This window comes from Micromonospora sp. CB01531 (assembly GCF_001905095.1).
Lineage (GTDB): Bacteria > Actinomycetota > Actinomycetes > Mycobacteriales > Micromonosporaceae > Micromonospora.
In genome coordinates this window covers 56,164-113,041 of sequence record NZ_LWLS01000072.1, presented here as the reverse complement: position 1 = coordinate 113,041, position 56,878 = coordinate 56,164, and the positions used below count along the sequence as shown (strand labels likewise).

Sequence of the window (56,878 nt, the reverse complement as noted above, 5' to 3'; positions counted from 1 at the left end):
GGCCGTCGCCGACAGCGGCCGCCTCGAGATCCTGGGTACGCCGATCGCCCGGGCGCTGGCCGCTCCCGACGGTGTCGCCGGCTTCGTGGACGGTCCCGGCCTCTACCCCTCGCTCACCGCCAGGCAGAACCTCGCCGCCCTGGCCGTCCTGCGCGGCCAGGACACGCGGACGACGGTGATCGACGACGTGCTCGACCAGGTCGGGCTCACCGATGTCGCCGACGACCGGGCGAGCAGCTTCTCCCTCGGCATGCGTCAGCGGCTCGGGCTCGCCGCCGCGCTGCTCACCAAGCCCCGGCTGCTCGTTCTCGACGAACCGTCCAACGGCCTCGATCCGGCCGGTAAGAAGCACGTACACGGTGTCCTCACCCGCCTCGCCGGGGGCGGAAACCAGCGTCGTACTTTCGAGCCACCGCATGGACGACGTCGAGGCGCTGTGCTCCGAGGTCACCATCCTCGCCACGGGACGGGTCGTCTTCTCCGGCCCACTCGGCAAGCTGGCCGCCGAAAACCGTGAACTCAGCTACCGGTTGCGCACCTCGGATCCGGAGGCAGCCCGGCGGCTGGCCGACGACACGGCCGGAATCCGCGTTGACGACGACGCCGTGGCGCGGCCGGACGCCGAGATGCTCGTCGTCCGCGCGCTGGTGCCCGCACTCGACGAACTGGTGGTACGGCTCGTGCAGGCAGGCATCGCGGTGCGCGAGCTCGCACCCGTGTTGTCGCCGCTCGAGGCCGCGTTCCTCGCCCTCACCGAGCAGCAGGAGGCCGGCCGATGACCGCCACCATCACCGAAGACAGAGCCACCAAGGCCCGCCGCGTCTCGGTGGCACGCGGCTACCGCTTCGAACTGGTCAAGCTGGTCTCGCAATGGCGGATCCGCTTGCTGCTCCTCGCCTGCTGGATCGCGCCGGCGCTCTTCGTCGCCGCAGTGAGCCAGCAGAGCTCGCTGCCCGTCGACACCCTCTTCGGCCGCTGGATGCACGCCACCGGGTGGGCCGGCCCGCTGGTGTTGCTCGGTTTCGCCGGCACCTGGGCGCTTCCGCTGCTGACCTCGGTGGTCGCCGGCGACGTGTTCGCCTCCGAGGACCGGCTCGGCACCTGGCGCCACCTGCTCGTTGCGGTCCGGTCGCCTCGACGGATCTTCGCCGCGAAGGCACTGTCCAGCCTCACCGTCATCCTGCTGCTCGTGGCCGGGCTGGCCGGTTCGAGCGCGGCCGGCGGCGTCGTGGCAGTCGGCAATGAGGCGCTGGTCGGCCTCGACGGCCACCTGCTGACGCCGGCGGACGCCGCCGGGAAGGTGCTGCTCGCCTGGGTCTGCGTGCTCGCCCCGACCCTGGCGCTCGCCGCGATCGGACTACTCGGGTCCGTCACGCTGGGGCGCTCGCCGATGGGACTGCTGCTGCCCGCGCTGGTCGCGCTCGCGATGCAGCTCGCCCAGATGCTGCCGCTGCCCGTCGCCGTACGCCTTGCCCTGCCCGGCTATGCCTTCATCGCATAGAACGGTCTGTTCACCAGCCCGGCACAGCTCGGCCCGCTGCTGATCGGCATCGTGGTCAGCCTGGTGTGGACCGTGACCGCGACGGCGCTGGCGTACCTGCTCTTCCTGAGGCGCGACTTCACCAATCCAACCTACGACGGCTCGGGGCGCCGGGCGGTCACCGCCGGCGTCCTGCCGCTCGTCGGGCTGCTCGCCGCGACGGTAGGGGTCGTCGCCGCGGCGACGCCGGCCACCGGCTCCGGGATCGAGCAGGACAAGGTGCAGCGCGCGGTCGCCACGGCATTCGCCCACCTCTACCGCATGCAGACCAGGCAGCTCAATCGCCCTGACGTCACCGAAGCGCAACTGAAGGCGACGGCGACGTGCAACAAGGGCGGTGGCAAGGTCGCCGCCCAGGGGCCGGGCAACGACTGGCGTTGCGTCGTCTCCTGGCATCTCCCCGACGTCGAGGCCGCCGGGACGGCCATCTACCAGCTAGACGTCACCGCAGACGGGCGGTTCGTGGCCGACGGCGACGGACCGAAGGAAGTGAACGGCTACTTCCTGGTGCGGACCCCGACCGGGGACGCACCGAACCCGCTCTGGCAGTTCGACGGCAATGTCGAACTGCTCCCCACCACGAAGGGATAAGTCAATGCAGGTAACACGCCGCCGCCGGCGTGTCGGGAAGGACGGCTCAGGCCTTCTCGGTCGACGCATCGGCCGCCAGATCCCCCTCGTGACGGCAGGCACCACCGCTGTCGTCGTCGCCGCCGGCACCGGCATCGGTTTCGCCCAGACGCACCGGTTCGGCACCGACCAGGTCGGCCAGACCACCGACCAGGGCCTGGTCGTATCCGCCGACCAGTACATCAACCCGATCGGCGAGCGCCTCGTCATCAACAACGGCAAGATCATGTCGTCCACGGTCAGCCCGGACGGCACCCACCTCGCGGCCGCGGTCACCGACGGCGGGATGGCGCTGGCCATCGTGGACCTGAAGAACTGGAAGGTGCAGCAGCTCGTCGGCAACAACGCGGCGGCGAATCTGCGGATCAGCGGCAACGACGTGGGCCAGGAAGGTCCCACGTACTCCCCCGACGGATCGCAGCTGTGGCTGGGCCAAGCCGACGGCTACCGCAAGTTCACCGTGAACCCGGACGGCACCCTCGCCAACCCGACGTTCATCCGGATCCCGCAGGACGGACCCCGACGCGCGCTGGCGAGCGAGGCGGTGTTCTCGCCCGACGGCTCCACCGTGTACTCCGCCGTCAACGGCCAGAACCGCGTGGTCGCCATCAACGCGGCAACCGGGGTCATCGAGCAGAGCTGGGCCGTGGGCAACGCCCCGCGTGACATGATCGAGGTCGCCGGCAAGCTCTACGTCAGCAACGAGGGCGGGCGCAAGGCGTTGCCCGGCGAGCCCACGATCAACTCGTACAACACGCTGGTGCTCGCCGACCAGGTGACCGCCGCCACGCTCAGCGGCACGGTCAGCGTCATCGACCTGGCGAACCCGGCCGCCGCCCCGTCGAGCATCGACGTCGGTCTGCACCCGACCGCCCTGTATGCCAAGAACGGGGCGCTGTTCGTCACCAACACCGCCACCAACGACGTGTCGGTCATCGACACCGCGAGCGACAAGGTCGTCCAGACCATCGCCACCCAGCCGTGGCCGGAAGCGACCGTGGGCTACGAGCCCAACGCGGTGACACTCACGGATGACGGTCACCTGCTGGTGACGCTCGGCCGCGCCAACGCGGTCGCCGTCTACCGGTACACGACCCCGCTGGAGCCGGTCAGCTACGTCGGCCTGCTCCCGACGGACTACTTCCCCGCGGAGATCACCGCCTTCGGCAAGGACGTGCTGGTCTCCAACACCCGTGGTATCGACGCCCGCCGGCCCACCAACAACGCCGGGCACGGCACCCACGACACGACGTCGAGCCTGACGCGGTTCACGCTGCCCGGCGACGATGTCATCAAGTCCGAGACCGGCAAGGTGTTCAGCCAGAACGGTTGGCACGGCGGCTCGGTCGCGCTGACCGAGGGCAAGGGCGACAAGAAGCCGGTGCCGGTCCCGGTGCGCCTCGGCGACCCGTCGACGATCAAGCACGTCTTCCTGATCGTCAAGGAGAACCGAACCTACGACCAGGTCTTCGGTGACGACCCCCGGGGCAACGGCGACCCGTCGCTGGCCCAGTTCGGCGAGAACGTGACGCCGAACCAGCACGCGATGGCTCGCCAGTTCGGGCTGTACGACAACACGTACGACGTCGGCACGAACTCGGCCGAGGGCCACAACTGGCTGATGCAGGCCGACAACCCGGAGTACACCGAGTCCTCGGCCGGTGAGTACATCCGCAGCTACGACACGGAGGACGACGCTCTCGGCCACCAGCGGACCGGCTTCCTCTGGACCGGCGCGCAGGCGGCCGGGAAGACCGTGCGGAACTTCGGCGAGTTCCACCAGTTCCTGACCAAGCCGCCCGGCTCGAGCTGGCAGAACCTCTACTGCGACACCAGGAACATGGCCGCGACCGGGCAGGACACCGCCTACCGCATGGTCTCCTCCTCGCCGATCCCGTCCCTCAACAACGTGTCGGTGCCCGGCTTCCCGAAGTACGACCTGGGCGTCCCGGACATCTACCGGTACGAGATCTGGAAGCGTGACTTCGAGAAGAACGGGCCGGCGAACCTCAACATGTTCTGGCTCTCCAGTGACCACACCGGTGGCCCGCCGAACGCGGCCGCCCAGGTCGCGGACAACGACCTCGCGGTCGGCAAGATCGTCGAGAGGATCTCGCACAGCCCGTACTGGAAGGAGTCGGCGATCTTCGTGGTCGAGGACGACTCGCAGGCCGGCCTCGACCACGTCGACGGCCACCGTGCCCCGATCCAGATCATCAGCCCCTGGGCCCGGCACGGCGTCGTCGACAGCCACAACTACACGCAGATCACGATGATCCGGACCATCGAGCAGATCCTCGGGATCCACCCGATGAACCAGAAGGACAGCGCGGCCAGCCCGATGCGGGGGGCGTTCACCCAGAACGCGGACTACACGCCGTTCACCGCGGTGCCCAACCGGACCTCGCTGACCGCGGGTCTGGCGACCCCGCCTGCCTGCGGCGTGGACACCCCGGCCCAGCAGAACCCCCTCGCCGCGGCCGCGCCGGCGGCGACCGTGCCGGCGGACAAGCAGCAGGTGGCGGCGCAGTGGGACGAGTGGAAGTCGCACCAGCGGCTGACCGGGCCCGATGCCAAGCCCGACTTCGCGAACCCCGCGCAGATGAACCACTTCACGTGGTACCAGGCGCACGACTGGAAGAAGCCCTACCCCGGCGAGGACAAGATTTTCGCGCCGGCGGACGTGCCGGGCGCCTACATCCCGTCGTCGGAGTCCGACGGCTGAGGTAAGGCTGATCGCGTCAAGGGGCCCCTGGCCGGCGTCACCAAGCCGCTGGCCAGGGGCTCATTCTGTCCCCTGTAGCGCCAGAGCTCAGAGCTTTCGAGCGCGCCCCGGGTGGTGCCAGCACCACCAGCGATGCGGGAGCCAGCACCGCTGACCCGGCGGCCGGGACGGCGCAGAGTCTGTTGCATCCGGTGCGCCACATCACGAGCGGCACGACCGGCGGTTGCGGGTCGCAGGTCCCGGCCGACCGGGCTCGGTGGGTGGCGCCGGACGCCCTGGGTCAAGACCCGCCGCTGCGAGAAGGCAGGGGAAGCGAACATGCCAACGACCGTCGACACCTCGTCAACCCCGCCCGTAACCGGCGTACCGGCCGGGCACCCGGCCGGTCGCCGCCGCGTGCGGCGGCAACTGCGCTGGGCGGTACCGCTGCTGCTGGTCGCGGTCGCGTTCGTCGCGTACGCGCTGCCGCCGTACCTGACGCTGGACCCGAGCCGGTCCCGGCTGCCGGTCCCGGAGGACTACCCGCAGTACTACCCACTGCTGGTGGCGCACATCGTGTTCGGCTCCGTGGCCCTGCTCGCCGGCTGCTTCCAGGTCTGGCCCTGGTTCCGCCGCCGCTACCCGGCCGCGCACCGCTGGATGGGCCGGGCGTACTTCTTCGGTGGGGTCTTCCCGGCGGGGATCGCGATCCTGGGCGTCGCACCGTTTAGCAGCACCGGCTTCGTCTCACAGGTCGGCAACACCATGCTGGCAGTGCTCTGGCTCGCCACCTCGGTCGCCGGCTACCGGATGGCGCGGCAACACCGGTTCGTCGAGCACCGCCGGTGGATGATCCGCAGCTTCGCGCTGACCACGTCAATCGTGCTCAACCGGGCGTGGGTGATGCTCTTCATCGTCCTGCTGCTGCCCCACGTCGACACGACCTACGGCGGCGACCAGGACGCGATGATCCGGGCCGCGGCCGGCGCCAGCGTCTGGATGAGCTGGGTGGTCAACCTGCTTGTCGCCGAGTGGTGGCTGGAACGCGGCGACGCCCGCCGCCGGGCCCGCCGCACCGGCCGAGCTGCCGGCCACCGCCACGACGCGGCCTGACGAACACGCCACCGCTACCCACAAGCGCTGGAAACAGGCCACGCCGGTTGGCCCGCTGCGCTGGAAACTTGCCGGCCATGCTGGTGCAGTCGCGGCTGGCTGTCCGAAACAGTCCTCCTGCTGGGACGATGACCTTGCCCGCAAGGTGCTGGCCCGCAGCAGCGGTACCAACCGTTTCACCAACGGTTCAGCACGGCGGCCAACTGGGCCAGGGCGACATGGGCGGCGTCGAACAGGGCCAGTTTCCGCGGGAAGTTGTGGATGAGCCCCTGGTATCGGGTTGCGGTGACGGGAACGCCGGCCGCCAGCAGCCGGGCCGCGTACCGTTCACCCTCGGCGGACAACAGGTCGAGTTCGGCGGTGATGACCAGGGCGGGGGGCAGGCCCGTGAGGTCGGCCCGCAGTGGGTTCAGATTCGGCTGGGTACGGTCCACCCCGGGTGGGGCGAACGCGTCCCAGAAGAACCGCATCTCCTCCCGGTCCAGGCCGTACTCGTCGAGGGCCGGGTAGTCGGCGGCGGGGTCGATGACCGGGCAGATGAGGATCTGTCCCGCGAGACGGATCCCCGCGTCCTGGGCGTGCCGGGCGGTCACCGCCGCGAGGTGCCCTCCCACGGAGTCACCGGCCACCGCTATCCGGCCCGGGTCGAGGCCGTGCCGAGCCGCCCCAGGCCCGCGCAGCCAGGTGAGCGCGCGCGCCATGTCGTCCACCGCGGCCGGGTACGGACATTCGGGGGCGAGCCGATAGTCCACGGAGAGCACGGCCCAGCCGGACGCCGCCGCCACGTGCCGGCACAACCCGTCGTGGGTGTCCACGCTGCCCATCACCCAGCCCCCGCCGTGCGCATAGAGGACCACCGGCGTCGCGTCGTGATCGCCGTCGCGGTAGAGACGGGCGGGCACGCCGCCGGCGTCGACGGTCACCACGGACCGGATCGACGGTGCGTCGCCCACCTCGGCCGAGGTCGCCTGGACCATGCTGAGCCGTGCCGCCGGCAGGGTTGACCGAGTGAGCGGGACACGCTGCTGGACTTGCATCGCCGCCCGCGCCTGCGGGTGCAGCCGGCTGGGATCCACCCGCTCATTATCGCCTGCTTGACGGATGTCAACGTGGCGGCGCGGCGGTGACGGAGCGGCGGTGAGTCGCCTACGGTGTGGACCGTGGATGGTCTTCTACCGGCACTGCCAGAGGACTGGGAGCGCTGCCTCGCGGTGGCCGCACACCCCGACGACATCGAGTACGGCGCGGCCTCGGCGATCGCCCGCTGGACCGCACAGGGCAAGCACGTTACCTACCTGCTGGCCACCCGGGGCGAGGCAGGAATCGACACCATGCACCCGGACCAGGCCGCGCCGTTGCGCGATGAGGAGCAGCGCGCCGCGGCCCGGGAAGTCGGCGTGGAGGTCGTGGAGTTCCTCGACCACCGCGACGGGGTCGTCGAGTACGGCCCGGACCTGCGCCGCGACATCGTGCGGGCGATCCGCCGGCACCGGCCCGAGGTCATCGTCGCGGGCGCCTTCACCATCCGCATGGTGGGCGGCATGACCAACCAGGCCGACCACCGGGCGGTGGGGCTGGCGACGCTGGACGCCGCCCGCGACGCGGGCAACCGGTGGATCTTCCCGGAACTGGTGGGTGAGGGGCTGCCGCCCTGGGGCGGGGTGCGCTACGTCTGCTTCGCCGGCGCCGAGCAGCCCACGCACGGCGTGGACGTCACCGGTGAGCCGTTGCAGCGGGGTATCGCCTCGCTGGCTGCGCACGCTGAGTACACCAGGGGCTTGGGCGTGGCCGGCCCCGAACCCGGGCCGTTCCTCACCTGGGCGGCCCGCCAGGGCGGGCCGGCGCTGGGCGTGGCGGCGGCGGTCCTGTTCGACGTGCACGCCCTCACCTTCGAGGGCCCACCACCCTGGCTCTGAGCTCTGCCAGAACACGTGTCCTTGATGGATCCGCCGTCGCCGTACGGTCAGGCCGGGGCGGGCGCCACCAGCAGCGCGCGCAGCTCGCGGACCGCTGCCCGCCCGGCGCGGTTCGCGCCGACCGTGCTCGCGGACGGCCCGTAGCCGACCAGGTGGATCCGGGAGTCGGCGACCACCCGGGTGCCGTCCACGACGATGCCGCCGCGGGGCCCCCGCAGCCGCAGCGGGGCCAGGTGGTCGAGCGCCGGCCGGAAGCCGGTGCACCAGAGGATGACGTCCACGTCCTGCGCCGCGCCGTCGCGCCACTGGACGCCGCCGGGGACGATCCGGTCGAACATCGGCCGACGGCGGAGGAGACCGCGTTCCCGGGCTTCGCGCAGCTGCGGTGTCCACGACAGCTCGGTCGCGCTGGCGATGCTTCCCGGAGGCAGGCCGGCCCGTACCCGTGCCTCCACCTTGGCGACCACCTCGCGTCCGTAGTCCGGCGTGAACGGCCCGTCCCGGAACACCGGCGGCCGGCGGGTGACCCAGGTCGTCGTCGCCGCGACGTCGGCGATCTCGACCAGGAGCTGCACGGCCGACGCTCCGCCCCCGACGACCACCACCCGCTTCCCGGCGAATTCCGCCGGCCCCCGGTAGTGCGCGGTGTGCAGCTGCCGCCCGCGGAACGTTTCCTGTCCCCGGTAGTACGGCACGAACGGCCGGGTCCAGGTTCCGGTGGCGTTGATCAGTGCCCGGGTGGTCCAGGTGCCGTTGGCCGATTCGACGAGGAGTCGCCCGTCGCGGGCGTTCCGGACGGCCGTGACGGCGACCGGCCGCTGCACGTCGATGCCGAATTCCCGCTCAAAGGCGGCGAAGTAGGCCGGCACCGCGTCGGCGGCTGGTTCGTCCGGCGGCGGAGGCGTGAAGCGCATGCCGGGCAGGTCGAAGATCCCGTGCACGGTCGCCATGCGCAGCGTCGGCCACCGGTGCTGCCAGGCCCCGCCCGGTGCCGGGTCGGCGTCCAGGACGGCGAAGTCAAGACCGGCGGAGCGCAGGTGGTACGCGCTGGACAGCCCCGCCTGTCCGGCCCCGACAACCACCACATCCGTCTCCGGCATGTGCCGGACAACGCCCCAGCTCACCCGGCCCTTCCCAGTGGCGATGGAGGTCACACCGCCGCTGTCGTCCGCGCACGACGATGGGCGTCACCGGCGACGCGGCGTGATCAGACCCGACTCGTACGCCCACACGACCAGCTGGGCACGGTCGCGGCAGTGCAGCTTCGTCATCGCCCGGTTGACGTGTGTCTTGGCGGTCAACGGGCTGATCACCATGCGCTCGGCGATCTCGTCGTTGTTCAGCCCTCGGGCGACGAGCTCGACGATCTCCTGTTCGCGGGCGGTCAGCACGTCGCGTCCGGCCGCCGGGTCAGCCGGCGGTGGGCCAGCGACGAACTCGCTGATGAGCGTACGCGTGATCCCCGGGGCGAGCAGCGCGTCGCCGCGCGCCACGACGGCGACGGCCTGCAGCAGGTCGGCGGGATCGGCGTCCTTGAGGAGGAATCCGCTGGCGCCCGCGCGGAGTGCGGCGAAGACGTGGGAGTCGAGCCCGTAGTTGGTGAGGATGAGGACGCGGACCGCGGCGAGGTCGGGATCGACGGCGATGCGCCGGGTGGCTTCGATGCCGTCGAGTCCCGGCATCTGCACGTCCATCAGCACGACGTCCGGCCGCAGGCGTCGCGACAGCTCGACGGCCGAAGCGCCGTCGGCGGCCTCGCCGACGACCGCCAGGTCGTCCTCGGCGTCGAGCAACGCCCGAAATCCGGCCCGCATCAGCGCCTGGTCGTCGGCGAGCAGCACCCGGATCGTGGCGGGCTGCGCTGGTTGGGCGCACAAGCGCTCGGTCATGCCGGGCCGTCCAGCGGGAACGTGGCCTGCACCCCGAACCCGCCGCCGTCGCGGGCGGCAGTGTGCAGCGTGCCGCCCAGTCCGGTGACCCGTTCCCGCATACCGCGCAGGCCCACACCGGGTGTCACCGGCCGGACCGGCGAGGCCTGGCCGTCGTCGGTCACGGAGACGGTCAGCTGTGCCGGGGCGTACTCGACGTGGATCTGGGCGGTGGCGGGGCCGGCGTGGCGGGCGACGTTGGTCAGGGCCTCCTGGACGACGCGATAGCCGGCCTGGTCGACCTCGGCGGGCAGGTTCCGGGGCTGACCGGTGACGGTCACCTGCACCGGTACGCCCGCCGCCCGGGTCCGCTCGGCGAGCTCACCCACCCGGGCCAGCCCGACCCCGTCCCCGTCGGAGGGTGAACGCAGGACGTCCAGCGTCGCCCGCAGTTCCCGCATCGCGGCGCCGCTGGCCTCCTGGATCGCCAGCAGCGCGGCCGACGGTTCCGCGCCGTGCTTGCGGGCCAGGTGTACGGCGATCCCGGCCTGCACCTTGATCACGGAGATGCTGTGGGTCAGTGAGTCGTGCAGGTCCCGGGCGATACGCAGGCGCTCCTCCCCGGCGCGGCGCAGCGCCATCTCCTCGCGGGTGCGTTCGGCCTCGACCGCCCGCTGCTCGACCTGCTCCAGGTACGCCCGGCGCTGCCGCGAGACGAGCCCGGCGACGTTGGCCGCCACGAACCAGCCCAGCAGCAGGGCGGTCCGCTCGGCGATCAGCTGGCCGGGGCGGCCGGCGGGCGCGACCGAGACGTCGCGGGCCAGGAAGCCGCCGAGGAAGACGAGGCTGGCCAGGGCGGTGGCCGATCTGTGCCCCCGCCAGGCGGCGACGTAGACCGCGCCGAGGACGGGGAACGCGGCGGACACCCCGGGGTGCACCCGGACGTGGAGGGCCAGCATGGCGGCAGTCACCACGCTCAACGCCACCACCGGATACCGCCGGCACGCCGCCAGGGCCGCCGCCATGGCCAGGACCAGGGCGACGTCGATCGCCCGCACCGGTGCGGCGTCCGGCGCGAGCGCGGCGTTGCCGAGCAGGAGGACGCCGAGGGCGAGGCCGCTGAGGGCGTACGGCAGATCGCGGCGCATGATCGCACTGTAGAACGGTCGTCATCAGGGAGCATCCCGCGCCTGCGGTAGATGCGGCGTACTGCGGACGCGGTATCGGCGCCCGGGCAAGTGCCTGCGGCGGCACGACGCTTTCCCGGCCCGCCTCCGCAAGCATCGAGTCCATGACATACCGCTTCTTCACCCCCGCTCCAGCTGGCGCTGCGACCGGTCTCACCGCGGACGTCTACCGGCAGCTCCGGGACGAGTTCCTCGGGCCGGCGCCCACCTTCCAGGCGCTCTCGGCGGTGCCGGAAGTGCTGGCCGCGACCTGGGCGCTGATGCGCGAGGCCCTGCTCGCCGGAGCCGCGTCCCGGGTCGACCGCGAACTCGTCGCGTCGGCGGTGTCCCGGGCGAACCGCTGCCGATTCTGCGTCGACGCCCACGTGATGCTGTTGCACGCGCTGGGCGAGCACGAGCTGGCCGAGGCCATCGTCCGGGGCGGGACGCCACCGGAGCCGCGGCAGGCCGCGCTCGTCGGCTGGGCCGAGGCCAGCCGCAGCCCCAGAGCCGGTGAGTGGACCAGCCCGTACTGCCCTGAGGTCACCGGCACCCTGCTCGCCTTCCACTTCATCAACCGGATCGTCTCGGCGCTGCTCGCCCCGGATCTGCTGCCCGGTGGCCTGCAGCGCTCCCGTGTGGTGCGGTCAGCCGGGGGCCGGCTCTACGCCAGGACGGCCCGGGAGCCGAAAGAGCCCGGCCGCAGCCTGCCGCTCCTCGGCACCGGCCCGGCATCGCCACCGGCGTGGGCCGGGGACAGCCCGGTCGGCGTCGCGTACGCGTCGTTGCGGAACGCCGCCATGCGGGGCGGAGACCTGCTGGGCGACGTGGCGCGCCGGACCGTCACGGCCACCGTGAGCTGGGAGGACGGCCGGCACCCGGCCCGGCCCGCGGAGTGGGCCGCCGATCTGGTCCGGGACCTGCCCGGCGCGGACCGCGTCGCGGCGCGGATCGCCCTGCTGGCGGCGTTCGCGCCCAGCGCGATCCGCTCGGGCGATGTCGCCCTCTGGCGGCTGTCCCATCCGGACGACGCCGACCTCGTCCGGCTGGTCGCCTACGGCGCGATCACGGCCACCGACCACGTCGCCCGGGCACTGTCCCCGGCTCAGCTCTAGGAGGTCACCCATGCGCAAGGCTTTGGTCATCGTCAGCACTCTGTTGCTCGTCGCGTTCGCCCTGCAGTTCGTCTTCGCGGCCCTGGGCGCGTTCACCAAGCCCGCGGGCGACGGCGCGTATGCGCTGCACAGCGTCACCGGGATGGCGGTCATCCCCGTCCTCACTCTGCTCACCATCCTGTTCGCCGTACTGGCGAAGGCGCCGGGCCGGCTCGTCGGACTGGCCGTTCTGCCGCTCGGCCTGGTCGTCCTGCAGGCGCTGCTCGCCATGCTCGCGAACGCCTTCACCGACGCCGCGGGCGCCAGCACGCCGATCGGCCTGGCCATCGCCGGGCTGCACGCGGTCAACGGAATCGTCGCGGTGCACGTCGTGGTCGGTGTCCGCCGGGCAGCGCGCAAGCTGGCCGACCCGGCGCCGGCCGGCGTCACCCGCGTGGCCGTCCGGGAAAGGGAGCCGGCATGACCGTCGGGTCGCTGCTCGCGGCCGACCTGGTGATCGCGGTCCTCGCGGCCGCCGGGTGGCTGGCCGGGGGCGCCGCGTCGGCCGCCCGGCGCCGCCGGCTGGCACTGGCGCTGGCCGCCGTCGCGCTGCTCGCCACGGTCGCCCGCGCGATCACGATCACCGCGCTCGCCCGCGCCGGCTGGTGGTTCGCGGCGGAGAAGGTCCTCATCGCCGCCCCACTGTCGCTCGCGGCGGTGGTCGTCGCCGGGCCGCGGCTGCTGCGGGCCCCGGGCGACATCCGGTCCGTCGCGGTCCCGCTCCTCTTCGCCGGGTACGCCGACAGCGGCGCCCTGCTCGTGACGGTCCTGCACGGCTATCCGACGTCGGCAGGCGCGGGTCTGCTCGCGGTCGCCGGGGTCGTCGCGGCGACCGCGGTCACGTGGCGCGTGCTCGGCGCGCGCCCGTCGCAGACGGTGTCCAGGGCGGCCGTCGCGGCGGCGGTCGCGGCGCTGGTGACCGGAACCGGGCTGGCCGTCGCACCGGGAGCTGCTCCCGCCGTACCACATGATCACCGATATGAAGCTGCGCGGACCGTGGGCGAACCGACCAGGCGGTTCACCCTGACGGCCGGGACCGCCACGGTGAGCGTGAGCGGCCGGGACGTCGCGGCGTGGACGTTCGACGGGCAGGTCCCCGGGCCGGAGTTGACCGCCACCGTCGGCGACGTCCTGGAGGTGACGCTGCGCAACCGGGACATCGCGCGAGGCGTCACGCTGCACTGGCACGGCTACGACGTGCCGAACAGCCAGGACGGGGTGCCCGGCGTGACGCAGGCGGCGGTGCTGCCCGGACAGGAGTTCGTCTACCGGTTCCGCGCCGACCAGGCCGGGACGTATTGGTACCACACGCACACGGTGTCCGACGTCGGCGTGCGGATGGGGCTCTACGGGGTCCTGGTGGTGCGCCCGGCGCCGGCGACCGGCGTCGACGTCACGGTGCCGGTGCACACCCTTTCCGGCCTTCCGCTGCCCGCGCCACGAACAGAACCGGTCGCGGCGGGGACGCCGGTACGGCTGCGGCTGGTCAACACCGACAGCACGACGCACCGCTACGCGCTGGCCGGAACCCCGTTCCGGGTCGCCGCGATCGACGGATCCGATCTGCGGGGCCCGACCCCGCTCGTGGACACCGCCGTGCTGATCCCGGCCGGAGGACGGTACGACCTGGTGTTCACCGCGCCCGCCACGCCCGTGGCGCTGTTCGTCGACGGACGGGCGGTCTACTCGACCGGGCCGGTGTCCGCGGCGACCGGCGCGTGGCCGGTGCTGGATCCGCTCACCTACGGCGTCGGCTCTCCGGTGCCGTGGTCCCGGTTCGACAAGGAGTTCACCCTGGTCCTCGACCGCGGCCTCGACCTGCACGGACTGCTTCCGCGGTACGCCCACACCGTCAACGGCGCGGCCGGTCCGGACATCCCGCCCCAGGTCGTACGCCCCGGCGACATCGTCAAGTTCACGATCGTGAACCGGTCACTGGTGGTGCACCCGTGGCATCTGCACGGCCATCACGTCCTGGTGCTGTCCCGCAACGGAGAGCCGGCGACCGGGAGTCCCCTGTGGCTGGACTCGTTCGACGTACGGCCCGGCGACGTCTGGGAGGTGGCGTTCCCAGCCGACAACCCCGGAATGTGGGCCAACCACTGCCACAACCTGGCACACGCCGACGCCGGAATGACGCTGCACCTGATGTACGGGTGACGGTGAACCGGCTCGCACGCCGGTCAGCCCTCGAAGGTCTGCTTGGCCACCATGACGGCGGACATGGCCTGCGGCCACCCGGTGTAGAACGCCAGGTGGGTGATGGCCTCGACGATCTCGGCCTGCGTGAGGCCGTTCTGCTTGCCGAGGTTGAGGTGGAACGGCAATTGTTCGCTGTTGCCACCCGCGACCAGGGCCGCGATGGTAATCAGGCTGCGGTCGCGGGGCGCGAGGTCGGCGCGTTCCCAGACGTCGGCGAAGAGCACGTCGTCGGTGAGCGAGACGAGCTTGGGCGCGAAGTCTCCGAGCATCTTCCGAACGGGGCTCTGCTGAGTGGTCTCGGACATGTCCGTACTCCCCTCTTGGTCGGTGGGTGAGCCGGCGGCCGCGGGACGACGCGGCCGCCGGCTGCTGGTCACGCGGGCTGCCGGCGGTACTCGTCGTCTGTCACGTGCTCGCCCCATTGCGTTTCCGGCCCGTCCTGCCCGGGGGTGAGGCCGTCCCAGATGGCCAGGTGGGTCATGAAGTGGTCAGGGGCGGCGCCGTGCCAGTGCCACTCACCAGGCGGACACCAGACGTTGTCGCCCGGGCGAATGACGACGACCTCGCCGCCGCGTGACTGGGTCAGCCCAATGCCCTCGGTGACGTGCAGCAGCTGCCCGTTGGCGTGCCGGTGCCAGGCGGTGCGGGCGCCGGGGGCGAAGTGCACGGCGTTGCAGCGGCCGATGGACGGGCCGGTCATGGGAACGATCTGGTCGAACCAGACGTCCCCGGTGAACCAGTCGGCCGGTCCCTTGACCGACGGCTGTCTGGTCAGGATCTCCAAGGTGTCCTCCTGTGCGGTACGCCCTGCGCTGGATGCAGCGGCTTGTCGCTGCCACGGTGGCCACCCGCGCGGGGGCGGCGCGGGTCGTCACGGCGTGAGGAGGACCTTGATGGCGCGGCGCTCGTCCATGGCCTGGTACCCCTCGGCAGCCTGCTCAAGGGGGAGGGTGAGGTCGAAGACCTTGCCGGGATCGATCTCCCGGTTCCAGATCAGGGCGATCAGCTCGGGCAGGAACCGGCGCACCGGGGCGGGGCCCCCGTGCAGGTGCACGTGGGAGAAGAACAGCTCGTCGCCGGGCAGCTGGACGTCGTGGGCCACGCCGACGTACCCGACGTGACCGCCGGCACGGGTGGAACGGATGGCCTGCATCATCGACTCCTGCGTGCCGACCGCCTCGATGACCGAGTGCGCCCCGAGCCCGTCGGTCAGTTCCTTGATCCGCGCCACGCCCTCATCGCCGCGCTCGGTGACGACATGGGTCGCGCCGTAGTGTGCCGCGAGCCGCTGGCGAGGTTCGTGCCGGCTCATCGCGATGATGCGCTCCGCGCCGAAGTGCTTGGCCGCCAGCACGGCGAGCAGACCGACAGCCCCGTCGCCGACCACTGCGACGGTCTTGCCTGGGCCCACCTCCGCGGCGACGGCGCCGAACCAGCCCGTGCCGAGCACGTCGGAGGCGGCGAGAAGGCCCGGAATCAAGTCGTCCGAGGGAGTGTCGGGCGTGGCGACCAGGGTGCCGTCCGCCAGCGGGACACGCAGGTACTCGGCCTGGGCGCCGAGTCCGCCCACTGGCTCCCGGTGGATGCATGAACTCTGATAGCCGGCCTGGCAGATCGGGCAGGTGTTGTCGGAGGCGAAGAAGGAGCCGACCACGAACTGGCCCGGCTTGATGTTCTTGACCTCGCTACCGACCTCCTGGACGACGCCGACGTACTCATGGCCCATCGGCGACGGCCCCTTCGACACTTCAACGCCCCGATACGGCCACAGGTCCGAACCGCAGACACAGGTCGCGGACAGCCGAATGATCGCGTCGGTCGGGAGCAGGATCCGGGGATCCTCCCGTGTTTCCACCCGGACGTCGCCGGGGGCGTGCATGACGACACCACGCATAGGTTCTTCCTCCCAAAGGACCGGCCGCGACCCGACCTGCCAGCTTCCGCGTCCTACCCGGGCAGGCCGCGATGATGCCGGGAGCCGGGCCTACGACCCCGCGGAGGACGACGACAGTCACTCCCGCTGGGCGCGGCCGGTGGTTGCGTTCATCGTCATCCAGCAAACCCCGGCAGCGCCCGCTCGGGGAGTTTCTCCTGGAAGGTGTACTGACAGGGCACCCCACCGGCCAGCCGTGACACGTACGGTCGAGACGTGGACAACCGCTCAGAGGTCCGCGAGTTCCTCGTCTCGCGACGCGCCAAGATCAGCCCGGAGCAGGCCGGTCTGCCCGCCGGCCCCAATCGGCGGGTTCCGGGACTACGCCGCAGCGAAGTCGCGTCGCTGGCCGGGGTGAGCATCGAGTACTACTCGAAGCTCGAACGGGGCTCGCTCGCCGGAGTGTCGCCTGGTGTGCTGAACGCCATTGCACGGGCGCTCCAGCTCGACGACGCGGAGCGGGCCCACCTGCTCGACCTCGCCAGAGCCGCGGACGGCAGCAGTGCCCTCATGCGGCCCCGGCGCCGGACGGCACGGCAGTGGTCCCCACGCCCCAGCCTGCAATGGGCCCTCGACGCCGTCACCCAAGGTCCCGCGTTCGTCCGTAACGGCCGCATGGACCTGCTCGCCGCGAACCGGCTCGCCCGCGCGTTCTACGTCGAGGTGTACGCCGATCCACAACGGCCCGCCAACCTCGCACGGTTCACCTTCCTCGACGAGAAAGCGCACCGCTTCTACCCGGATTGGGACGTCGCCGCCGACATCTGCGTCGCCATCCTGCGCACCGAAGCCGGCCGCGACCCGCACGACAAGGATCTTCACGACCTCGTGGGTGAACTCTCCACCTGCAGCGACGAGTTCCGGAAGCGCTGGGGAGCCCACAACGTCCGGCACCACGGCACCGGCGCCAAGTATTTCCGCCATCACATGGTCGGGGACCTGACCCTCGCCTACGAAGGGTTGGAAATGGTCGCCGAGCCCGGCCTCACTCTCACCATCTTCACCGCGGAGCCCGGCTCCCCATCCGAGGACGCGCTGCGCCTGCTCGCGTCCTGGGCCGCCTCACAGGAAGCGGACGCCGGCGCACAAACCGCTCGCGTGGAGTGATGTTCTGGCGCTGGTTGCCTGGCCGCCCGTACCGGGCGATCTTGCCTCGCCGCGAGAAACTCGCGGATTTGTCCACGGTCCGACCTGCCCTCCCCCGGCTCACCGTGGGGTGCCCTGCCAGTACACCTTTCAGCAGAGACTCCCCGACGCACCGCGGCCGAGGTTTCCTGGATGGCGATGAACGCAGCCATCCTGCGCGACGCGGCACCCTGACGACCTGCGTCAGGTGCCCGCATGGGCAACCGGCCGCCCCGCGGCCGAACCTCGCCACGAAGAACCAGGAGCAACATCATGCGTGTCCACGCTTACGCAGCACCCAGCCCGTCCGAGCCGCTGGCCCCCACGATCATCGAGCGGCGCGACGTCGGCCCCAACGACGTGCTCATCGAGATCAGGTACGCGGGCATCTGCCACTCCGACATCCACACCGTTCGCGGTGACTGGGGACCCCAGCCCTACCCGCTGGTGCCCGGCCACGAGATCGTCGGCATCCTCACCGAGGTCGGCTCCGAGGTCACCCGCCACCAGGTCGGGGACCGGGTCGGGGTCGGCTGCATGGTGAACGCCTGCCGGGGGTGCGTCAACTGCCGCAACGGCGAAGAGCAGTACTGCCAGGGCGGCATGGTGCCGACCTACGGAGGTGTCGACCGGGACGGCACCATCACCCAGGGCGGCTACGCCACCCACGTCGTGGTCGACGCCGACTTCGTGGTGTCGGTGCCGGAGGGAATCGACTTCACGGCCGCCGCGCCGCTGTTGTGCGCGGGCATCACCACCTACTCGCCGCTGCGCCGCTGGGGCGCCGGCCCGGGCAAGAAGGTCGCCGTCGTCGGCCTCGGCGGGCTGGGGCACCTGGCCGTCAAGATCGCCCACGCCCTGAGCGCCGAGGTGACCGTGCTGTCCCAGTCGCTGAAGAAGCAGGAAGACGGGCTCCGCCTGGGTGCCGACCACTACCACGCCACCAGCGACCCGGACACCTTCCAGCAGCTCGCCGGCCGGTTCGACCTGATCATCAACACGGTCAGCGCGCACATCGACGTCGACGCCTACCTCGGCCTGCTCGCGGTCGACGGCACCCTCGTCAACGTCGGCGCCCCCGCCGAACCGCTGACCCTCAACGTCTTCTCCCTCATCGGCGCTCGCCGCTCCTACGCCGGCTCGATGATCGGAGGCATCCGCGAGACCCAGGAGATGCTCGACTTCTGCGCCGAGCACCACATCGGCGCCGACGTCGAACTCATCTCGGCGGACAAGATCAACGACGCGTACGACCGCGTCCTCGCCTCCGACGTCCGCTACCGATTCGTCATCGACACCACCACCCTCGGCTGAGCCGAGGTCGCCAGACCGGCTCCGCCCGGCCAATCCGGCCAACACCAAGCCGGTTGCAGCTCCGGCCCTGGTCGGTGCCAGAACCGATCTCGCGACGTCTCCGGTCCACCGGTCTTCTTGATTCGAGGACCGGGCACCGGAGACCTCGCGGCGTCAAGAGGGCGACAACGCCCAGGCGCACCCGCGTCGCTCGCAGCTGACCGACGCCAGGGCGGGTTCGTCACCGGACCGGACCGCAGATCCGGACCGGCGAGAACGATGGCCCGGGCGGCGCTTTGGGCCGCCATACGGGGTTCGCGTCCACCGTCAGGAGGGGTGCTTGCCAGGCTGCCGCCAGCGCCTGTATCAGGACGTACTCGCTGCGGACGTGGCTCATGTTCTTTCCGGCGAGAAAGTCGATCAGCTGTTCATCGACCATCCCCTGGCCGAGCAACTCCACGTGCAGGGACGGCAACTCGACCACCGGGATCCTGGTGTACAGACCCGGTGGCGCCTCGGCAGCGCTGACCGTGGGCAGGAAGGCGATCACCCGGACGCCTGGAATCGGGCACATGGTCTGGAAGCGGTAGAAGGGTCCGTCTTCCAGCAGCGAGCGGATGAACGGCTCATCCGGGTGGTCGTCGGTTGCGGAGCCCACGCTCGCCAGTGCGTACATGGCCCGTAGCAGCCAGCCGGTGGCCACGCCGTAGCCGGAGTCGGCGGTCGGTGGCGGGTAGTACGCGCGGCCGGTGCGGACCAGCGGGCTGAGCATCACCAGCGCCGCCACTGGTGGCTTCGGGTTTCGTAGGTAGGTGCGGGCCACCATCGCGCCTTCGCTCTCCCCGACCAGAGCGATCGGCCGACCGGTGCGCCGGTGTACCGCCTCGACCTGCGCGGCGAGCAACTGCGCGCTGGACTCCAAGGACCGGTGGGTGGCGGTCGAGCGGTATGGCAGCGGACGGCCACCCGAGTCCAGGCCGTCATACGAGAACCGCTCCACGTTCGGATCCGCGGCGGGCCGGCCGTCGTACGCGGAATTGTGTCCGGCCAGCAGGATCACCGCGTAGGGCACCCGCTGGGGTAGCGGCCGGTTGAAGATCGGCGGCGAGAAGCTGGTCGTCTCGGGGTGGCGCTGAGTGAGCGCCTGCGCCACCAGCGGGATGGCCAGCACCAGCACCACGACGATCGGTACCACCGGCACCTGCCGCAACCGCACGTGGGAGGGCAGCACGGCCGCCCGCACGGTCCGGTTCCACAGCAGGCCGTTGACCATCCCGACGGCCACGGCGACGACCGGCGTCCACGCCTCGGCCGCGCTCCACACCAGGCCGCCTGCCACGGTGATGACCACGAAGTTCAGCGACGACCAGCCGAAAAGCTCCATCGTCGGCAGGCCACGCCACCAGCCCGCACCCACCGACATCCGCTGCAGGAACGGGGCCAATATCACCATGGGGATCAGCGAGACGAACAGAACCCAGGACAGGGACACCACCGACGCGGCCACCGCAAGCGCAGCGAACGGCGCGACGATGGCGGCCGTCAACCCCGCCACGCCGAGATTGCGCAGCAGCAGGGCCCGCCGTAACGGTCGGCGCTTCCCGGCCGGCCAGGACAGGCCGACCAGCACCGCGGACAACGCCCCGCGCAGCACGATCGCCCCCACCAGGCCGAGCCCGAACACCCACCAGGAATTGTGGTAGACCAGCAGCCAGCGCATATCGTGGTAGGAGTCGTACGGCCAGACCGCCGAACTCTGCCCGATCAGTCCCTCCGCCTGCCGGAACCCGATCAACACAAGCACGAGGGACTCGGCCAGCGGTAAGATGGCGGCGACCCCGAGCAGTGCCAACAAGCGCCAACGGCTCGGCACCCCTCCTCCTTCGGGTGAGGCTCTGCGCCGACTCTCCCACGCTCATGTCGTGCAGGAGAGCGTTCCTACCGAACCCGTTGTCCCACTGGCTGCCGTGCTCGTCGGGTCCGTTGAGGGGCTCGCTGCCGGGTACCGGTTGACGGCGGCCGGGTGGTTCCGGCTCCCTCCCGGTCGTCGCCGCGGACTGACCGCTCTGCTGTGCGGCTGGATCGCGGTCCGATCGGGTCGAGCCCGTCGGTGAGACCGACGCGGCGGAGCGTGCAGAGGCGTCGGACGCCGACGCCGACACCGACACCGACACCGACACCGACACCGACGAGGTGATGTACCAGATCCGCGTCGGTGCCGCCGCGCCGATCCGGGCCCGGTTCCGAGACCTGCTGCATCACCCGAAGTGCCGCTTCGCTGTGCCGGCCAGGGATGCGCCGGCCGGCACAGCGCCAACTGATCAGCCTCGGCGCGTCGTGAAGATCGCGGCGGCGCTGGCCGGCAGGCGGTAGGCGTAGGTCGTGTCTCCCCACGGCACGTCGAAGGTGGCGACCGAGCGGCGCGCGTTGTACACGACGAGAAGCTGCGTGCCGTCGGGCAGCACGGCCGTCTTGCGCTGAACGCCACTGTCCGAGCCTGCCGCCACGCTCGCCGAACCGGTTGGCCCGAGCACGTTCAGCTCGTGGATCGACCACCAGTTGCCGGCATCACCCTGGTTCACCACCCGGATGTAGCGGCCCGTGACCTGTGGAATGAGGATCTTGTTCACCGGGCTGCCCGGTCCGGTCGCGATCGGCTGGCCCCAGTTCGTGCCGTCGTTGGACACGAAGAGTTCGTACCCCCGGGGGGAGTCGCCGCTGCTGCCGGTCGTGTCCAGGACGACCTGGTTGAACGTCTGCGCCGAGCCGAGGTCGACCTGGAACCAGTCGCCGAGCTGCATGCCGCGGCCGGTGCTCCACCGCGTTGCCGGGTCGCCGTCGATCGCATTACCAGCTGGTTCGGTGGCATTGCTCGCTGACGCGGACACCGTCCAGGCGCCCCGGGACAAAGGCACCGCAGTCGTCGAAGCGGTGAGCGACGCTCCGGCGGGAAGCGTGTAGCCGAGCCACTGGTTGCCGACCCGCACCTGAGCCTGGTGAGCCAGCATCCCGGAGTCGTAGCTGATCAACGCTCGCGTCCCGTCCGGGTTCTCGAGCGGGATGTCGACCGAGCCGATCGCGGCCGGGTCCACCGGGCCAGGCTGAGTACCGGTCCAGGTGAACGTGGCTGCCGCCCCGCCGGCAAGGCTGTAGGTGAACCACTTGTTGCCCCACTGCACGCGGAAAGTCTTTCGGCTGTTCGCGGAGTTGAACGCGACCAGCGCCGTGGAGCCGTCCGGGTTGACGAAGGCGACGTCCTGCACGTCACCGGCCCCAAAGGAGTTGGACGCGACCCGGCGGGCGCCCGGACGCACGAACTTGCTGGCGTGACCGAGGGCCCAGTAGTCGACCGTCTTGGCGTACGACCAGTGGCCGGCCGTGTCCTGCGCGACCGTCACCACGCCGCGGCAGGTCAGGCAACCGCCGTTGGTCGGTCCGTTGTTCTGATCCAGGGCCATGTTCCAGCGGATGACACCCCTTGCCCAGTCACGGGTGCTGTTGATCACCAGGCCCAGCGCTCCGGCGAAACCGGCCTGCTCGTCGCCCTCCCACGTGCCGCCCGAACACTCCGTGTGCCATGCCGGCTTGTTGGGATAGTCGTTGTGCGACACGGCCTGAGCCCGCACGTCACCGCCGTAGCAGTGCCACGCCGTGCCGGCGACGAACCCGGTCGTGGCCGGGTCGGCGTACATGGTTTCCGGATAGCTGACGACATCCCAGTTGTGGTCGTAACCAAGGATCTGTGTGCGCAGATCGCGGTCCCGTAGTGTCGGGCCGAGGTAGTTCTTGATCAGGTTGTTCTGCTGCTCCGCGCTGAGCGACATACCCGGATATCCCGAGGGTACGTAGAGCGGCTCGTTCTGCGGGGTGATGTAGCGGACCGGAACCCCCGCCTCCCCGTACGCTTCGAGGAACTTCGCGAAGTAGTCGGCCAGCGGCTGATAGGCGTCCGGCTTGAGCGTCCCACCGATCATCGAGTCGCTGGTCTTCATCCAGCCTGGCGGGCTCCATGGCGACGCCATCACAGTCAGCTTCGGGTTGAGCTGCCGGGCCCGCTTGAGCAGCGGGATGATGTATGCCCGATCGTGGTCGATGGAGAAATGCGCAAGTGCCGGATCGGTCTGGCCGGGTGGCATGTCGTCGTACGAGTAGTTCCCGTTCACCGCGAAGTCACTGGAGCCCATCGGCTGGCGCAGGAAGCTCAAGCCGATGCCCTGGCCGCTGAACAGGTCGCGCATCACCGCGTCGCGCTGCTCGTTGTCGAGGCGGGTGCCGACGAGCCAGGCGGCGGAGTCGGTGAACGACGCCCCGAAGCCGGTGATCTCCTGATACCGCCGCTGGCTGTCGACGGTGATCGTCGGTCCGTCCGGGGCCCGCCCGCCATGCCACGCCACGCTGGATTGGCGGGACAGGTAGGTGTTGGTGCCGAGGTCGGTGAGATACACGGACACCCCTGCCGGCACGCCCGCGGCGACGGACGCCTCGGCCGGACACAGCGCGAGTAGGGACAGTGCAGTGACCAAGCCGACGCCTAGTCCTCTTCGTGACACCTCGTGATCCCTTCGTCGCATGTCTCGGCAGCGCCCGGAACCGGAACCTTTCCACGCACGGCGCGAGGATTCGCCACTTCATCCAAGAGTTGAAATATTTACAGCTCTAACGTATGGGTAGCGGCGCCGTCAAGGACCTTTGACCGGGCGGCCTGCCATAGCCCCAGGTGCGGGGCATGACCTACCGCTGCCGGGGCGGCGGTCACGAGTGTCCGCTGTTGGACAGGTCAGGCCGGGTACGCCTGGGTTTCGGTGGCCTTGACCGCGGCCCACACCTGCTGGCCCGGCGTGAGCTGCAGGTGGGCGGCGGCGGCCGGGGTGACGTCCGCGGCGGCCGTGATCGGTCCGGCGAGTTGGACGCGCAGGTTGTCGCCGTGGCGCTGGATCCCGGTGATCGTGGCCGGCCAGGTGTTGCGGGCGCTCCCGTCGGGCCGCTGGGGGTGCAACGCGACGGCCGTGGGCGGGAAGACCACGAAGGCGTCGCCGTCGAGCCGGTCGGCACAGGCGAGCGTGAACGTGTCGGCGAGGTGAACGGCGTGGCCGTCGGCCCGTCCGCGGTACAGGTTGAGCCCGACCAGGCGGGCGACGTAGTCGGTGCGGGGCCGCGCGGTGACCGTAGCGGCGTCGCCCTCCTGCACGACCCGGCCGTCCTCGACGATGACCAGCCGGTCGGCAAGCACGAGCGCGTCGAGCGGGTCGTGGGTGACCAGCAGCGTCGCTCCGGGGTGGGCGGTGAGGTGGCGGTGCAGCTCGGCGCGGGTGTCCAGGCGGGTACGGGCGTCGAGCGCGGCGAGGGGCTCGTCGAGCAGCAGCAGGGTCGGGTCGACGGCGAGGGCGCGGGCGAGCGCAACCCGCTGCGCCTGCCCGCCGGACAGCTGCCGGGGTTTGCGGCGGCCGTGGTCGGCAAGCCCGACCCGGGCCAGCCACGTCTCGGCCCGGGCACGCGCCGCACGGCGATCCAAGCCGCGTCGGCGGAGTCCGAACGCGACGTTGTCCACGGCGGTCAGGTGCGGGAAGAGCAGGTAGTCCTGGAACACCACGCCGATCGGGCGGTCCTCGGGCGGCGTCCACACCCGGCGCTCGGGGCGGTCGAGGTCGCCGCCGGCGAGCGCCAGGTGGCCGTCGGTGAGCGGTTGCAGGCCGGCGAGGGCGCGCAGGGCGGTCGTCTTGCCGGCGCCGTTGGGGCCGAGCAGCGCCACGACCTCCCCGGCGGCGATGCGCAGCGCGACCTCGAGGCGGAACGTGCCCCGGTCGACGACCAGGTGCGCGTCGAGCATCGGTCCGTTGAACGGCTTCCGGGCCGCCGTGACGGGTTCGGGAACGGCGGTCATGTGCTGCTGATCCAGCGGTCGCGCAGCCCGGCGAGGATGGCCACGGAAACGGTGAGCAGGATGAGGCTGAGCACGATGGCGGCGTCCAGGTCGGTCTCCAGGGCCAGGTACACGGCCAGTGGCATGGTCTGCGTGGTGCCGGGATAGTTGCCGGCGAAGGTGATGGTCGCACCGAATTCACCCAGTGCGCGGGCCCAGCAGAGCACGGCCCCGGCGGCGATCCCGGGCCCGACCAGCGGCAGCGTCACGTGGGTGAACGTCGTCCACCGGCCGGCGCCGAGCGTCGCGGCGGCCTCCTCGTACCGGCGGTCGGCCCCGCGCAACGCGCCCTCGACGGCGATGATCAGGAACGGCATCGCCACGAATGCCTCGGCCAGCACAACACCGGTCGTGGTGAACGGCAGCGTGATGCCGAACGTGCTGTCGAGCCAGCCGCCGAGTAGGCCGCGGCGGCCGAAGACCAGCAGCAGCGCCACCCCACCGACGACCGGCGGCAGCACCAGCGGGACGGTGACCAGCGCACGGACCAGCCGCCGGCCGGGGAAATCGACCCGGGCGAGGAGCCACGCGAGCGGGACGCCGAGGGCGAGGCACAGCAGCGTCGCCAGGGTGGCGCACTGCAGGGACAGCCGCAGCGCCGTGAGCACGCCGGGTGTGGCCAGCCGCTGCGGCAGCGTTGCCCACGGCGCCCGGATCAGCAGCCCAGCAAGCGGGAGCACAAGGAACATCAGCCCGAGTACGGCCGGCAGCAGCAGTGCGGCGGGCACCTGCCGGCCTGGGGTGCCGCGACGGGACGGCGTGCCCTCGGGCCGGCCCGCCACGACGGCGTCGGTGTCGGTCACGGGACCTGGAAACCGGCCTCGGTCAGCACCGCCTTCCCCCGGTCGGACAGCACGTAGGCGACGAACGCCTTCGCGCCGGCCGCGTTCCTGGCCCCCTTCAGCGCGACGATCGGGTAGTCGTTGACCGCTCCCGCCGACTCGGGGAACTCGATACCCTCGACGTCGGCCGCGGCGGCCTTGGCGTCGGTGCGGTACACCAGGGCGGCGTCGACCTCGCCGAGCTTCACCTTCGACAACGCGGCCTTGACGTCCTGCTCCAGGGTCACCGGGGTCAGCTCGACCCCGCCGGTGTCGAGCGCTTTCTTCGCTGCGGCCCCGCAGGGGACCTGCTCGGCGCACAGGGCGACCTTCACCCCGGGCCTGGTCAGGTCGGCCAAGTCCTTGACGCCGTTCGGGTTGCCCTTCGGCACGGCGATGACGAGCTGATTCTTCACGAACGTGGTCGGGGCGCCGTCGGCGTTGCCGGCGTCGGTCACCGTCGCCATGTTCTTCGGGGCGGCGGACGCGAACACGTCCGCCGGGGCGCCCTGGTTGATCTGCGTTGCGAGCGCGGAACTGCCGGCGAAGTTGAACTTCACCCTGGTGCCGGGGTGCGCGGCCTCGAAGTCCTTCCCGAGTTTGGTGAACGTCTCGGTCAGGGACGCCGCGGCGAACACGTTGACCGTGCCGGTGGCGCCCGCGGTGGCGCTCGCGCCAGTCTGCGCGCCCGTCGTGTCGTTGCCGCCGCAGCCAGTTGCAGCGACCAGGGCCGACACCGCCAGTGCGGTCAGCAGGGCGCGGATGCGATGCGATGTCACGTGGTGGTCCTCCCCCTGTGCGCCACGGCCGGGGTGGATCGTTCCACCACCACCGTGGTCGACTTGATCACTGCCACCGCAACCGAACCGACCTGCAGGTCCAGCTGGTCGACGGCCTCGCGACTCATCAGCGACACCAGCCGGAACGGCCCGGCCTGGATGTCCACCTGCGCCATGACGGTGTCCTTCACCACCGCGGTGACGATGCCCCGCAGCCGATTCCGCGCCGACGACGCGTCGGCTCGATCATCCGCTTCACCGGCTTGACCGCTGACGAACGTGGCGAGTTCAACCCCGTCGATCGTCCGGTGGCCGTGGTCATCCCGGGTCGCGCTCAGCCGCCCAGCGTCGATCCAACGGCGGACCGTGTCCGGGCTGACTCCGAGCAGTTCGGCTGCCTCACCGATCCGAAATACCGTCACACCGGCACCCTAGCCTCCGGCACCTGCCAAGCAAAACCCGCCAATCTATCCGCATCTTCGGCCGCCCATAGCGTGTTAGCAGCCGCATCTGCATGATGGATGCATGACCGGCGACCGGGAGACCGCACCCGCCCAGCAGCACCTGACCGACGACCAACAGGACCGCTGGCACAGCGTCCTCGACCACCTCGCCGACGCCCTCCCGGACGCGGATGCCTGGGTCGTCGTCGACGGCACCGACGGCGGCGCCGCCCTCCTCGGCGACCGGCTGCGGGCCGCCGGCCGGCACTGCGTCCGGCTCGCCGGCTGCGCGCCGACCTGGGTGGGACGGCACGCAGCCAGCACTCAACGGAGTGTGCCGAGGTCGATGGCCTCGGCCATCGCGCGGTAGCCCACGTCCGACGGGTGCAGGTGGTCGCCCGAGTCGTACCCCGGGCTGATCCGTTGCGGGTCGGCCTGGTCACGCACCACCGCGTCGAAGTCGACGACGGCGTCGAAGTCGTCACTGGTGCGGATGAACTCGTTCACGACCTGCCGCACGTTCTCCCGTTCCTCGGTGTAGGAGCGCCATCCCTTGATCGGCGTGATCGTGCCGACGACGACCCGCAGGCCCTGTGCGTGTGCCTGGGCGGCGATCTGCCGCAAGGCGAGTTTCAGGGCCTCCGGGTCGGGGCGTTCGAGGTTCAGGATGTCGTTGACGCCCTCGAGCAGGATGACCGTGCGCGCCCCGGACGTGGTCAGCATGTCCCGGGACAGGCGGGCGAACGCGTTCGGGCCGCCGATTCCGCTTCCGGTGCTGCTGTCCAGGATCCGGTTGCCGCTGATGCCGCTGTTGACCACGCCAAGCTTGGTCGGTCCCGGCTGGGCGGCGAGCCGGTCGGCGAGGACGTCGGGCCACCGCAGGTTCGCGTTGGTGGTCGACCTGTCCCCGTCGGTGATCGAGTCGCCGAAGGTCACCACCGTGCCCCGTGCGGTGGTGGACCGGACGTCCACGCCTGTCGCGTAGTACCAGGCCGTGGTCGGCTGGGTGAACGCGGTGCCCTGCTCGTCTGCCGCGTGGTCGCCGTCCGCGGTGATGAACGACGTCTGGTACGAGCGCGGGTGCTCGGTCACCGGGCCGGAGGGCGCCGGGGTGTAGACGGTCACCAGCAGGTCCCCGTCTGCCGGCACGGCAAGGGAAACCGGGTCGCTGAGCACTTCGCCGCCGGCCGGAATGGTCACCGACGGCGCGCCGCCGAAGGTCAGCGCCCGCATCGTGCCGGCAACCGCGTCCGGTGCGTCGGGCCTGGTCGCCACCGCCAGCGTCGCCCGTCCGATCAGGACCGACGCCGTGCCGAGCACGTTGGACAGGCGTACGCGGGCCGCATCGCCGCCCACGCTCGTGTGCACCACGTTGCGGATCGAGTGGTTCGGCATGCCCTGGTCGGCACCGGGCGTCGTGCGCGCCATGGCCGTCTGCCAGGTGCCGACCCAGTGCCCGGGTGGGCGGGTGTCGAGCTTGTCCAGGTCAACGGCCGCCGCCATCGCCTGGTAACCGGCGTCATTCGGGTGGAGGTGGTCGCCGGAGTCGTACGTCGCGCGTAGCCGGTTCGGCGCTGCGGGGTCTCGCAGGGCGGCGTCGAAGTCGGCCACCGCGTCGAACGCGCCGCCGTGGCGGATGAAGTGGTTGACCGCCTGCCGTACGCCTTCCAGTTCCTGGGTGTAGTTGCTCGACCCGCCGAACGGCGTGAGGGTGCCACCGGTGGCCCGCAGCCCCTTCGCCTTGGCCTGTGCCGCTATCTGGCCCAGCGCAGCGATGATCTGTGACGGCTCGTGGTGCTGCGGCTGGCCGCCGATGTCGTTGATTCCCAGCATGACGATCACCGAGCGTGCGCCGGTCGCGGTCAGCACGTCGCGGTCCAACCTGGACAGCGCGTTGGGGTTCCAGGTATTGTTGAGCAACCGGTTCGAGCTGATGCCGACGTTGAGCACGCCGAGCCGCGTCGGCCCAGGCACGGCGATCAGCCGGTCGGCCAGGAAGTCCGGCCAGCGGTGATTCGCGTTCCGGGTCGAGTTGTTCCCATCGGTGATCGAGTCGCCCAGCGTGACCACCGCGCCTTCGGCCTGTCCGAGGACGTCCACGCCGCTCACGTACGCCCAGAATGTGATGCTCTCGGTGAACGCCCCGCCGGACTCGTCGGCCGCGTGATCACCGTTTTGCGACAGGTACGAGGTCTGGTTGGCCACCTGGTGATAGGTCACCGGCCCGGACGGTACCGGGGGTGTAGACGCTGACCAGGAGGTTGCCATCTTCCGGCACGGCAAGGGAGATGGGGTCGCTCAGCACCTCGCCGCCTACCGGGATGGTCACCGACGGCGCGCCGCCGAAGGTGAGCGCGCGCATCGTGCCCGCGACCGCGACCGGCCCGTCGGGTGCATCGGCGACCGCGACCGTCACCACGTCCATCCGCACCGCCACCGTGCCGAGGACGTTGGTCAGCGAGACCCGCAAGCCCGAACCACCGACGCTGGTGTGCACGACGTTGCGAATGGTCCGGTTCGCGTATCCGGTGGGTAGGTTGGGCACGGTGCCGGATGCCGAGGCCGACCAGGTGCCGACCCAGTCGTCGGGTGGTGCCGTCGACTGGGCGTCCTGACCTTCCGCGGCGGCCGGGGCTGTCAGGCCGAGCACCAGCGCGAGCACGGTACCGGCGGTTTGCGTCATTCTCCGGATGCAAGACATAGGATCTCCTCCCGGTCGCGAACGAGTTTGCTCTCCGCCTCCGTCGCGGTCAACAGGTGTCTGGCAATTCTGTCCGGTCGCGACTGTGCTGTCTTTCAGGTGCGCCGCGAGCGCGGCGAGGAGTCGACACGGGTGAATCTGCTTCGCGGTGCAGCCCAGAAAACAAGGGGGTACGCGCCTCCCACGCCGCCTCTGCGGGGTTATCTCGAACCGTCTCGTGGCACGTCGATGGAAGCACCTCGGAAGGTACATGTCGATCAAGCTGGCCGACAATCTGTCCCGAGGGGCTTGCGGCGCCCGACGCCAGACGTAGGATGTCCGCCAAATGTCTGACACCTGTGACGAGAGGTGGGGCGATACGGGCACAGCTGCCGACGATCACGACCCAACAGGTGCTACGACCACCGGCAACTTCGGCTTCACCTGCCGCTCGACAGCCCAGCAGTGACCAGTGGAGGTATCGCAAATGACGAGACAAGGACACGGCCGAAGACCCCGTCGATTGTTGTCCACCGCGGTGGTCGCGGCGCTGGCCGCTGCCCTGCTGACCAGCGGCACCGCGCACGCCGCCGAGCCGTACCACGAGGAACAGGCGGTCTACACGGCGAACACGGACGGATATTTCTGCTTCCGGATCCCGGCGATCGTGAAGGCCACCAACGGGGACCTGCTGGCGTTCGCCGAAGGCCGGATCAAGAACTGTGACGACCGGGGCGACATCGACCTGGTGCTGAAGCGGTCCCACGACGGGGGTCGTACCTGGGGGCCGCTGCAGGTCGTGTCGCGCGGCAACGGCGACACGCACGGCAACCCGATGCCGATCGTGGACGAACGGACCGGGCGGGTCGTGCTGTTCACGACCCACAACCCGGGCACCGGAAGCGGTGGCCGTGATCCGTACCTGCAGGTCAGCGACGACCACGGAGCGACCTGGAGCGCGCCGCGGGAAATGACCGAGCTGATCCTGCCGGAGTGGACCCACTGGTACGCCACCGGCCCGGTGCACGCCATCCAGCTCAACCGCGGCCCACACGCCGGGCGGCTGGTGATGAGCGCCAACCATGAGTCCGTCGGCCCCGACGGGCGGCCCGTCGCCGGCATCCACCTGGCCTACAGCGACGACGGCGGCGACACGTGGCAGCTCGGCGCCAGCTCCGGTGGCGCCGACGACACCACCTTCGTCAACGAGTCGACGCTGGTGGAGCTGACCGACGGCCGGATCTACGTCAACGTGCGGGAAGCCGGGACGGCTGACGGCACTCGGGCGTACGCGATCTCCAGCGACGGCGGCGAAAACTTCGACGCGCCGTTCCAGATGGTGCCCGAGCTGACGATGCCGGTCGTGCAGGGAGCATTGCTGCGCCTTACCGCCACCGACGAAGGTGACGCGCGGAACCGCATTCTGTTCTCCGGGCCCGCGAACCCCGGCAAGCGCGAGGCCCTGACGATCCGCTCCTCGTACGACGAGGCCCGGACCTGGCAGACCTGGCAGGAAGGCAAGGTCGTCAGTTGGGGCCCGGGTGGGTACTCCGACATGGTCAAGATCGGGACCGACCCGGTCGCGGGCCCCGTGGCCGGGCTGCTGTACGAAGGCGGCGTGACCGCCCTGTACGAGGTGATCCAGTTCGTCAGGTTCAACGAGGCGTACCTCGACACCCCGAACGGTTCCCCGCCGGGCCTGCCGCCGCCACCGCAGCCGGGACCGACCACTCCGGACGCGTCACCGCGCTACGACAACACTGCCTACGTGCGCGGCGGTGCGACGCTGATCGACGGGCGGTACGGCAGCGGAATCGCGCTCGACGGCGTCGACGACCACGTGGAGGTGCCGTACAACCCGGACGTCGACCTTGGCGGCGACGAGTTCACGATCATGACGTGGTTCCGGTACAGCGAAACCACTGGCAGCCACGTGATCTGGTGGTGCTACCAGTGGGGTACGGGAGCCGCGCAGATCTGGCTGCGGGCCGAACCGGCGAGCAACCGCATCCGGGGCGTCATCGGCACCGGCCAGGGCGACGCGAACATCACCATCGCGGGCGCGTACAACGACGGGCTCTGGCACCACGTCGCCATGCAACGCACGGCGACCCGGGTGACGGTTCTCATCGACGGCGCCAGAGTCGCCGACCTGGCCGCTCCCCGCGGCTCGGTGACCACCGGCAAGGAGTTCGGTATCCGCAGCATCTACCTCGGCCAACGGATCGACGGCGTCAACCGGTTCCGCGGTGCCCTCGACGAGTTCCGCATCTACGCCCGGGCCCTCACCGCCGAGGAACTACTGGAGGTCCGGGAACACAATGTCCCGATCGCCGGCCAGCTCCGGCTCCGCCTCCCGATCACGACGATCAACCCCCGGCAGTAGCCGCAGCTTCGGCGCCCCGCCAGCGGTCGGCTGGCGGGGCGCCTCCACCTACCTCCATGGCGGTCGGCCAGTGCCTCGCCGACCGCCCGTGCGTACTTGAATCGACTCCACATGTACCGACGTCACGGCCCTGAACCCGCGCGCGGAACGAGGCACGGCCGGTCACCACTGAATGCCGTCGCACACCTTCTCCGCCGTGGACGGTTCCACCTGCAGGGTGCAGTGATCGATGCCGAACCCGTCGTGCAGCCGGGCCCGCGCCGCCGTCAGCACCGGCCCCAGCTCGGCGCCGGCACGCAGGCTCAGGTGTGCCGAGGCCACGTCCATGCCCGAGGTCAGCGTCCACACGTGCAGGTCATGCACATCGACCACCCCGGGCACGTCGATCAGGTTCGCCCGGACCGCCGCCACGTCGATGTGCGGCGGGGCCGCCTGCACCAGCACACGCAGCGCGGCGCGGGCGAGTTGCCAGGTACGCGGGAGGATGAACACGCCGACCGCCACCGCGACGACGAGGTCCGCGTAGAGCCAGCCGGTCATGGCGATCACGACAGCGGCGACGATCACCCCGACCGAGCCGACGAGATCGCTCAGTACCTCGAGGTATGCGCCGCGTACGTTGAGGCTCTCCTTCGAGCCGGTTCGGAGCAGCAGGAACGCCACCACGTTGGCGATCAGTCCGGCGATGGCGACGAGCAACATCGGCCCGACCAGCACCTGCGGTGGGTCGCCGAACCGGCGTACAGCCTCGACGAGCACGTACACGCCCACTCCGAACAGCAGGGCGGCGTTTGCCAGGGCCGCGAGGACCTCCAGCCGGTACAGACCGAACGTGCGGTGAATGCCGTGGGACGACCGACCGGCTGCGGTGATGGCCGCGACGGCCAACGCGATCCCAAGGACATCGGTGAACATGTGCGCCGCGTCCGACAGCAGCGCGAGGGAGCCGGTGAGCCAGGCTGCGACGGCCTCCACAATCATAAACGTGGTCAGAACGGCCAGCGCCGCCCAGAGCGGTTTCCGGTGCCGCGCACCAGCCCGCATCGCCTCACCCCCATGATTGTGACCCGCACCCATGTCCGTATCCCTTCAACCTTGGCGACGCGGCCAACATATGCTCGTATTGCAATGTGTGCAACTGTGAAATGGGTTTCGTTCCCAGTTGCATCAGCATCGTCATCAGGTGCGCGGCCCACGGGGCGACGAGGCGTTTGACGATCTCGCCCGGACGACGCGGTTGAAGTTGGACGTGTTCATGTGCCTGTCGAGGGCCGCCAGGTCAGTCCGGTTCCCGTACCGGAACATGACCGGCGGGCCCTCGACCGGCTGGTGGAGGCCGTAGCCCGGAGACCTCAGTCCCCGGTGGGACCGGCGGCCTCGACGATCGAGACGGGAGTGCCGAGTTCGACGGTACGGGAGACGGTGCAGAGCCGGTCGTGCGACTGCTGCAGCGACCGGGGCAGCGCCTCGCGCGCCTTGTCGCCCTCCACGCCAACCGGGAACGTCACGGTGCACTCGACAGTGAGGTTCTGCATCCGGTTGCCTCCGACCTCGTCCCGGATCTTGTCGCCGGTGACCGCAACGGAGAACTGAGCCGGCTCCGCGCGGCGGCTGGTGATGAGGTCCACGTCGATCGCGGTACAGCCGCCGATCGCCGCCAGCAGGAGTTCCACCGGCGTGAAGCTGGCATCCTGGCCCATGCCCATCGACATCGATCCACCACGGACGTTCCGCACGACATACTGCCCGACGCTGGTGCGCTCGATCTCCACCGAGCGGAAGGTGTCCTCACTCATGACAAGGAAGCTACCCAGGCCTGCTGGTCCCCGAGCCACCGGCCCGGCCGGTCGATCGCCCCGTCCTCAGGACACGCCCTAACCGGCCACGCGCCGGGGACCCGCCCAGGCGACGGGCGAGGCCGGCGACGACGGCCACCGTAGCCGCGACGGTGTAGGCGAGGGCGAGCCCCAGCGTGGGGTTACCACCGAAGAGTGCGCCGCTGCCGTAGCCCAGCAACGCCGCCCAGACGGCCCAGATGGTGACCGCCAACGCGGTGAACCGTTGGAACCGCCCCAACGGGTACCCGACCAGGCCTGCGGTGACAGCGGTCGCCGAGCGCCCACCCGGCAGGTAGCGCCCGAAGACGATAAGCGTGCGACCGCGCCGGTGCATCACGCGATGTGCCAACTCCGCCATGGCGCGAGTTCGCCGACGCCGCTGCAGCCGGGCGGTCATCGCCGGCCCACACCAGCGGCCCACGCCGTACGCCAGCCGATCACCACCGTACGCACCGAGCGCCGCAGCGACCACGACGGCGACCAGCGGTGGGTGCCCGCTGGCGGCTGACGCCACGGCGACAGCGATCACCGTGCTCTCGCTCGGAGCCAGCGGAACGAGGGCATCTGCCGCTACCACGACCACGACGACGACGAGCAGCACCCATGGACTTCCCGCGACCGTGGCCAGCGCCGCGTCGACCGTGTCGAACACGTAGCCAGATTCGGCGGGAAAGGCATCTCCCGCCGAACGTCGGCCTGACATCGCGGTGGCTGCTGGGCGGCCAGTCCGTCGAATACCGCGGACCCCGCCGGCACCGTCTCACTCATGCATAGCCGCGGTAGGACCCGCCACTGGCACCCGGAGCCGATGGCAGTGAGCGTGCGCGCCGGCAGAGCTATGTCAAGTCCTCGCGGCGATGGTCGATTTATTGCATGTGCACGATCGCCGCGGGTTTGGCAGACTGCTGCGGCGCCTGCCCGTCGAACCAAGGTGCTGACGATGCTTGATGAGCGTGTCCAGCCCAACGAGAGCGTCGTGCCGATGCTGCCCTGTGTGGCACCGGAGGAAACCCTGGCCTTCTGGCGTGCCCTGGGCTTCGCCGTGACCTACGAACAGTCGAAGCCCTACCTGTACCTGGCGTTCCGGTGGCGCGGGTTCGAGCTGCACTACGGGCGCGCCGCCAACAACGTGGACCCATCGCTGGAGAACACCGGCGGATGCCTGGTAATGGTCGATACGGTCGCGCCGTACCACGCGGCGTTCACCGAGGCGATGCGCCGCACCTACGGGAAGGTGCTTGCCAAGGGGCTACCGCGGATAACCCGATACCGGCCCGGTGCCTCACGGTTCACCGTCATGGACCCGTCTGGCAACTCGATTATCTTCATCCAGCGTGACGAGCCGACGGAATTGGAGTACGGCGGCTCCAAGCAGCTCCAAGGGCTCGCCCGGGTTCTGGACAATGTGCGGATCCTGCGTGAGTTCAAAAACGATGACCGAGCCGCCTTCCGGGCCCTGAACTCGGGACTGCGCCGCCACGGCGACGGCGCACCGGCCGTCGAGCAGGGAGTGGCGCTAGCCCTGCTCATCGAGCTGTCGACGGCACTGGAGGAGCCGGAACCGGGTACCGGATTGGGGCGTCAGGCTGACCGACTTGATTATCGATGATCAGTGATCATAGATTGGCCTGTGTGGAACGTTTTCGGCTTTCCAAGGCCGGGAAGCGTGTCGGTGTTCACCCCGTGGCGCATCACGTCTGGGTTGGCTCGGGGAGGGTTCCGGTGGCGTGGGTCGGCGGTGAGGGCCGGTTTTTCTGGATGGGTGTTGAGGCGTTGAGTCGGTGAGCGGGAAGCTGCGGCTGGCCGAGGGTGAGGCCGCCCGGACCGCGTGTGCCCGTGGTGTGCTGCGCGCGGGGGTGGATGAGGCAACCGGCGAGGTGCTGTCCCGGACGGTGCTGGCGCAACGGGTGGGTTGGTGTGCTGATCTGGTGGCGGGCATGGTGGCCGCGCTGATCGGCGCGCACTGGAACCGCGTGGATGTGGGGGTGTTGGCCTGCGGGGTGGATGCGGGTGGGCGGCGGTTGCCGTCGAACGCGTGGATGGCGCTGCGGCGGCTGGGCTGGACGGTGACCGCGCCTCAGGGTGTGAGGGTCAATGACCGGGTCGTGCGGATGGCGCAGGAGCAGGCGGGGCGTGTTCTTCGTTCGGCGGCGTGGCGTGCGGAGGTGACCGCCGGGGTCCTGTCGACGTGGCCGGCCGATCCGCGTAGGCGCACCCCTGCCGAGTGGGATCAGGTGCGGGCCTCGATCCCCGGCGGAGAGCATCTGCCCGCCAGCATCATCAAGTCCCGGACCCGGCAGGCCGCCACGTTCGCCAAGGCCAATGGCCGGCTGCCGGTGGACGTGTTCGAACTCGAAGGCACCCCGAGGATCCCGCGGATGCTGCTGCTGGCCGCGTGTGACCGGCAGCAGGCCACCATCGAACGCTGCGACACCGACCCGGCAGGAGCGCTGCTGCGGCTGCAACTGCCCACCCGCCCAGATCCGCGAGGGTATCGGGACTGGACGTGGGTGGCGTGCCGGATCACGTTGCCGCCTACGGTTCCTGCCTCGGCGGTGCTGCACCTGCCCACCCTCCGCGTCACCGACGGGACGGTGCGTGCCGACCTGGCATACACGTACCCGGTGCCGAAAGCCGCGCGGACCGGTCACACGGTGGCGGTCGGTGTGGACTGGGGCCTCAACACCCTCCTCAGCGCCGGAGCCCTGCGACTGGGAAAGGATGGGCGGATCACGGCGTTGGGGGCTGGCGGACAGTTCCGGGCCGCCGGGGTCCTGGCCAAGCAGCACCGCCTGCGGCGCCAGAGTGAGCGGCTGCATGCGAAGGCCGAACGGTACGCGCGGCTGCTCGGCGGCCGCCCGGACGAGCAGTTGAGAGCGAAACACGAGGTGCTGGCCGGCGAGATCCGCCACGTGTCCGACCGCCGCCAAAACTTGAACGATGCGCTCGCGTGGGCTGCCGCCCGCTGGATGGTGGACCAGGCGATCGCCGCCCGGGCGTCCGTCATCTATCTGGAGGACCTGCGGTCGTTGGAAGCCAAGGGCATGGGGCACAGCCTGAACACGCGCCTGTCCCAGCAGGTCCGCGGAAAGATCAGCGACCGGATGCGGCATCTCGCCGCCGAGCACGGGATCGCCGTAGTCACCGTCCCCGCCCGCAACACCTCCAAGCACTGCCCCCAATGTTTGACCCCGCTGCGGCACTGTAAAGCCCCCGACCGGCCCACCACACCAGGCTGGAAGTGGGCCAGCTGCGCCAACACCGGGTGCGGTTGGCAGGGCGACCGTGACCACGGCGCCTGGCGGCGTATCGCCGCCCGCGGCCTCACCCATCAGGCCAAGACGGTCATCGACCGCACCAACGGCGCCATGGTGATCCGCTCGGTCGTCGACGATCTCGAAGCCAACGCCGTCGTCACCCCGAGCTCCAATGCCAGCCGGAGGGACCGGTCGAAGACCGGCCCCACCCGGCACAAGCCACCACGCCCCGCGCCCAGGCGACGCAGGGCACCCTCCCCCACCCGGCCCCAAAGCCTGGCGGGCAAGCGTCCGGAGGGACACGCACCAACGGGTCGGACAAGGCTGCCCCGCGCAGCCCACCGACACCAGAGCGTGAACACGACCAGCACACCCACCACCGGCCACCAGCCACGAGGAGCCGCACTGGGCGCAGGATTCCATCTCCACGCCCATGCAACTCCACCACGGTGGGAAACGATCCCGGACACTCAATCCGGCTCAGGATCGCTAAGCTGATCAGGGACGCTTCGGCAACTCAGCCTGACCGCGGAGGAGCGTCATCGGGTCGATTCCGGCGTCGCCGACCCCACGCTGCTCGAGGGGTGGCTGCCCGCCACGGCCTGAACACCGGCCATGCGCGGCAGCGATGAGGCGGTCAGGGTGCGTCCGGGCGGTGGGCGGGTTGGAACAGTTCGATGAGGTTGCCGGCAGGGTCGGTGAGCAGGATTTGACGTCCGCCGGGGCCGGTGACCAGGTCGCTGCGGAATGGCAGGCCGGCGGCGCGCAGTCGGTCGATCTCGGTGTCCAGGTCGTCGACGGTCAGGTGGATGCGGTTACGCCCGGCGGCGGTGGCGTCGGCGGGGGTGGCGCGGGCGCCGGAGCTGGCTGGCCCGGACAGGAGCAGTCGCAGCGGGCCGCGTACCACGTCGGCGAAGGCGGGCGCGGCACTGGTGTTCAGGGTGAAGCCGAGATGGGTGGTGTAGAAGTCGATGGCCGCTTGGACGTCATCAACGACGTAGCGGACGCTGGCGTACTGGCTAGCTGCGGTCACGGCTGATCCTCCTTCAAGACCGGTGGGTGCCAAGGACAGACAGCAGGTGCCTGATACGGGTGTCGATGTCGGCTGCGACATGCTGGAAGGCGGGGTAGCCGGCCTGGTCGGTGTCGCCGGCCGCGGCGGGGTCGGGGATGCTCCAGTGCGCCCGCCGGGGATGGTCCGGGAAGTCCGGGCAGACCTCGCGGGCCTTGTCGCACAGGCTGATCACGTAGTCGAACCGGCGACCGGTCACCGTGTCCCAGTGCCGGGGGCGCTGGCCGGTGATGTCGATACCGAACTGGTCGTGCAGCACCCGTACGGCGTTGGGATGAAGGCGGGACTTGGGGTGGCTGCCGGCGCTGACCGACTCGGCCCGGCCGCCGGTGCGGTGGCGTAGCAGGGCCTCGGCTATCGGCGAGCGCGCGCTGTTGCCGGTGCACACGAACAGCACCCCGACGCGGGGCGAGCGCTGCAGGTCAGCTGGGGATCTGCGAGGTGCCAGCGCCCGGCGCAGCGCAGGGTGCAGCGCGGCGCCGGTCTCGGCCAGCGCGTCCGTACAGCGATCCAGGTCCAGGTGGTAGTAGCTGTCGCGGCCGTCGAAGCTGCTGCGGGTGGCGGTGACCAGCCCGCCGTCACGCAGTAGCCGCAGATGGTAGGAGACCAGGTTCTGGGGTTCACCGACCCGCGTCGCCAGTTCCCGGACCCGGTAGTCGCTGTCGGCGAGTTCGGTCAGCAGCCGCCACCGCAGCGGATGGGCCGCCAGGCGTACGAACGCCGGGGTGGCTTGACTCGACGACGCCATGGTCAGCAGAATACATCAAATCGGTTTGATCTAATAGTCGCGCGGGGAGGTAGGCGGCAGGTGGCGGACAGCCCGGGCCACCCCACGACGCTGGCCCGCCGGTTGGGCATCTCTGACGCGGTGGTCATCGGCCTGGGGTCGATGATCGGTGCCGGGGTGTTCGCCGCCTTCGCACCCGCCGCGGAGGCGGCCGGCAGCGGCCTCCTGATCGGCCTGGCGTTGGCGGCCGTCGTGGCCTACTGCAATGGGACCTCTTCCGCGCAGTTGGCAGCGGTGTACCCGACCTCCGGTGGGACCTACATCTACGGGCGCGAGCGGCTGGGCGACTGGTGGGGCTTCCTCGCCGGGTGGGGATTCGTGGTGGGCAAGACAGCCTCCTGCGCTGCCATTGCCCTGACCTTCGCCGAATACGCCGCGCCCGACGGATGGCAGCGGCCGGTTGCCCTCGCCGCGGTGATCGGCCTGGCGGCCGTCAACTACCGGGGCGTTACCCGCACCGCCCGACTGACCCGCGTCCTGGTCACGATTGTCCTGGCGGTACTGGCCTTGGCGGTGGCACTGAACGTAGCCGGTGGAGTGGACACCTGGTCCCACCTGTCGAGCTGGGCGGGACCGTCCGGCGGTTGGTACGGAATCCTGCAGTCGGGCGGGTTGCTGTTCTTCGCCTTCGCCGGTTACGCACGCATCGCCACCATGGGGGAAGAGGTCCGTGACCCACGACGCACGATCCCCCGTGCGATCGTGCTCGCCCTGGCCATCACCATGGCCGTCTACCTCACGGTGGCGCTCAGCCTGCTGCTGGTGCTCGGTCCCGACCGGCTCGCCCAATCTGCCGCGCCCCTGGCTACTGCGGTGCAGGCCGCCGGCTGGAGTTGGGCCTCGCCGATCGTCCGCGTCGGTGCCGCCGCGGCGGCGCTGGGTTCACTGCTGGCTCTGATCGCCGGTGTTGGACGTACGAGCTTGGCCATGGCCCGCGAACGCGATCTGCCGAGCTGGCTTGCCGCCGTACATCCGCGGTTCCGGGTGCCGCACCACGCCGAGATCGCTCTTGCCGCCGCCGTCGGGGTTCTCGTGCTCGTGACCGACCTGCGCGACGTCATCGGCTTCTCGTCCTTCGGCGTGCTCACCTACTACCTCATCGCCAACATCTCGGCCTTGACCCAGCCCCCGGAACAGCGCCGTTTCCCGCGCCCGCTGCAGCTGCTCGGCGCGCTCGGCTGCGTGATCCTGGTCGCCGCGCTGCCGATCACCGCCGTACTCGCCGGACTGGCCGTCTTCGCCGTCGGCCTGCTCTATCGCGGCCTGCGCTTGGCCCTCACCGCCCGAGCGAACTGATTGGCCGATTGCGGACCAACTGTTCGAGCTTGGGCCTTGAGGCGCTGGCGATGGCTTCCCCAGGCTGCTGGTCGGAGCCCCCGTGCGGGAGTGCGGTCACTGGGGAGATGCGGGTAGCAGGACGGTCACGGTGGTTCCCTCAGCCGGGTGGTCACAGGGGACGTCGAACCGGGTGTCGACGCGGTGGTGGACGCCGGCGGAGCAGACCCGCAGCTCGCCATGGTGGGCCCGGACGATGGCCTCGGCGATGGACAGGCCGAGACCGGCGCCGGGTGAGGTGCGGGCGGTATCGGCGCGGCGGAAGCGTTCGGCGGCGTGCGGCAGGAACGCCGGGTCGATGCCGGGCCCGGTGTCGTGCACGGTGATGCGGACCAGCGCGTCGACCTGACCGGCGGCGACGGTGGTCGGGGGGCCGGCGTAGCGGCCGGCGTTGTCGATCAGGTTGGTGACGACCCGACCGAGGCGGGAGGCGTCGCCGGGGACGGTCAAGCCGGGCTCGGTCTGGCAGCGCAGCCTGTGGGGGTCGGTGCCGGTCCTGGTCCGGTAGCGGTTGACGAGGTCCGTGAGGAGGGCGGTGAGGTCGACGGTGCGGGCGGTGTGATCCTGGACGGGTTGGGCGCCGACGGCGAGCAGGCCGTCGGCGAGAGCGATGAGGTCGGCGGTGTCGGCGGCGGCGTTACGTACGGTCTGTTCCAGTTCGGCGGTGGTGCGGGGTCGACGCAGAGCGAGTTCGAGTTCGGTGGCGAGCAGGGTCAGCGGGGTGCGCAGTTCATGGCTGGCGTCGTTGATGAACTGCCGCTCCCGATCCAACGCGGCGTCCTGGGCGGTGAGCATGCCGTTGAGGGTGCGGCCGAGCCGGGCGACCTCGTCGTCGGTGGCGGGGACGGCGAGGCGTACCCAGTGGCGCCGGCGGCGATGCGGGCGGCCTCGCTGCGGTAGCACTCGACGGGGGCGAGGGCGGCGCGGGCGAGGCGGTAGCCGACCAGGGAGGCGATGGCGAGAGCGGCGAGGTTGGCCAGGGCGAGCTGGCCGATGAGTTCCCGCAGGGCTTCGTCGCGTTGGTCGCGGCGGACTGCGGCCACGGTGACCGCGGGCTGGCCCGCCGCCGGCGCGGTGCCGGGCTGGACGGGGACCGCGTACAGGCGCAGCGGGCGGGGGCTGATCGGTAACAGGGTGCCTCGATCGGCTCGGACCGGCTGGCGCAGGGCCCGGTTCAACTGGTCGGGGGTGAGCAGGGACCCGGCAGGCAGGCCGGGACTGGCGGCGAGGACGTGATTGGTGGAGTCGAGGAGTTGCCAGTACTCCCCTTGACCGGTCCGGGCCGCGGCAGCCAGCGGCGTGCCGGAGCGGGCGGCGCTGGTCAGTTGTGTCGACTGGGTCGTCAGATCCTCGTCGAGGCGCAGGTCGAGGGCGTAGCGGACGCGCAGGTAGACGAACGCGCCGGCGCCGGTGAGTACCACCAGCATGGCGGCGGCGAACCCGGCGACCAGTCGGACGCGAAGCGGTAGTCGCCCCCAGCGCGCACCCCATCGGCGACGTCGCGACATGTCAGCCGCCGTCGGGGCGGAGTCGGTAGCCTACGCCGCGGAGGGTTTCGATGGCCTGCCGGCCGAACGGTTTGTCGACCTTGGCGCGGAGGGTGGCGACGTGCACGTCGATGACGTTGGAGCGGATGTCAGTCTCGCCGTCCCAGACCTCGTCGAGGATCTGGTAGCGGGTCAGGCACTCCCCCGCCCGGGTGAGCAGCAGGGCGAGGATGTCGAACTCCCGCGCGGACAGGTCGATCTCCGTCTCGCCCCGGAACACCCGCCGGCGGGTGGGGTCCAGCAGCAGGTCCCCCGCGCGGACCTCGGCCGACGGAGGGCCGGCCGAGCGGCGGTGCAGGGCGCGTAGCCGGGCGAGGAGTTCGTCGAAGGAGAACGGTTTGGTCAGGTAGTCGTCGGCGCCCGCGTCGAGGCCGGCGACCCGATCGGGGACGGCGTTGCGGACGGTGAGCATCAGCACCGGCACGTGGTTCCCCTGCTGGCGCAGGGTCCGGCAGACCTGTGTGCCGTCGAGGCCGGGCAGCATGATGTCGAGCACCACGGCGTCGTACATGCCGGTGGCCGCGGCGAGCAGCCCTTCGGAGCCGGTGTGCCGGATGTCGACCGGGTGTCCGGCTTCGCGCAGTCCCTGGGCGAGCAGGCCGGCCAGCCGCCGCTCGTCCTCTACGACCAGGATCCGCACCCCCGCCCCCTTCCGTCCTTGATTGGCCAGTGCAACACAGCGTCGGTGATCTTCATCTGCCCTTCATGTCCGGCTGCCTACCGTCGCCATCTTCATCGGATCGCGGAGGGACAGCATGAACACCGGGCTCTTCTTGGAGATCAACGAACTGGCCCGGGCGACGCCATGGTTGCACGCGCCGCTGGCCGGCTACGCGAAGTACGGTGTGATGCTGTTCGCCGTCCTGCTGCTGGTCGGTTGGTGGACCGCCCGCCGGCACGGCGCGGGACTGCCGGCGGCGGTGTGGGCCCCGGTGGGCATGCTGCTCGCGGTGGCGGGGAACCAGCTGATCGTGTCCGCCGTGCACGAGCCCCGCCCCTACACGACGCTGCCTGGCATCCTGGTGCTGGCCGATCGGAGCGCGGACCCGTCGTTCCCGTCGGACCACGCCACCATGGCCGGCGCTGTCGCGGCCGGCCTGCTGCTGGTCAGCTGGCGGATCGGACTGCTGGCCGTGGCCGCCGCCTCGGTGATGGGGTTCGCCCGGATCTACATCGGGGCGCACTACCCGCTGGACGTGCTGGCCGGCTTCGCGGTCGGCGCAAGCGTGACCTTGCTCGGCTACCTGATCGCCCGCCGGCCGATCGGCGCCGTCGTGGACTGGCTGGACGGGACCCGGCTGCGCCCACTGCTGCGCCCCGGTGACCCGGTGACGGCCGCCACCGGGCCGCGGTGACCGCCGTTGGTTTCCTCACCAGCCTGGTAGCGCGCCACGGCTACCTGGGCCTCGCGGTGCTCGTCGGGGTGGAAAGCTTCGGCGTTCCCGCGCCAGGTGAGACGGCCATCATCCTCGGCGCCGGCTTCGCGGCGCACGGCCAACTGGCCATCATCGGCGTCGCGGTGACCGCGTTTCTGGCCGCGGTGATCGGGGACAGCATCGGCTACCTGATCGGTCGCGCCGGCGGTCGGCGGATCATCCTGCGGTACGGCCGCTACGTGCGCCTGACGCCGGAGCGGTTTGCCCGGCTGGAGGCGATGATGAGCCGGCACGGGCCGAAACTGGTCGCAGTCGCCCGCTTCGTCGAGGGCCTGCGGCAGTTCAACGGCATCATCGCCGGTGCCACCGGCATGCCATGGCGACGTTTTGTCGTCTACAACGCCCTCGGCGCCGCCGCCTGGGTCGGCCTGTGGGCCACCGCCGGCTACCTCGCCGGGGACCACATCCGCGCCATCGTGGCGGATCTGCATCGCTTCCAGTGGTATCTGCTCGCCGTCGGGGCCCTCGCCGCGCTCGCCTACGCCGGATGGCGTCTTGTCCGCCGGCCGGCCCGCCCCGGATAACCGCCGCCGACCCGCCGGCCGGTTTCATGCTGGCTTCATGTGTGATCTTTAGCGTCCGGGTCATGAGCGATGTGCTGGCGGTCAACGCCGTCCATCTCACCAAGGCCTACGGGCCACTGACCGCCGTCAATGACATTACGGTGCAGGTCGCCCAAGGCGAGGTGTACGGCGTCCTCGGCCCCAACGGGGCCGGTAAGACGACCTTCCTGCGGATGTTGTTCGGGCTGGTCCGTCCCGACAGCGGCACCCTGGAGGTGTTCGGCCGCTCCTGGCAGCGGCACGGCGTCACCTCACTGTCCGGAGTCGCCGGGTTCATCGAGAGCCCGAGGTTCTATCCCGCCCTGAGCGGCCGCAAGAACCTGCGCCTGCTCGCTGGACTCGACGGGGGCGACGCCACCGCCCGCATCGACGAGGTGCTGGACGTCGTCGGGCTGACCGACCGGCAGCAGGACAAGGTCCGCGGCTACTCCTTCGGCATGCGGCAGCGCCTCGGCGTCGCCTCCGCCCTGCTGCGCGACCCGAGACTGCTCGTCCTGGACGAGCCCGCCAACGGCCTCGATCCGGCCGGCATCCGCGACATGCGGGCGCTGGTCCGGCGGCTCGCCGACACCGGCCTCACCGTGCTGCTCTCCAGCCACGACATGGGTGAGGTCGAGCAGATCTGCGACAACGTGACCATCATGAAGTCCGGGTCGGTGGTGCACCACGGCACGATCGCCGCCCTGCGGGAACTGGCGCCCGAGCAGGCCCACCGGATCACCACCACGGACGACGGTCGGGCCGCCGAGCTGTCCCGCGCCCGCGGGCTGGCGGTCACCTCCGTCGACGACGGGCTGGCGGTCCGGGGACCGCAAAAGGAGATCGACGCCCTGGTCGCCGACGTTGTCGACGCCGGCATCGCGCTGCGCGGTCTGACCCGAGGCGAGACGCCGCTGGAGGCGCTGTTCTTCATGCTCACCGAATCCGCAGCCGCCGGACCGTCCGCCGGCGTCGACACCCCCGCCGGAGCCCGCCGATGACCACCACCGCCGTACCCGCCGTCGCCCCGGCCGCACGCCGCAGGCCCGGCACCGCCACCGTGCTGCGGTGGGAGGTGGCAAAGCTCGCCGCCCAGGTGCGTAGCCGCGCCCTGCTCATCGGCGCGATCGTCGTCCCCGTCGCGGTCGTCCTGATCTTCAACACCCAACTGCCGCCGAAGGACACCATCTACGGCCGGCACATCCACACCAGCGGCTACGCCGTGCCGCTGTTCGTGCTCGCCTTCGCCCACCAGTGGGTGCTGCCCCTGCTCGCCGCCCTGGTCGCCGGGGACATCTTCGCCAACGAGGACCAGCACGGCACCTGGAAGACCGTCCTCACCCGCTCGGTCAGCCGTACCCAGGTCTTCTGGGCCAAGACCCTCACCGCCGTCGGCTTCAACCTCCTCGTCCTGGCGCTGCTCGCCGCCAGCACCATCACCACCAGCCTGCTCGTCGTCGGCACCCAACCCTTACCCGGCCTCAGTGGCCAACTCATCCCCGCTGGCCACGCCTTGCCGCTGGTCATCGCAAGCTGGGCCACCGCCGTCGCGCCGATGCTCGGCTTCACCGCCCTGGCGATCCTGCTCTCGGTCACCACCCGCAACCCCACCATCGGCGTCGCCGCCCCGGTCGTCGCCGGAATGATCATGCAGCTGGTCAGCAGCCTCGGCGGGCTCGACCAAGGCCGACGACTGCTGCTCACCACCCCGTTCGAAGCCTGGCACGGGCTGCTCACCGCGCACCCGTTCCACGCGCCGATCGTCACCGGCGCGGTCGTCAGCGCGGGCTGGCTGGCCGTCTGCCTCGCCCCCGCCCACCGCTACCTGCGTCGCCGCGACATCACCGGAGGCTGATCATGACCCGTACCCGCACCATCGCGCTGGCCAGCGGCCTCGCCGTCGCCGCCGTGGGGGCACTGGCCGGATGCGGTCAGCCCGATGTCACCAAATCGCGCCTCGAACGGGCCATCGGGCCCGCTTTCGCCAATCTGTACGTCCAGCGGGCCGACCTGCTCGGCGAACACGGCGTCACCGTCACCCGCATCGGCGCTGCCCCGGCCTGCGACCGCGGCGGCCCCAAGGTCCCCGATGTCGGGCCCGGCCCCGACTGGATCTGCATGATCCACTTCATCGACGACCACGGACAACCACAGGACGGCAAGTTCGAGGTACAGGTCAAAGCCGACGCCACCTACGTCGCCGGCGGGCCGTCGAAGCTCATCGGTCAGGCCACCCTGACCGACAGCCACGGCCACGACGTGCCGAACCCCGTCTTCGAGTTCGACGGCGCCTTCGACCCCGACAACTGATCCTCCCCTCGCCAGCTTGGTCATCTGGCTGGGCTCTCCGTCGGCGCCAGGTGGGGGCGCTGGCTCGCCTTGTGCACGGCGTAGCTCTGGTACGCCTGCCGGGTGCTGTCGAGTTCGCTGACCTCGCTGACCGGTACGTCCCACCAGGAATCGCTGTCGGGGGCGTGGACCGTGGGGTCGGTCTCGACGTGGATGACGACGGGTCCGCCGTCGGCGGGGATGGCCCTGGCGTCCTTGATCGCCCGGTCGAGCTCCTCCGGGCTGCGCACCTCGATGACGGTGGCGCCGAGGCTGCGGGCGTTGGCGGCGAGGTCGACCGGGAGCTTTGCGCCGTCGAGGCGGCCGGTGGCGTCGTCGCGGTATCGGTACCGGGTGCCGAACCGCTGCGAGCCGAGCGATTCCGACAGCGAACCGATGGAGTGGAAGCCGTGGTTCTGGACCAGGACGACGATGACCTTGACACGTTCCTGGACCGCGGTGACCAGCTCGGTCGGCATCATCAGGTACGAGCCGTCGCCCACCAGGATGAAGACGTCCCGGTCGGGGTCGGCCAGCCGTACCCCGATGCCGCCGGGGATCTCGTAGCCCATGCACGAGTAGCCGTACTCGACGTGGTACGCCTTGCGGTCCCGGACCCGCCAGAGCTTGTGCAGGTCGCCGGGCATGGAGCCGGCGGCGCACACCACCACGTCCCGGGGGTCGGACAGCTCGTTGACCCGGCCCAGCACCATGCCCTGGGTGAGCACGCCGGCGGGGAGCGTGTCCACGACCTCCCGACCGGGGTGGTAGGTGGCCTCCACCCGTGCGTCCCAGTCCCGCCACAGGCGGGCCTGCCGCTGCCGGTGCTCGGGGGCCACCGCGTACCCGTCGAGGGCCGCGCCGAGCGCGGTCAGCGCCTCCCGGGCGTCGGCCACGATCGACAGGCCGGCGTGCTTTCCGGTGTCGAAGCGGGCGACGTTGATGTTGACGAAGCGGACGGCCGGGTCCTGGAAGGCCGTGCGCGAGGCGGTGGTGAAGTCGCTGTAGCGGGTGCCGATCCCGATGACGACGTCCGCGTCGCGGGCGAGCGCGTTGGCGGCGGTGGTGCCGGTCGATCCGACGGCGCCCATCGCCTGTGGGTGACCGTGTGGCAGTGAGCCCTTGCCGGCCTGGCTTTCGCCGACCGGAATGCCGGTCGTCTCGCAGAACGCGCGCAGCGCCGCCTCGGCACCGGAGTAGTGCACCCCGCCGCCGGCGACGATGAACGGCTGGCGGGCCGACCGGATGATCGCGGCGGCGTCGGCGATGTCGGCCGCCTCCGCCGGGGGCCGGGCCACCCGCCAGACCCGCTCGGCGAACAGTTCCAGCGGCCAGTCGTACGCCTCGGCCTGCACGTCCTGCGGCAGCGCGATCGTCACCGCCCCGGTTTCCACCGGATCGGTCAGCACCCGCATGGCACCCAGCAGGGCCGAGGGCAACTGCTCCGGCCGGTTGATCCGGTCGAAGAAGCGGGACAGCGGCCGGAAGGCGTCGTTGACGGTGAGGTCGCCGCCGTAGGGCACCTCCAGTTCCTGGAGTACCGGCTCGGACACCCGGGTGGCGAAGGTGTCCGACGGGAGCAGCAGCACCGGCAGGCGGTTGACGGTGGCCAGTGCGGTGCCGGTGAGCATGTTGGTGGAGCCGGGGCCGATCGACGCGGTGCAGGCCCAGGTCTGGAGGCGGTCCTTCTGGCGGGCGTAGGCGGCCGCCAGGTGCACCATCGCCTGCTCGTTGCGGGCCAGCACGTACGGCAGGTGTTCGGCAGCGCCGGCGAGTTCGTTCTGCAGCAGGGCCTGACCGAGACCCGCGACGTTGCCGTGGCCGAAGATGCCGAGGCAGCCGGCGAACAGCTTCTGGCGCACGCCGTCGCGCTCGCTCCACTGGTTGGCGAGGAAACGTACGACGGCCTGGCCGACGGTCAGGCGAATCGTCGTGGCGATCGCGGTCATCGAGGCCCTCCCATCGGCAGTCTCGGATCCACTGCCTGTCCAGCCCATGACTGGCGCACCCACCCGTGGGCCGGGTCGTCACAGATCAGCCAGGCCCGGGTGGCGCCGGGGCCGGCCATCACGTTGAGGTAGTAGAGGTCGTAGCCGGGCGGGGCCATCGCCGGGCCGTGCCAGCCGTGCGGTACGAGGACCACGTCACCGGAGCGGACCTCGGCGAGGACGTCGATCGGACGCTGCGGCATGCCGTAGACCCGTTGGTAGGCGACCGGGTCGGCGCCGTCGACCGGCGTGCCGCCGGCCTCGGTCCGGACCTCGAAGTAGTAGATCTCTTCGAGTTCGGTCTCCACGCCGTCGCGCTCCTCGTCGTGCTTGTGCGGCGGGTAGGAGCTCCAGTTGCCGGCCGGTGTGACGACCTCGCACGCGATGATCGAGTCGGCCTCCAGCACCTGTGGGATGCCGAAGTTGCGCACCTCGCGCGAGGCCATGCCGGCGCCGCGGAGTTCAACGGGCACGTCGGCGGCGGCCAGGTGACGCACCGGCAGCGGTGCGGCGAGCTTCGTCGCCCTCGCCCCCGCCAGCGCGACCACGGCCGCCCCTCGGCCCGGGTTGCGCACCGTGAGACGCGCCTCCCGGGGTACGTAACACACATCGGTCGGGCCGGCGAAGACACTCTCCCGGCCGGTGAGCCCGACCTCGTGCCGTGCGCCGGTGTGGTCAACGACCATTACGTCCGGGCCCCCGCGCAGCGGAACGACGATGATCTCGCTGTTGCCGGTGGCGAGGTCGACCTGACCGGCCGACGGCAGCGTGGCCACTCGGAGGCTGGTGTGCTCCCACCCGTCCAGGGCGTCCGTGATCGCCACCTGGAAGTCGCCATCTCCGGTCGTGCCGTAGCGGTGGACCCAGCGGCTGCTCGTGCTCACGAGGGCTGCCGGTGGACGAGGCCCGCAGCGATGTCGACGGCCGCCGCCACGTCGCCGTCCGGTGGGAAGAGCAGCGCGCGCCCGACGACCAGTCCGCGTACCGCGGGCAGGTCGAGCGCCCCGCCCCACGCGGCGTACGTCTCGTCGGGGCGGCCGCTCGGATCGCCGCCGAGCAGGAGGGCCGGCAGGGTCGTGGCGTCCATGACCCGGGCCAGGTCGTCGATGACCGGCAGCTTCAGCCAGGTGTGCTGGCTGCTCGCCCCGAGCGCCGAGCCGATGTGGATCGAGGCGATGACCGATTCGGGGTCCAGCAGGTTGCGGACCCGGCCATCGACGCGGACGGACAGGAAGGGCTCCACCATCGCCATCAGGCCACGCCCGGCCAGCTCCGTGACCGCCCGGCCGCTCGCCTCCAGGGTTGCCGGTGTCGCCGGATCATCGAGGCAGATCCGGGTGAGCATCTTGCCCCCGTCGAGTCCTCGGGCGGCGATCTCCGCGACGTTGTAGGCGGTGAAGCGGTCGTCGAACTCGAAGACCGAGCCCTGCAGGCCGCCCCGATTCATCGAGCCGATGGCGATCTTGTCATCGAGCGCGCCGAGCAGCAGCAGATCGTCAAGGATGTCGGGGGTGCCGAGCACCCCGTCGACACCAGGGCGGGACAGCGCGGTGGCAAGGCGTTCCAGCAACTCGCTGCGGGACGCCATGGCCTGGCGGTTGTCCCGTACGCCGAGGGCGCCGCGGGCGGGGTGGTCCGCGGCCACGATGAGCAGTTGGCCGTCGGGACCCACCAGGTCGCGGCGCTTGCGGGCGGCCCACCCGGCGGCGATCCGCTCCGGCTCACGCACCCGGACCTCGGTCAGCTCACGGATACGCGGTCGTATCGAGGTCGTGATCATCGTGCCACCTCCTCTTCCCGGTCGCCGAGGAGCACCTCGACCTCGGCGGTTGTCGGCATGGCGCTGGAGCATTCGAGTCGGGATGCGACGATGGCCCCCGCCGCGTTCGCGAACCGCAGGACGCGGTGCAGGTCCCAGCCGCTGAGCAGCCCGTGGACGAGGGCGCCGCCGAAGGCGTCGCCGGCGCCGAGGCCGTTGACGACCGCCACGGGAACGGGCGGCACCTCGACGCGCTCGGTGGCGGTCGCGGCGAGGACGCCCTTGGGGCCCTGCTTGACGATGGCCAGCTCGACCCCCATGCTCAGCAAGGCGTCGGCGGCGCGATGCGGGTCGGTCTCACCGACCGCGATCTCGCACTCCTCGCGGTTGCCCACCGCGACCGTGACGTGCCGCAAGGCTTCGCCCACCTGGGCGGTGGCCTCCTCGGGGCTCGACCAGAACATCGGCCGGTAGTCGAGGTCGAGGATGGTGTGCGCCCGCCGGCCGCGAGCCCGCCAGGCGGCGAAGTGCGCCGAGCGGGACGGGTCCTGCGACAGGCCGGTGACCGTGCTCCAGTAGACGGCCGCGTCGCGGATCGCCTCGAGCGGGATCTCGTCCGGTTCGACCAGCAGGTCGGGGGCAACCGGATAGCGGTAGAAGTACAGCGGGAAGTCATCCGGGGGAAAGATCTCGCAGAAGGTGACCGGCGTCGGCGGGCCGTCGACCTCGGTGACAAAGGTGTCATCCACGTTGAACCCGCGTAGCGCGCGGTGGATGTACTGGCCGAAGGGGTCGCGGCCGGTACGGGTGACGAGGGCGGTCCGGCGCCCGTGCCGGGCCGCGGCCACCGCCACGTTGGTCGCGCTGCCGCCGAGGAACTTCTCGAACCGCTTGACGTCCTCAAGCCCCACGCCGTGGTCGAGTGGATAGATGTCGACCCCGGTCCGGCCCATCGCCACCAGGTCGTACGCCGTCACGCCACGCCCGCTGCGCATCCGTATCCCATCCCGTGCATGGAGGTATGCCCCGGCCCGCTGCGCGGCCCGTGGCCGGGCCGCCAGCGTTGCCCGAGAGCCTGCCTGGGGGTAAAAGTTCTGTCAAGAGTTTGTTCTGACATAGTTACGTGCTGTCTTGCTATCAGGGCAGGTGTAGAGTGCGGCCGTGGCAATTCAAGTTGGCGTGACGATTGACCGCTCCTCTCCCGTGCCGCTCTACCACCAGCTCGCGGAGCAGCTCGGCAACGCCATTGCCACGGGCCAGCTGCGACCCGGTGATCCGTTCGAGAACGAGATCGCGCTCGCGACGCGGCTCAGCCTGTCCCGCCCGACCGTGCGGCGCGCCATCCTGGAGCTGGTCAACCGCGGCTTCCTCGTACGACGGCGGGGGCTGGGCACCACGGTCGCGACCCGCAAGGTGCACCGACGCGCCGAACTCACCAGCCTCTACGACGACCTCAAGCGCGACGGCGTCCAGCCCGAGACCATCCTCCTGCACCACGAGCTGAAGCGGGACGAGCAGATAGCCGGCATGCTCGACCTGCCCGCCGATACCGAACTCCTCGCTATCGTCCGCCTGCGGCTGGCCGCCGGTCGGCCACTGGCCATCCTCCGAAACTGGCTGCCACCGTCGTACACCGACATCGACAAGGACGATCTTGAGGCAACCGGCCTGTACGCCGTGCTACGGGAGCGCGGCGTGCGACCCGTCGTCGCACACCAGTCGATAGGCGCGCGCATGCCGGACGCGGCGGAGCGCCGCCACCTCCAGCTACGGCCCGCGGAGCCCGTGCTCACCATGACGCGCAGCGCGTTCGACGCGGTCGGCGCACCGGTGGAGTACGGCGACCACTGCTACCGAGCGCAGGATTACAGCATCGACGTCATGATCGACCAGCGCTGACCCGGGGCTTCAGCTGGCCCGCGCTGTCCGCCTACCGCTTGTTGTCGGGCTCGGTGGCGGCGTCACGGACGAGGTGGTTGGCCTCTTCAGGGGTGAGGGCGGTGGCACGGAGCAGGTCGCTGGCGGCGCTGCGGATCTGGAGGACGACAGTCTCACCGAACGCGTAGGTTGGGTGTCTGCTGGCGTGTCCGGCCAGGCGTGCGGCTTCGAGGACAGCCTGGCGGGTCTGTCCTGATGCCCGGGCGGTGGCACACTCGCGATGAAGGTGGGTCAGGGCGTCGCCGAGGGTGTCCACGGCCTGGTGCAGTGGGGGCGGAACGGGTTCGTGATATTCGAGCAGGGTGGCGACCCTGCGGGCCAGCACTCGGATGTCGATGGCGAAGGCGTTGAGTTGATCCGAGGCCGCCCGGTACTGCTCGTAGCGGTGGCGCCGACGGCGCCACCAGGGGGCGATGGTCACGGTCTCGTCAGCGGCTCGCAGGGCTTCGTTGAGACGCGTGCTGTCGGTGTCAATCGTGTTGAGGCTGTCCAGGGCCCGCATGGCAAGGTTCCGGTCGCCGGTGGCCAGGGCCTGGGCGGTGGTGTGGATAGCGGCGGCGAGGTCGGTGAAGAACGGTCTGGCGGCGCGGTCGACGGCCCGCAACGGGTCCAGGGGCAGGAGCAGTGCCACGGCGAGGAAGCCGACCGAGGCACCCACAGCGGCGTCGATGATGCGGGGTAGCTCGAGACTTCGTTGATTCCCGGCGAGTGTGGCGAACAGCGTGGCGGTCGCGCCGGCCTGACTGACCATGGCACCGCTGCGGCCGGCGACCAGCATGCTCAGCGCGATGGAACTGGAGACAACGACGGAGATCTGCCACGCTCCGCTACCGACGAGATAGAGCAGGGCGTCGGCCACCGTGATGCCCAGCCCCACCCCGATGAGCAGTTCCACCGTCTGTCTGGTGCGTTGCCCGCTGGCAGAGGCGATCGTGGCGAGAGCGGCCACAGGTGCGAACACCGGCGCCTCGCGGCCGAGGAAATGGGTGGCGATGAGCCACGCGGCGGCCGTGGCGAGCCCGGCCTGGACGGAGAGCACCGCGATGGCCGCCAACTGGCGGGTGGCGAGAAAGTGGCGCACGGCCGGCAGCCACAGGGCTCGGCCGAGACGCTCGGCCGGGCGGCCCGATCTTCCCCGGCCACGATCGTCCGGAGCGGCCATGTCATGGGCTTCCCACTGGTGCTGGAGATAATCCCGGCCGGTATCGGGTGTCGTTCACCCGGTGGCTGGTCGGCGCGCGTGCGGCTGGCGAGCCTGGCCCAGCCCGAGGCGAATCCGTCCCGGCGGATGACGGCGGCCGTGCGGATCATGTTGTGGGCCGTTTGCCGCCGGACGCCTCGGGCAATCGCGCGGTAGCCACCCGGGGAAGGGCAGGCACAGAAGATGGTCGGCGCGGGCAGCGACATCGATTCGGTGGAGAGCTGAGGGGCGTGATGCGGCGCGACGTCAGGGTGGAGCCGAAGATCACGGGCGGGGAGTCGGTCGGGCTGGCCGACGTGGTGTGGGACAACGCGCGGCAGGAGCCGGACGCGGTGCAGTTCCGGCGCCCTGACCCGGACGCCTGGTCGTGGCCGCGCTCGTCCGGTGATCCGTCGGTGGTGACCTGCCGGCAGTTCCGCGACGACGTGCTGGCCGTGGCTCGCGGGCTGATCGCGGCCGGCGTGACGCCCGGGAGCCGGGTGGGCCTGATGAGCCGTACCCGGTACGAGTGGAGTCTGGTCGACTACGCGGTGTGGACGGTCGGCGCGGTGACCGTTCCGGTGTACGACACGTCGAGCGCGGAGCAGCTGGCCTGGATCCTCGCCGACTCGGGCGCGGTGGGGTGCGTGGTGGAGACGGCCGACCACGCCGCGCTGCTGGCCGGCGTACGTGACGGGCTGCCGGAGCTGCGCCAGGTGTGGCAGATCGACTCCAACGATCTGATCAAGCTGGCGGAGCAGGGCCGGGCCGTTGCCGACGAGGCGGTCGAACGCAGGCGTGCCGCGGTGTCGGGCGCGGACCCGGCCACAATCGTCTACACCAGCGGGACCACGGGCCGGCCCAAGGGCTGCGTGCTCACGCACCGGAACATCCACCTCGACGTCGGCAACGCGGTCGCCGCGCTGCCGGAGTTGTTCAACCAGGCGGCGTCGACAGTCCTCTTCCTCCCGCTGGCGCACGCTTTCGCCAGGTTGGTCCAGGTGGCGATGGTGCAGACCCGGGCGACGATGGTGCCCAGCCCCAACGCGCACGACGTGCTGAAGCAGCTTCGCCGATCTCAACCGACGTTCGTCCTGGCGGTGCCGAGGGTGTTCGAGAAGGCGTACAACGGGGCGCGGCAGAAGGCCGCCGACCAGCATCGCGGGTGGCTGTTCGACGTCGCGGACCGGGTGTCGGTCGGGTACAGCCGGGCGCTCGACACGCCGTCCGGCCCCGGGATCGGCCTCCGGCTGCGGCGGGGTCTTTTCGACCTGCTGGTCTACCGGAAGCTGCGGGCCGCGTTCGGCGGCCGCTGCCGTCTCGCCGTCGTCGGCGGGGCTCCCCTCGGTGAGCGACTCGGGCACTTCTTCCGTGGCGCCGGCCTCACCACCCTGGAGGGGTACGGGTTGACCGAAACGTCCCCGGCGCTGGCGGTGAACCGGCCCTCGGGGATGCGGATCGGCACCGTCGGCCGGCCGCTGCCCGGCGTGGAACTGGCCATCGCCGACGACGGGGAGGTCCTCGTCCGCAGCGACGTCGTGTTCCAGGGGTACTGGAACAACCCGGCCGCGACCAGCGAGACGTTCACCGCCGACGGCTGGTTTCGCACCGGCGACCTCGGCAGTCTCGACGACGACGGCTATCTGCGGATCACCGGACGCACAAAGGAGATCATGGTGACCGCTGAGGGAAAGAACATCGCTCCCGACCCGATCGAGGACCGGGTCCGCGCACACCCGCTGGTCAGCCAGTCCATGCTGACCGGCAACGGCAAGCCGTACGTCGCCGCCCTGGTCACCATCGACCCGCAGGCGTGGTCCCGGTGGCGCGACGCGCACGGTCACCCACGCGCCTCGGTGGCGGAGTTGCGCGAAGACCCCGCCCTGCGCGGCGAGATTCAGACCGCGATCGACCAGGCGAACCGGTCGGTCTCCCACGCGGAGGCGATCAAGACCTTCCGGATCCTGCCCGACGACTTCACCGAGGCCAACGGTGAGCTCACCCCCACCTTGAAGATCAGACGCGAGGTGGTGCAGCGGCACCGCGCCGCCGACATCGACGCTCTCTACCGCGGCCACTGACCGCGAACCCTCGATTGACCCGTAACCCGGCGCCGTGAGCGGTGCCCGGAGGGCGATGCCTGAACTCGGTGGGGCGGTGGTGGCCGAGAGCCGTGAGTGGTGTCAGAGGTAGCCGAACAACGGGGGGAAGGCCAGGACAACGATCCAGGCCCACGCGGCGTACACCGGTAGGTAGCTGGTCTGCCAGCGCTCGAGCGCCGCGAACGGGGTGCGCCGGCGGACGAAACCCAGCAGCAGCCACGCCGACCAGGCGAGATTGGCCAGCAGGATGACGTTCTCCCCCAGCGCCGCCGCCTTGTTGGGTGTGGTGCCGTACTCGGTGATGCGCCCGGTGATCGCCAGCAGCACCAGCACATCGATGACCAGCGCGCTGACGACGAGGGCGAACTGCAGCTTGTCGAACAGGCCGGGCGGAGCGAGCGGATCGCGGGCTGAGATCGAGTAGAGCAGCAACCCCAGCACCACGACCAGCAGGAGGTCGAACAGGATCAGCGCTTCCCGCTCGACGTTGATGCCGGCGGTGGTCCAGCCGAGGGCAACGAGGAAGGCCAGCAGCGCGGCGGTGAAGAGCGGGGTGAACAGCCGTGTGAGCACTGGGGCGATGTTCTCGACGACACTCTGCTTGGCCTCGACGAGCCACCCGGCCACCACCACCGCAGCCACGACGCCGCAGGGAAGAAGCCACTGCGAGATGAAGCCTTCCGGGGAGATCCCGATGGCCTTGAAGGTCCCGACCATGAATGCGATCAGCACGCCGCCACCGAGGGCGATGAGGACGAAGTAGACGAACCATTCGCCGGTGAAGCGGATGAAGTCCATACGCCGGCGCGACGAGCGCGGATCGTCGGTCACATAGGCCAGACCGACCACAATCCAGAGGGCGATGGGGAGATGGATGCTGGTCAGGACCACCGACTGGGAGTCCTCCGCGAGCGGATAGGCGTTGGCCGCCACGGCACCTACTGCGAACAACGCCAGCAGTACCCCGATCAGCGCCTTCCCGGCGTGACGACGCCAGGCCAGGAAAGCCGCCAGCCAGGGCAGCGCGAGCACGCTGAAGTTGGGCCCATAGAACGCGGCGTCCGCTTCGAACCTCATCCCGAACAGTTCCGGCACCTTGATGGACGCTGCCGCGCCCGCCGCGCAGATGACCATCGCGGTCAGGTCGCGCCGCGACCGGGGGTCGGCCGCCGGACCGCCGGTGTCGCCGGTCAGCACCAGTTGCTTCCAGAGCCGTTCCGAATGCTCCCGGGCGAACTCGCGGGACAGTTCGTCCAGGCCACCCATGCGCTTGACCGCGACGAGGAACGCCTCGTCGGCACGTAGGCCAACGGCGATGAGCTCGTCGACGGAACCGCGCAGATGGTCTTCGAGCTCTTCGGCGTCGGACTGCTTCAGCTCGGCGCGGCGCTGTACGTGTTGACGCCACTGAGCGAACTGCGCCTCCAGCTCGTCTTGACCGTCTGGCACCGTCATGCCTGGCCCTCCAGCGGGATCGCTGTCAACGGCCTGAAATCGCCGGGCCCGACCCAGATCTGCTTGAGCGCGTCCACGACGGTGTCCCACTGGCGGCGTTGCTCGGCAAGCTCAGCCAGGCCGCTGTTGGTGATGCGGTAATACTTGCGCCGCCGCTCCCCGGCGACCGACTGCCAGCTCGACTCCACGTGCCCGAGGCGCTCAAGCCGGTGCAGCAGCGGGTAGAGCAGGCCCTCGGTCCAGTCCAGCTCTCCACCGGACAGCTGGTTGATCCGCTTGAGGATGGCGTAGCCGTAGCTCTCCCCCTCGGCGAGGATGCCCAGCACCATCGGTGTCGCCGAGGCAGCGACAAGATCCTTGGTGACCCTCACGAGACCTCCCGAGCTCACACCCTAGAGCTATGATGCATAGTAGCTCTAGGTATTAGGTCGACGCAAGGAACCCCGGACGCGCCTGCGGTGGGCCCTGCCGGACCTGGGCCCACCGCGGCATCGGCGTTGTCAGACCTGGCCGCACGACCCCTGGCTGGCGAACGGCAGGTTGGCGTACCGGGAGCGTCGTACGACGTCAGGGATCCGTCAGCGGCGGCCCTCAGCACCGCCATGGTCGGAATCCGGAACAGGTTTTCGAGCTGACCGTTG

55 protein-coding genes (2 of these 55 running past the window's edge) are annotated in these 56,878 nt (G+C 70.6%); 24 read left to right on the top strand and 31 right to left on the bottom strand.

Annotated elements, in window-relative coordinates:
• From A6A27_RS46030 to A6A27_RS19765, 6 genes are all read left to right on the top strand, one after another.
• Positions 1-517 carry the 3' portion of an ABC transporter ATP-binding protein gene (locus A6A27_RS46030; RefSeq protein ID WP_338013300.1) on the top strand. 308 nt of this gene lie to the left of the window's left edge, so 517 of the gene's 825 nt are visible here — the last part of the coding sequence; the start codon falls outside the window, past its left edge; it ends in the stop codon at positions 515-517.
• A complete protein-coding gene (locus tag A6A27_RS46025) occupies positions 417-779 on the top strand; it encodes a hypothetical protein (protein ID WP_241825350.1) in 363 nt (120 codons plus the stop codon). The genes A6A27_RS46030 and A6A27_RS46025 overlap by 101 nt, the downstream gene beginning before the upstream one ends.
• Positions 776-1,501, top strand: coding sequence for a hypothetical protein (locus A6A27_RS46020; RefSeq protein WP_241825349.1), 726 nt, complete (start codon positions 776-778; stop codon positions 1,499-1,501). Before A6A27_RS46025 ends, A6A27_RS46020 begins: the two co-directional genes overlap by 4 nt.
• Positions 1,502-1,552: 51 nt before the next feature.
• Positions 1,553-2,131: a hypothetical protein gene (locus tag A6A27_RS46015; RefSeq protein WP_241825348.1), complete on the top strand. Its 579-nt coding sequence runs from the start codon at positions 1,553-1,555 to the stop codon at positions 2,129-2,131.
• Between the two features lie 88 nt (positions 2,132-2,219).
• Positions 2,220-4,895, top strand: coding sequence for a bifunctional YncE family protein/alkaline phosphatase family protein (locus A6A27_RS19770; protein WP_241825347.1), 2,676 nt, complete (start codon positions 2,220-2,222; stop codon positions 4,893-4,895).
• A gap of 318 nt (positions 4,896-5,213) precedes the next feature.
• Entirely contained in the window at positions 5,214-5,987 is a 774-nt protein-coding gene (locus A6A27_RS19765) for a DUF2306 domain-containing protein (RefSeq protein ID WP_083672712.1), read from the top strand.
• Positions 5,988-6,163: 176 nt separating this feature from the next.
• Here the strand turns inward: A6A27_RS19765 and A6A27_RS19760 are convergent, their stop codons facing one another.
• The gene (locus tag A6A27_RS19760) at positions 6,164-7,063 is read right to left on the bottom strand and encodes an alpha/beta hydrolase (protein WP_241825346.1); all 900 of its coding nucleotides are present in this window, start codon (positions 7,061-7,063) and stop codon (positions 6,164-6,166) included.
• An 84-nt stretch (positions 7,064-7,147) separates the two neighbouring features.
• Here A6A27_RS19760 and A6A27_RS19755 point away from each other — a divergent pair, with 84 nt between their 5' ends.
• Positions 7,148-7,903 (top strand): PIG-L deacetylase family protein, encoded by a 756-nt coding sequence (locus A6A27_RS19755; RefSeq protein WP_073836302.1) that lies wholly within the window; start codon positions 7,148-7,150, stop codon positions 7,901-7,903.
• A 47-nt stretch (positions 7,904-7,950) separates the two neighbouring features.
• Here the strand turns inward: A6A27_RS19755 and A6A27_RS19750 are convergent, their stop codons facing one another.
• The 3 genes from A6A27_RS19750 to A6A27_RS19740 form a co-directional block, all read right to left on the bottom strand.
• The gene (locus A6A27_RS19750; RefSeq protein WP_241825345.1) at positions 7,951-9,027 is read right to left on the bottom strand and encodes an FAD-dependent oxidoreductase; all 1,077 of its coding nucleotides are present in this window, start codon (positions 9,025-9,027) and stop codon (positions 7,951-7,953) included.
• Between the two features lie 63 nt (positions 9,028-9,090).
• Positions 9,091-9,792, bottom strand: coding sequence for a response regulator (locus A6A27_RS19745; protein WP_073836104.1), 702 nt, complete (start codon positions 9,790-9,792; stop codon positions 9,091-9,093).
• The gene (locus tag A6A27_RS19740; protein ID WP_073836103.1) at positions 9,789-10,919 is read right to left on the bottom strand and encodes a sensor histidine kinase; all 1,131 of its coding nucleotides are present in this window, start codon (positions 10,917-10,919) and stop codon (positions 9,789-9,791) included. Before A6A27_RS19740 ends, A6A27_RS19745 begins: the two co-directional genes overlap by 4 nt.
• Before the next feature lie 143 nt (positions 10,920-11,062).
• Here A6A27_RS19740 and A6A27_RS19735 point away from each other — a divergent pair, with 143 nt between their 5' ends.
• The 3 genes from A6A27_RS19735 to A6A27_RS19725 are packed head-to-tail and all read left to right on the top strand — an operon-like array spanning position 11,063 to position 14,251.
• A complete protein-coding gene (locus tag A6A27_RS19735; RefSeq protein ID WP_073836102.1) occupies positions 11,063-12,052 on the top strand; it encodes a carboxymuconolactone decarboxylase family protein in 990 nt (329 codons plus the stop codon).
• A gap of 10 nt (positions 12,053-12,062) precedes the next feature.
• Positions 12,063-12,515 carry a DUF6220 domain-containing protein gene (locus A6A27_RS19730; protein WP_073836101.1) on the top strand — a complete coding sequence of 151 codons (453 nt, stop codon included), beginning with the start codon at positions 12,063-12,065 and terminating at the stop codon, positions 12,513-12,515.
• Positions 12,512-14,251 carry a multicopper oxidase family protein gene (locus A6A27_RS19725; protein ID WP_073836100.1) on the top strand — a complete coding sequence of 580 codons (1,740 nt, stop codon included), beginning with the start codon at positions 12,512-12,514 and terminating at the stop codon, positions 14,249-14,251. Before A6A27_RS19730 ends, A6A27_RS19725 begins: the two co-directional genes overlap by 4 nt.
• A 23-nt stretch (positions 14,252-14,274) precedes the next feature.
• Here A6A27_RS19725 and A6A27_RS19720 read toward each other — a convergent pair whose 3' ends face one another.
• The 3 genes from A6A27_RS19720 to A6A27_RS19710 all read right to left on the bottom strand — a co-directional run bounded on the left by A6A27_RS19720 (position 14,275) and on the right by A6A27_RS19710 (position 16,187).
• A complete protein-coding gene (locus A6A27_RS19720) occupies positions 14,275-14,598 on the bottom strand; it encodes a carboxymuconolactone decarboxylase family protein (RefSeq protein WP_073836099.1) in 324 nt (107 codons plus the stop codon).
• A 68-nt stretch (positions 14,599-14,666) separates the two neighbouring features.
• On the bottom strand, positions 14,667-15,077 hold the full coding sequence (locus tag A6A27_RS19715; RefSeq protein WP_073836098.1) for a (R)-mandelonitrile lyase: 411 nt from the start codon (positions 15,075-15,077) through the stop codon (positions 14,667-14,669).
• Between the two features lie 87 nt (positions 15,078-15,164).
• Entirely contained in the window at positions 15,165-16,187 is a 1,023-nt protein-coding gene (locus A6A27_RS19710) for a zinc-dependent alcohol dehydrogenase family protein (RefSeq protein WP_073836097.1), read from the bottom strand.
• Positions 16,188-16,442: 255 nt separating this feature from the next.
• Here A6A27_RS19710 and A6A27_RS19705 point away from each other — a divergent pair, with 255 nt between their 5' ends.
• Both A6A27_RS19705 and A6A27_RS19700 read left to right on the top strand, forming a co-directional pair.
• Positions 16,443-17,333 (top strand): helix-turn-helix transcriptional regulator, encoded by an 891-nt coding sequence (locus A6A27_RS19705; protein ID WP_073836096.1) that lies wholly within the window; start codon positions 16,443-16,445, stop codon positions 17,331-17,333.
• 288 nt (positions 17,334-17,621) lie between these two features.
• Positions 17,622-18,665, top strand: coding sequence for an NAD(P)-dependent alcohol dehydrogenase (locus A6A27_RS19700; protein WP_143194089.1), 1,044 nt, complete (start codon positions 17,622-17,624; stop codon positions 18,663-18,665).
• A gap of 220 nt (positions 18,666-18,885) precedes the next feature.
• On the opposite strand, the gene A6A27_RS19695 is transcribed toward A6A27_RS19700, so the two are convergent.
• The 6 genes from A6A27_RS19695 to A6A27_RS19670 all read right to left on the bottom strand — a co-directional run bounded on the left by A6A27_RS19695 (position 18,886) and on the right by A6A27_RS19670 (position 26,586).
• The gene (locus A6A27_RS19695; protein ID WP_073836094.1) at positions 18,886-20,517 is read right to left on the bottom strand and encodes an esterase/lipase family protein; all 1,632 of its coding nucleotides are present in this window, start codon (positions 20,515-20,517) and stop codon (positions 18,886-18,888) included.
• A gap of 448 nt (positions 20,518-20,965) precedes the next feature.
• The gene (locus A6A27_RS19690; RefSeq protein WP_073836093.1) at positions 20,966-23,167 is read right to left on the bottom strand and encodes a discoidin domain-containing protein; all 2,202 of its coding nucleotides are present in this window, start codon (positions 23,165-23,167) and stop codon (positions 20,966-20,968) included.
• Between the two features lie 254 nt (positions 23,168-23,421).
• Entirely contained in the window at positions 23,422-24,525 is a 1,104-nt protein-coding gene (locus A6A27_RS19685; RefSeq protein WP_241825344.1) for an ABC transporter ATP-binding protein, read from the bottom strand.
• Complete coding sequence (locus tag A6A27_RS19680; protein WP_073836299.1) at positions 24,522-25,346, bottom strand: ABC transporter permease; 825 nt, start codon at positions 25,344-25,346, stop codon at positions 24,522-24,524. The genes A6A27_RS19685 and A6A27_RS19680 overlap by 4 nt, the downstream gene beginning before the upstream one ends.
• A 17-nt stretch (positions 25,347-25,363) precedes the next feature.
• The gene (gene modA, locus A6A27_RS19675; protein ID WP_443189985.1) at positions 25,364-26,149 is read right to left on the bottom strand and encodes a molybdate ABC transporter substrate-binding protein; all 786 of its coding nucleotides are present in this window, start codon (positions 26,147-26,149) and stop codon (positions 25,364-25,366) included.
• 11 nt (positions 26,150-26,160) lie between these two features.
• Positions 26,161-26,586, bottom strand: a complete 426-nt coding sequence (locus A6A27_RS19670; protein WP_073836091.1) for a TOBE domain-containing protein — start codon at positions 26,584-26,586, stop codon at positions 26,161-26,163.
• Positions 26,587-26,689: 103 nt separating this feature from the next.
• On the opposite strand from A6A27_RS19670, the gene A6A27_RS19665 reads away from it, so the two are divergent.
• Positions 26,690-26,977, top strand: coding sequence for a hypothetical protein (locus A6A27_RS19665; protein WP_073836090.1), 288 nt, complete (start codon positions 26,690-26,692; stop codon positions 26,975-26,977).
• On the opposite strand, the gene A6A27_RS45075 is transcribed toward A6A27_RS19665, so the two are convergent.
• Together A6A27_RS45075 and A6A27_RS45070 are read right to left on the bottom strand one after the other, a co-directional pair.
• A complete protein-coding gene (locus A6A27_RS45075; protein ID WP_198940367.1) occupies positions 26,932-28,827 on the bottom strand; it encodes an SGNH/GDSL hydrolase family protein in 1,896 nt (631 codons plus the stop codon). The two genes, A6A27_RS19665 and A6A27_RS45075, sit on opposite strands and share 46 nt — an antisense overlap.
• On the bottom strand, positions 28,775-29,290 hold the full coding sequence (locus A6A27_RS45070; RefSeq protein ID WP_073836088.1) for a hypothetical protein: 516 nt from the start codon (positions 29,288-29,290) through the stop codon (positions 28,775-28,777). Before A6A27_RS45070 ends, A6A27_RS45075 begins: the two co-directional genes overlap by 53 nt.
• Positions 29,291-29,813: 523 nt before the next feature.
• On the opposite strand from A6A27_RS45070, the gene A6A27_RS19650 reads away from it, so the two are divergent.
• Positions 29,814-31,673, top strand: a complete 1,860-nt coding sequence (locus A6A27_RS19650) for a sialidase family protein (RefSeq protein ID WP_198940366.1) — start codon at positions 29,814-29,816, stop codon at positions 31,671-31,673.
• A gap of 162 nt (positions 31,674-31,835) precedes the next feature.
• Here A6A27_RS19650 and A6A27_RS19645 read toward each other — a convergent pair whose 3' ends face one another.
• From A6A27_RS19645 to A6A27_RS19635, 3 genes are all read right to left on the bottom strand, one after another.
• Positions 31,836-32,750, bottom strand: coding sequence for a cation diffusion facilitator family transporter (locus A6A27_RS19645; protein ID WP_073836086.1), 915 nt, complete (start codon positions 32,748-32,750; stop codon positions 31,836-31,838).
• Positions 32,751-33,025: 275 nt separating this feature from the next.
• Complete coding sequence (locus A6A27_RS19640) at positions 33,026-33,469, bottom strand: OsmC family protein (protein WP_073836085.1); 444 nt, start codon at positions 33,467-33,469, stop codon at positions 33,026-33,028.
• 10 nt (positions 33,470-33,479) lie between these two features.
• Positions 33,480-34,163 carry a DedA family protein gene (locus A6A27_RS19635; RefSeq protein ID WP_073836084.1) on the bottom strand — a complete coding sequence of 228 codons (684 nt, stop codon included), beginning with the start codon at positions 34,161-34,163 and terminating at the stop codon, positions 33,480-33,482.
• Between the two features lie 288 nt (positions 34,164-34,451).
• Between A6A27_RS19635 and A6A27_RS19630 the strand changes: the two genes are divergently transcribed.
• Both A6A27_RS19630 and A6A27_RS19625 read left to right on the top strand, forming a co-directional pair.
• On the top strand, positions 34,452-35,120 hold the full coding sequence (locus A6A27_RS19630) for a glyoxalase (RefSeq protein ID WP_198940365.1): 669 nt from the start codon (positions 34,452-34,454) through the stop codon (positions 35,118-35,120).
• Between the two features lie 172 nt (positions 35,121-35,292).
• Positions 35,293-37,266, top strand: coding sequence for a zinc ribbon domain-containing protein (locus tag A6A27_RS19625; RefSeq protein WP_073836083.1), 1,974 nt, complete (start codon positions 35,293-35,295; stop codon positions 37,264-37,266).
• Between the two features lie 139 nt (positions 37,267-37,405).
• Here A6A27_RS19625 and A6A27_RS19620 read toward each other — a convergent pair whose 3' ends face one another.
• On the bottom strand, positions 37,406-37,801 hold the full coding sequence (locus A6A27_RS19620) for a VOC family protein (protein WP_073836082.1): 396 nt from the start codon (positions 37,799-37,801) through the stop codon (positions 37,406-37,408).
• A 13-nt stretch (positions 37,802-37,814) separates the two neighbouring features.
• A complete protein-coding gene (locus tag A6A27_RS19615) occupies positions 37,815-38,588 on the bottom strand; it encodes an arsenate reductase/protein-tyrosine-phosphatase family protein (protein WP_073836081.1) in 774 nt (257 codons plus the stop codon).
• Positions 38,589-38,678: 90 nt separating this feature from the next.
• Between A6A27_RS19615 and A6A27_RS19610 the strand changes: the two genes are divergently transcribed.
• Complete coding sequence (locus A6A27_RS19610; protein ID WP_274534568.1) at positions 38,679-39,923, top strand: APC family permease; 1,245 nt, start codon at positions 38,679-38,681, stop codon at positions 39,921-39,923.
• 96 nt (positions 39,924-40,019) lie between these two features.
• Here A6A27_RS19610 and A6A27_RS44300 read toward each other — a convergent pair whose 3' ends face one another.
• Genes A6A27_RS44300 through A6A27_RS19600 form a run of 3 tightly spaced genes read right to left on the bottom strand, consistent with a single transcriptional unit; the run spans position 40,020 to position 42,149 of the window.
• Positions 40,020-40,757 (bottom strand): sensor histidine kinase, encoded by a 738-nt coding sequence (locus tag A6A27_RS44300; protein WP_158074016.1) that lies wholly within the window; start codon positions 40,755-40,757, stop codon positions 40,020-40,022.
• Positions 40,676-41,470 carry a hypothetical protein gene (locus A6A27_RS44295; protein WP_158074015.1) on the bottom strand — a complete coding sequence of 265 codons (795 nt, stop codon included), beginning with the start codon at positions 41,468-41,470 and terminating at the stop codon, positions 40,676-40,678. The genes A6A27_RS44300 and A6A27_RS44295 overlap by 82 nt, the downstream gene beginning before the upstream one ends.
• Before the next feature lies 1 nt (position 41,471).
• The gene (locus tag A6A27_RS19600; RefSeq protein WP_073836079.1) at positions 41,472-42,149 is read right to left on the bottom strand and encodes a response regulator transcription factor; all 678 of its coding nucleotides are present in this window, start codon (positions 42,147-42,149) and stop codon (positions 41,472-41,474) included.
• A 115-nt stretch (positions 42,150-42,264) separates the two neighbouring features.
• On the opposite strand from A6A27_RS19600, the gene A6A27_RS19595 reads away from it, so the two are divergent.
• From A6A27_RS19595 to A6A27_RS19575, 5 genes are all read left to right on the top strand, one after another.
• The gene (locus tag A6A27_RS19595; protein WP_073836078.1) at positions 42,265-42,864 is read left to right on the top strand and encodes a phosphatase PAP2 family protein; all 600 of its coding nucleotides are present in this window, start codon (positions 42,265-42,267) and stop codon (positions 42,862-42,864) included.
• The gene (locus tag A6A27_RS19590) at positions 42,861-43,469 is read left to right on the top strand and encodes a DedA family protein (RefSeq protein ID WP_073836077.1); all 609 of its coding nucleotides are present in this window, start codon (positions 42,861-42,863) and stop codon (positions 43,467-43,469) included. The genes A6A27_RS19595 and A6A27_RS19590 overlap by 4 nt, the downstream gene beginning before the upstream one ends.
• A gap of 62 nt (positions 43,470-43,531) precedes the next feature.
• Positions 43,532-44,488 carry an ABC transporter ATP-binding protein gene (locus A6A27_RS19585; protein WP_073836076.1) on the top strand — a complete coding sequence of 319 codons (957 nt, stop codon included), beginning with the start codon at positions 43,532-43,534 and terminating at the stop codon, positions 44,486-44,488.
• Positions 44,485-45,342, top strand: a complete 858-nt coding sequence (locus A6A27_RS19580) for an ABC transporter permease (protein WP_073836075.1) — start codon at positions 44,485-44,487, stop codon at positions 45,340-45,342. Before A6A27_RS19585 ends, A6A27_RS19580 begins: the two co-directional genes overlap by 4 nt.
• 2 nt (positions 45,343-45,344) lie before the next feature.
• A complete protein-coding gene (locus A6A27_RS19575) occupies positions 45,345-45,797 on the top strand; it encodes a hypothetical protein (protein ID WP_073836074.1) in 453 nt (150 codons plus the stop codon).
• A 20-nt stretch (positions 45,798-45,817) separates the two neighbouring features.
• Here the strand turns inward: A6A27_RS19575 and iolD are convergent, their stop codons facing one another.
• From iolD to iolC, 4 genes are read right to left on the bottom strand one after another with little or no spacing between them, the layout of a single operon-like run.
• Positions 45,818-47,764 carry a 3D-(3,5/4)-trihydroxycyclohexane-1,2-dione acylhydrolase (decyclizing) gene (iolD, locus tag A6A27_RS19570; protein WP_073836073.1) on the bottom strand — a complete coding sequence of 649 codons (1,947 nt, stop codon included), beginning with the start codon at positions 47,762-47,764 and terminating at the stop codon, positions 45,818-45,820.
• Positions 47,761-48,687 (bottom strand): 5-deoxy-glucuronate isomerase, encoded by a 927-nt coding sequence (gene iolB, locus A6A27_RS19565; protein ID WP_073836072.1) that lies wholly within the window; start codon positions 48,685-48,687, stop codon positions 47,761-47,763. The genes iolD and iolB overlap by 4 nt, the downstream gene beginning before the upstream one ends.
• On the bottom strand, positions 48,684-49,583 hold the full coding sequence (locus A6A27_RS19560) for a Cgl0159 family (beta/alpha)8-fold protein (RefSeq protein ID WP_073836071.1): 900 nt from the start codon (positions 49,581-49,583) through the stop codon (positions 48,684-48,686). Before A6A27_RS19560 ends, iolB begins: the two co-directional genes overlap by 4 nt.
• Entirely contained in the window at positions 49,580-50,557 is a 978-nt protein-coding gene (gene iolC / locus A6A27_RS19555; protein WP_073836070.1) for a 5-dehydro-2-deoxygluconokinase, read from the bottom strand. The genes A6A27_RS19560 and iolC overlap by 4 nt, the downstream gene beginning before the upstream one ends.
• Before the next feature lie 166 nt (positions 50,558-50,723).
• Here iolC and A6A27_RS19550 point away from each other — a divergent pair, with 166 nt between their 5' ends.
• Complete coding sequence (locus tag A6A27_RS19550; RefSeq protein ID WP_073836069.1) at positions 50,724-51,461, top strand: GntR family transcriptional regulator; 738 nt, start codon at positions 50,724-50,726, stop codon at positions 51,459-51,461.
• A gap of 31 nt (positions 51,462-51,492) precedes the next feature.
• Here the strand turns inward: A6A27_RS19550 and A6A27_RS19545 are convergent, their stop codons facing one another.
• Entirely contained in the window at positions 51,493-52,581 is a 1,089-nt protein-coding gene (locus A6A27_RS19545) for an FUSC family protein (RefSeq protein ID WP_158074014.1), read from the bottom strand.
• A gap of 353 nt (positions 52,582-52,934) precedes the next feature.
• On the opposite strand from A6A27_RS19545, the gene A6A27_RS19540 reads away from it, so the two are divergent.
• Complete coding sequence (locus A6A27_RS19540; RefSeq protein WP_073836068.1) at positions 52,935-54,761, top strand: AMP-dependent synthetase/ligase; 1,827 nt, start codon at positions 52,935-52,937, stop codon at positions 54,759-54,761.
• A 102-nt stretch (positions 54,762-54,863) separates the two neighbouring features.
• On the opposite strand, the gene A6A27_RS19535 is transcribed toward A6A27_RS19540, so the two are convergent.
• The 3 genes in view from A6A27_RS19535 to A6A27_RS19525 are tightly spaced (at most 14 nt apart) and all read right to left on the bottom strand, a layout consistent with a single transcriptional unit that may run on beyond the window.
• On the bottom strand, positions 54,864-56,237 hold the full coding sequence (locus tag A6A27_RS19535; RefSeq protein ID WP_073836067.1) for a permease prefix domain 1-containing protein: 1,374 nt from the start codon (positions 56,235-56,237) through the stop codon (positions 54,864-54,866).
• Entirely contained in the window at positions 56,234-56,608 is a 375-nt protein-coding gene (locus tag A6A27_RS19530; RefSeq protein WP_073836066.1) for a PadR family transcriptional regulator, read from the bottom strand. Before A6A27_RS19530 ends, A6A27_RS19535 begins: the two co-directional genes overlap by 4 nt.
• Before the next feature lie 14 nt (positions 56,609-56,622).
• On the bottom strand, positions 56,623-56,878 hold the 3' end of the coding sequence (locus A6A27_RS19525; RefSeq protein ID WP_073836065.1) for a M14 family zinc carboxypeptidase. 890 nt of this gene lie beyond the right edge of the window; the window shows 256 of its 1,146 coding nt (coding positions 891-1,146); the start codon falls outside the window, past its right edge; its stop codon occupies positions 56,623-56,625.

Bases quoted from the DNA above. Each gene is read 5' to 3' on its own strand.
- A6A27_RS46025 (WP_241825350.1), top strand. From the start codon at position 417: ATGGACGACGTCGAGGCGCTGTGCTCCGAGGTCACCATCCTCGCCACG.
- A6A27_RS46020 (WP_241825349.1), top strand. From the start codon at position 776: ATGACCGCCACCATCACCGAAGACAGAGCCACCAAGGCCCGCCGCGTC.
- A6A27_RS19765 (WP_083672712.1), top strand. From the start codon at position 5,214: ATGCCAACGACCGTCGACACCTCGTCAACCCCGCCCGTAACCGGCGTA.
- A6A27_RS19745 (WP_073836104.1), bottom strand. From the start codon at position 9,792: ATGACCGAGCGCTTGTGCGCCCAACCAGCGCAGCCCGCCACGATCCGG.
- A6A27_RS19740 (WP_073836103.1), bottom strand. From the start codon at position 10,919: ATGCGCCGCGATCTGCCGTACGCCCTCAGCGGCCTCGCCCTCGGCGTC.
- A6A27_RS19735 (WP_073836102.1), top strand. From the start codon at position 11,063: ATGACATACCGCTTCTTCACCCCCGCTCCAGCTGGCGCTGCGACCGGT.
- A6A27_RS19730 (WP_073836101.1), top strand. From the start codon at position 12,063: ATGCGCAAGGCTTTGGTCATCGTCAGCACTCTGTTGCTCGTCGCGTTC.
- A6A27_RS19725 (WP_073836100.1), top strand. From the start codon at position 12,512: ATGACCGTCGGGTCGCTGCTCGCGGCCGACCTGGTGATCGCGGTCCTC.
- A6A27_RS19720 (WP_073836099.1), bottom strand. From the start codon at position 14,598: ATGTCCGAGACCACTCAGCAGAGCCCCGTTCGGAAGATGCTCGGAGAC.
- A6A27_RS19710 (WP_073836097.1), bottom strand. From the start codon at position 16,187: ATGCGTGGTGTCGTCATGCACGCCCCCGGCGACGTCCGGGTGGAAACA.
- A6A27_RS19685 (WP_241825344.1), bottom strand. From the start codon at position 24,525: ATGACCGCCGTTCCCGAACCCGTCACGGCGGCCCGGAAGCCGTTCAAC.
- A6A27_RS19665 (WP_073836090.1), top strand. From the start codon at position 26,690: ATGACCGGCGACCGGGAGACCGCACCCGCCCAGCAGCACCTGACCGAC.
- A6A27_RS45070 (WP_073836088.1), bottom strand. From the start codon at position 29,290: ATGACGCAAACCGCCGGTACCGTGCTCGCGCTGGTGCTCGGCCTGACA.
- A6A27_RS19645 (WP_073836086.1), bottom strand. From the start codon at position 32,750: ATGGGTGCGGGTCACAATCATGGGGGTGAGGCGATGCGGGCTGGTGCG.
- A6A27_RS19640 (WP_073836085.1), bottom strand. From the start codon at position 33,469: ATGAGTGAGGACACCTTCCGCTCGGTGGAGATCGAGCGCACCAGCGTC.
- A6A27_RS19630 (WP_198940365.1), top strand. From the start codon at position 34,452: ATGCTTGATGAGCGTGTCCAGCCCAACGAGAGCGTCGTGCCGATGCTG.
- A6A27_RS19615 (WP_073836081.1), bottom strand. From the start codon at position 38,588: ATGGCGTCGTCGAGTCAAGCCACCCCGGCGTTCGTACGCCTGGCGGCC.
- A6A27_RS44300 (WP_158074016.1), bottom strand. From the start codon at position 40,757: ATGCTCACCGCCCAGGACGCCGCGTTGGATCGGGAGCGGCAGTTCATC.
- A6A27_RS44295 (WP_158074015.1), bottom strand. From the start codon at position 41,470: ATGTCGCGACGTCGCCGATGGGGTGCGCGCTGGGGGCGACTACCGCTT.
- A6A27_RS19595 (WP_073836078.1), top strand. From the start codon at position 42,265: ATGAACACCGGGCTCTTCTTGGAGATCAACGAACTGGCCCGGGCGACG.
- A6A27_RS19585 (WP_073836076.1), top strand. From the start codon at position 43,532: ATGAGCGATGTGCTGGCGGTCAACGCCGTCCATCTCACCAAGGCCTAC.
- A6A27_RS19580 (WP_073836075.1), top strand. From the start codon at position 44,485: ATGACCACCACCGCCGTACCCGCCGTCGCCCCGGCCGCACGCCGCAGG.
- A6A27_RS19575 (WP_073836074.1), top strand. From the start codon at position 45,345: ATGACCCGTACCCGCACCATCGCGCTGGCCAGCGGCCTCGCCGTCGCC.
- iolD (WP_073836073.1), bottom strand. From the start codon at position 47,764: ATGACCGCGATCGCCACGACGATTCGCCTGACCGTCGGCCAGGCCGTC.
- A6A27_RS19560 (WP_073836071.1), bottom strand. From the start codon at position 49,583: ATGATCACGACCTCGATACGACCGCGTATCCGTGAGCTGACCGAGGTC.
- iolC (WP_073836070.1), bottom strand. From the start codon at position 50,557: ATGCGCAGCGGGCGTGGCGTGACGGCGTACGACCTGGTGGCGATGGGC.
- A6A27_RS19540 (WP_073836068.1), top strand. From the start codon at position 52,935: ATGCGGCGCGACGTCAGGGTGGAGCCGAAGATCACGGGCGGGGAGTCG.
- A6A27_RS19535 (WP_073836067.1), bottom strand. From the start codon at position 56,237: ATGACGGTGCCAGACGGTCAAGACGAGCTGGAGGCGCAGTTCGCTCAG.